General features: G+C 54.8%; 47 protein-coding genes, 1 tRNA gene and 2 pseudogenes (1 of these 50 only partly in view). 23 read left to right on the top strand and 27 right to left on the bottom strand.

Annotated features, from left to right (window positions below):
* Nucleotides 1-121 precede the first annotated feature (121 nt).
* From ACWWFX_RS19115 to ACWWFX_RS19100, 4 genes and pseudogenes are all read left to right on the top strand, one after another.
* Nucleotides 122-1,159, top strand: a pseudogene (locus ACWWFX_RS19115) (type I restriction endonuclease subunit R); the annotation flags it as partial.
* 29 nt (nucleotides 1,160-1,188) lie between these two features.
* Nucleotides 1,189-3,171: an AAA family ATPase gene (locus tag ACWWFX_RS19110; protein WP_473224488.1), complete on the top strand. Its 1,983-nt coding sequence runs from the start codon at nucleotides 1,189-1,191 to the stop codon at nucleotides 3,169-3,171.
* A complete protein-coding gene (locus tag ACWWFX_RS19105; RefSeq protein WP_410684097.1) occupies nucleotides 3,168-4,526 on the top strand; it encodes an McrC family protein in 1,359 nt (452 codons plus the stop codon). The genes ACWWFX_RS19110 and ACWWFX_RS19105 overlap by 4 nt, the downstream gene beginning before the upstream one ends.
* Nucleotides 4,527-4,547: 21 nt before the next feature.
* A complete protein-coding gene (locus ACWWFX_RS19100; protein ID WP_473224487.1) occupies nucleotides 4,548-4,835 on the top strand; it encodes a hypothetical protein in 288 nt (95 codons plus the stop codon).
* A gap of 305 nt (nucleotides 4,836-5,140) precedes the next feature.
* Here the strand turns inward: ACWWFX_RS19100 and ACWWFX_RS19095 are convergent, their stop codons facing one another.
* Nucleotides 5,141-6,409 carry a tyrosine-type recombinase/integrase gene (locus ACWWFX_RS19095; RefSeq protein WP_275146695.1) on the bottom strand — a complete coding sequence of 423 codons (1,269 nt, stop codon included), beginning with the start codon at nucleotides 6,407-6,409 and terminating at the stop codon, nucleotides 5,141-5,143.
* 199 nt (nucleotides 6,410-6,608) lie between these two features.
* Nucleotides 6,609-6,693 (bottom strand) — tRNA-Leu (locus ACWWFX_RS19090).
* Nucleotides 6,694-6,911: 218 nt separating this feature from the next.
* Here ACWWFX_RS19090 and ahr point away from each other — a divergent pair.
* The gene (gene ahr, locus ACWWFX_RS19085; protein ID WP_015966097.1) at nucleotides 6,912-7,931 is read left to right on the top strand and encodes an NADPH-dependent aldehyde reductase Ahr; all 1,020 of its coding nucleotides are present in this window, start codon (nucleotides 6,912-6,914) and stop codon (nucleotides 7,929-7,931) included.
* Nucleotides 7,932-7,968: 37 nt separating this feature from the next.
* Here ahr and ACWWFX_RS19080 read toward each other — a convergent pair whose 3' ends face one another.
* On the bottom strand, nucleotides 7,969-9,609 hold the full coding sequence (locus tag ACWWFX_RS19080; protein ID WP_473224486.1) for a dihydroxyacetone kinase subunit DhaK: 1,641 nt from the start codon (nucleotides 9,607-9,609) through the stop codon (nucleotides 7,969-7,971).
* A 102-nt stretch (nucleotides 9,610-9,711) separates the two neighbouring features.
* Between ACWWFX_RS19080 and ACWWFX_RS19075 the strand changes: the two genes are divergently transcribed.
* A complete protein-coding gene (locus ACWWFX_RS19075) occupies nucleotides 9,712-11,247 on the top strand; it encodes a helicase HerA-like C-terminal domain-containing protein (protein WP_276220768.1) in 1,536 nt (511 codons plus the stop codon).
* A 131-nt stretch (nucleotides 11,248-11,378) separates the two neighbouring features.
* Here ACWWFX_RS19075 and lptG read toward each other — a convergent pair whose 3' ends face one another.
* The 3 genes from lptG to ACWWFX_RS19060 form a co-directional block, all read right to left on the bottom strand.
* Nucleotides 11,379-12,461 carry an LPS export ABC transporter permease LptG gene (lptG, locus tag ACWWFX_RS19070; protein WP_015966099.1) on the bottom strand — a complete coding sequence of 361 codons (1,083 nt, stop codon included), beginning with the start codon at nucleotides 12,459-12,461 and terminating at the stop codon, nucleotides 11,379-11,381.
* A complete protein-coding gene (lptF, locus tag ACWWFX_RS19065; RefSeq protein WP_276220570.1) occupies nucleotides 12,461-13,561 on the bottom strand; it encodes an LPS export ABC transporter permease LptF in 1,101 nt (366 codons plus the stop codon). The genes lptG and lptF overlap by 1 nt, the downstream gene beginning before the upstream one ends.
* A 63-nt stretch (nucleotides 13,562-13,624) precedes the next feature.
* Nucleotides 13,625-13,675, bottom strand: coding sequence for a hypothetical protein (locus ACWWFX_RS19060; protein ID WP_217448718.1), 51 nt, complete (start codon nucleotides 13,673-13,675; stop codon nucleotides 13,625-13,627).
* Between the two features lie 154 nt (nucleotides 13,676-13,829).
* Between ACWWFX_RS19060 and pepA the strand changes: the two genes are divergently transcribed.
* The 4 genes from pepA (at nucleotide 13,830) to ACWWFX_RS19040 (ending at nucleotide 19,473) form a co-directional block, all read left to right on the top strand.
* Nucleotides 13,830-15,341: a leucyl aminopeptidase gene (gene pepA / locus ACWWFX_RS19055; protein WP_015966101.1), complete on the top strand. Its 1,512-nt coding sequence runs from the start codon at nucleotides 13,830-13,832 to the stop codon at nucleotides 15,339-15,341.
* Nucleotides 15,342-15,505: 164 nt separating this feature from the next.
* Nucleotides 15,506-15,949 carry a DNA polymerase III subunit chi gene (gene holC / locus ACWWFX_RS19050; protein ID WP_108476199.1) on the top strand — a complete coding sequence of 148 codons (444 nt, stop codon included), beginning with the start codon at nucleotides 15,506-15,508 and terminating at the stop codon, nucleotides 15,947-15,949.
* Complete coding sequence (locus ACWWFX_RS19045) at nucleotides 15,949-18,804, top strand: valine--tRNA ligase (RefSeq protein WP_473224485.1); 2,856 nt, start codon at nucleotides 15,949-15,951, stop codon at nucleotides 18,802-18,804. Before holC ends, ACWWFX_RS19045 begins: the two co-directional genes overlap by 1 nt.
* A 165-nt stretch (nucleotides 18,805-18,969) precedes the next feature.
* Nucleotides 18,970-19,473: a GNAT family N-acetyltransferase gene (locus ACWWFX_RS19040; protein WP_276220572.1), complete on the top strand. Its 504-nt coding sequence runs from the start codon at nucleotides 18,970-18,972 to the stop codon at nucleotides 19,471-19,473.
* A gap of 9 nt (nucleotides 19,474-19,482) precedes the next feature.
* On the opposite strand, the gene miaE is transcribed toward ACWWFX_RS19040, so the two are convergent.
* Both miaE and rraB read right to left on the bottom strand, forming a co-directional pair.
* Nucleotides 19,483-20,241 (bottom strand): tRNA isopentenyl-2-thiomethyl-A-37 hydroxylase MiaE, encoded by a 759-nt coding sequence (gene miaE, locus ACWWFX_RS19035; protein WP_473224484.1) that lies wholly within the window; start codon nucleotides 20,239-20,241, stop codon nucleotides 19,483-19,485.
* 49 nt (nucleotides 20,242-20,290) lie between these two features.
* Nucleotides 20,291-20,713: a ribonuclease E inhibitor RraB gene (gene rraB / locus ACWWFX_RS19030; RefSeq protein WP_015966106.1), complete on the bottom strand. Its 423-nt coding sequence runs from the start codon at nucleotides 20,711-20,713 to the stop codon at nucleotides 20,291-20,293.
* 17 nt (nucleotides 20,714-20,730) lie between these two features.
* On the opposite strand from rraB, the gene argL reads away from it, so the two are divergent.
* From argL to ACWWFX_RS19015, 3 genes are all read left to right on the top strand, one after another.
* Nucleotides 20,731-20,904: a putative translational regulatory protein ArgL gene (argL, locus tag ACWWFX_RS19025; protein WP_473224490.1), complete on the top strand. Its 174-nt coding sequence runs from the start codon at nucleotides 20,731-20,733 to the stop codon at nucleotides 20,902-20,904.
* Nucleotides 20,874-21,878, top strand: coding sequence for an ornithine carbamoyltransferase (gene argF / locus ACWWFX_RS19020; RefSeq protein WP_473224483.1), 1,005 nt, complete (start codon nucleotides 20,874-20,876; stop codon nucleotides 21,876-21,878). Before argL ends, argF begins: the two co-directional genes overlap by 31 nt.
* A 107-nt stretch (nucleotides 21,879-21,985) precedes the next feature.
* Nucleotides 21,986-22,747, top strand: coding sequence for an IclR family transcriptional regulator (locus ACWWFX_RS19015; RefSeq protein WP_276220576.1), 762 nt, complete (start codon nucleotides 21,986-21,988; stop codon nucleotides 22,745-22,747).
* A gap of 12 nt (nucleotides 22,748-22,759) precedes the next feature.
* On the opposite strand, the gene ACWWFX_RS19010 is transcribed toward ACWWFX_RS19015, so the two are convergent.
* From ACWWFX_RS19010 to ACWWFX_RS18990, 5 genes are all read right to left on the bottom strand, one after another.
* On the bottom strand, nucleotides 22,760-24,376 hold the full coding sequence (locus ACWWFX_RS19010) for a glycoside hydrolase family 43 protein (RefSeq protein ID WP_473224482.1): 1,617 nt from the start codon (nucleotides 24,374-24,376) through the stop codon (nucleotides 22,760-22,762).
* 11 nt (nucleotides 24,377-24,387) lie between these two features.
* Nucleotides 24,388-25,767, bottom strand: a complete 1,380-nt coding sequence (locus ACWWFX_RS19005; protein WP_276220578.1) for a glycoside-pentoside-hexuronide (GPH):cation symporter — start codon at nucleotides 25,765-25,767, stop codon at nucleotides 24,388-24,390.
* Between the two features lie 330 nt (nucleotides 25,768-26,097).
* Complete coding sequence (locus ACWWFX_RS19000) at nucleotides 26,098-28,065, bottom strand: YjhG/YagF family D-xylonate dehydratase (protein WP_473224481.1); 1,968 nt, start codon at nucleotides 28,063-28,065, stop codon at nucleotides 26,098-26,100.
* A 16-nt stretch (nucleotides 28,066-28,081) separates the two neighbouring features.
* Nucleotides 28,082-28,990, bottom strand: coding sequence for a dihydrodipicolinate synthase family protein (locus tag ACWWFX_RS18995; RefSeq protein ID WP_473224480.1), 909 nt, complete (start codon nucleotides 28,988-28,990; stop codon nucleotides 28,082-28,084).
* Between the two features lie 201 nt (nucleotides 28,991-29,191).
* Nucleotides 29,192-29,644: a YhcH/YjgK/YiaL family protein gene (locus ACWWFX_RS18990; RefSeq protein ID WP_276220581.1), complete on the bottom strand. Its 453-nt coding sequence runs from the start codon at nucleotides 29,642-29,644 to the stop codon at nucleotides 29,192-29,194.
* A 198-nt stretch (nucleotides 29,645-29,842) separates the two neighbouring features.
* On the opposite strand from ACWWFX_RS18990, the pseudogene ACWWFX_RS18985 reads away from it, so the two are divergent.
* The 5 genes and pseudogenes from ACWWFX_RS18985 to ridA all read left to right on the top strand — a co-directional run.
* Nucleotides 29,843-29,974 (top strand): annotated as a pseudogene (locus ACWWFX_RS18985) (pyrBI operon leader peptide); the annotation flags it as partial.
* On the top strand, nucleotides 29,917-30,096 hold the full coding sequence (locus ACWWFX_RS18980) for a pyrBI operon leader peptide (protein ID WP_436650360.1): 180 nt from the start codon (nucleotides 29,917-29,919) through the stop codon (nucleotides 30,094-30,096). The pseudogene ACWWFX_RS18985 and the gene ACWWFX_RS18980, both read left to right, overlap by 58 nt.
* Nucleotides 30,048-30,983: an aspartate carbamoyltransferase gene (pyrB, locus tag ACWWFX_RS18975; RefSeq protein WP_276220582.1), complete on the top strand. Its 936-nt coding sequence runs from the start codon at nucleotides 30,048-30,050 to the stop codon at nucleotides 30,981-30,983. Before ACWWFX_RS18980 ends, pyrB begins: the two co-directional genes overlap by 49 nt.
* 12 nt (nucleotides 30,984-30,995) lie before the next feature.
* Nucleotides 30,996-31,457, top strand: coding sequence for an aspartate carbamoyltransferase regulatory subunit (gene pyrI, locus ACWWFX_RS18970; protein WP_149462916.1), 462 nt, complete (start codon nucleotides 30,996-30,998; stop codon nucleotides 31,455-31,457).
* A 73-nt stretch (nucleotides 31,458-31,530) separates the two neighbouring features.
* Nucleotides 31,531-31,917 carry a 2-iminobutanoate/2-iminopropanoate deaminase gene (gene ridA, locus ACWWFX_RS18965; RefSeq protein ID WP_108476191.1) on the top strand — a complete coding sequence of 129 codons (387 nt, stop codon included), beginning with the start codon at nucleotides 31,531-31,533 and terminating at the stop codon, nucleotides 31,915-31,917.
* Nucleotides 31,918-32,012: 95 nt separating this feature from the next.
* On the opposite strand, the gene mgtA is transcribed toward ridA, so the two are convergent.
* Nucleotides 32,013-34,721 (bottom strand): magnesium-translocating P-type ATPase, encoded by a 2,709-nt coding sequence (mgtA, locus tag ACWWFX_RS18960; RefSeq protein ID WP_473224479.1) that lies wholly within the window; start codon nucleotides 34,719-34,721, stop codon nucleotides 32,013-32,015.
* A gap of 390 nt (nucleotides 34,722-35,111) precedes the next feature.
* Between mgtA and treR the strand changes: the two genes are divergently transcribed.
* The 5 genes from treR to nrdG all read left to right on the top strand — a co-directional run bounded on the left by treR (nucleotide 35,112) and on the right by nrdG (nucleotide 42,449).
* On the top strand, nucleotides 35,112-36,059 hold the full coding sequence (gene treR, locus ACWWFX_RS18955; RefSeq protein ID WP_276220584.1) for a trehalose operon repressor TreR: 948 nt from the start codon (nucleotides 35,112-35,114) through the stop codon (nucleotides 36,057-36,059).
* A gap of 131 nt (nucleotides 36,060-36,190) precedes the next feature.
* The gene (gene treB, locus ACWWFX_RS18950) at nucleotides 36,191-37,609 is read left to right on the top strand and encodes a PTS trehalose transporter subunit IIBC (protein ID WP_473224478.1); all 1,419 of its coding nucleotides are present in this window, start codon (nucleotides 36,191-36,193) and stop codon (nucleotides 37,607-37,609) included.
* A 51-nt stretch (nucleotides 37,610-37,660) separates the two neighbouring features.
* Nucleotides 37,661-39,316, top strand: coding sequence for an alpha,alpha-phosphotrehalase (gene treC, locus ACWWFX_RS18945; protein WP_473224477.1), 1,656 nt, complete (start codon nucleotides 37,661-37,663; stop codon nucleotides 39,314-39,316).
* Between the two features lie 383 nt (nucleotides 39,317-39,699).
* Nucleotides 39,700-41,838 (top strand): anaerobic ribonucleoside-triphosphate reductase, encoded by a 2,139-nt coding sequence (gene nrdD, locus ACWWFX_RS18940; protein WP_276220587.1) that lies wholly within the window; start codon nucleotides 39,700-39,702, stop codon nucleotides 41,836-41,838.
* A 146-nt stretch (nucleotides 41,839-41,984) separates the two neighbouring features.
* Nucleotides 41,985-42,449 (top strand): anaerobic ribonucleoside-triphosphate reductase-activating protein, encoded by a 465-nt coding sequence (nrdG, locus tag ACWWFX_RS18935; RefSeq protein WP_276220588.1) that lies wholly within the window; start codon nucleotides 41,985-41,987, stop codon nucleotides 42,447-42,449.
* Here nrdG and ACWWFX_RS18930 read toward each other — a convergent pair.
* The 13 genes from ACWWFX_RS18930 to cybC all read right to left on the bottom strand — a co-directional run.
* Nucleotides 42,446-42,736, bottom strand: a complete 291-nt coding sequence (locus ACWWFX_RS18930) for a type II toxin-antitoxin system RelE family toxin (RefSeq protein ID WP_276220589.1) — start codon at nucleotides 42,734-42,736, stop codon at nucleotides 42,446-42,448. The genes nrdG and ACWWFX_RS18930 overlap by 4 nt on opposite strands.
* On the bottom strand, nucleotides 42,726-42,968 hold the full coding sequence (locus tag ACWWFX_RS18925; protein ID WP_456147012.1) for a type II toxin-antitoxin system RelB/DinJ family antitoxin: 243 nt from the start codon (nucleotides 42,966-42,968) through the stop codon (nucleotides 42,726-42,728). Before ACWWFX_RS18925 ends, ACWWFX_RS18930 begins: the two co-directional genes overlap by 11 nt.
* A 77-nt stretch (nucleotides 42,969-43,045) precedes the next feature.
* The gene (locus ACWWFX_RS18920; RefSeq protein WP_473224476.1) at nucleotides 43,046-44,959 is read right to left on the bottom strand and encodes a BglG family transcription antiterminator; all 1,914 of its coding nucleotides are present in this window, start codon (nucleotides 44,957-44,959) and stop codon (nucleotides 43,046-43,048) included.
* A gap of 20 nt (nucleotides 44,960-44,979) precedes the next feature.
* Complete coding sequence (locus ACWWFX_RS18915) at nucleotides 44,980-46,131, bottom strand: lactonase family protein (protein WP_473224475.1); 1,152 nt, start codon at nucleotides 46,129-46,131, stop codon at nucleotides 44,980-44,982.
* Between the two features lie 147 nt (nucleotides 46,132-46,278).
* The gene (gene dagF, locus ACWWFX_RS18910; protein ID WP_473224474.1) at nucleotides 46,279-47,019 is read right to left on the bottom strand and encodes a 2-dehydro-3-deoxy-phosphogluconate aldolase; all 741 of its coding nucleotides are present in this window, start codon (nucleotides 47,017-47,019) and stop codon (nucleotides 46,279-46,281) included.
* Nucleotides 47,016-48,134, bottom strand: coding sequence for a DgaE family pyridoxal phosphate-dependent ammonia lyase (locus tag ACWWFX_RS18905; protein ID WP_276220594.1), 1,119 nt, complete (start codon nucleotides 48,132-48,134; stop codon nucleotides 47,016-47,018). Before ACWWFX_RS18905 ends, dagF begins: the two co-directional genes overlap by 4 nt.
* A complete protein-coding gene (locus ACWWFX_RS18900) occupies nucleotides 48,118-49,251 on the bottom strand; it encodes an amidohydrolase/deacetylase family metallohydrolase (protein WP_473224473.1) in 1,134 nt (377 codons plus the stop codon). Before ACWWFX_RS18900 ends, ACWWFX_RS18905 begins: the two co-directional genes overlap by 17 nt.
* 44 nt (nucleotides 49,252-49,295) lie before the next feature.
* A complete protein-coding gene (locus ACWWFX_RS18895) occupies nucleotides 49,296-49,940 on the bottom strand; it encodes a DUF4310 family protein (protein WP_473224472.1) in 645 nt (214 codons plus the stop codon).
* 13 nt (nucleotides 49,941-49,953) lie between these two features.
* Entirely contained in the window at nucleotides 49,954-50,730 is a 777-nt protein-coding gene (locus tag ACWWFX_RS18890) for a DUF4311 domain-containing protein (protein ID WP_015966149.1), read from the bottom strand.
* 21 nt (nucleotides 50,731-50,751) lie between these two features.
* Entirely contained in the window at nucleotides 50,752-51,051 is a 300-nt protein-coding gene (locus ACWWFX_RS18885; RefSeq protein ID WP_015966150.1) for a DUF4312 family protein, read from the bottom strand.
* Nucleotides 51,052-51,053: 2 nt separating this feature from the next.
* On the bottom strand, nucleotides 51,054-51,416 hold the full coding sequence (locus ACWWFX_RS18880; RefSeq protein WP_096758522.1) for an SFCGS family glycine-rich protein: 363 nt from the start codon (nucleotides 51,414-51,416) through the stop codon (nucleotides 51,054-51,056).
* 10 nt (nucleotides 51,417-51,426) lie between these two features.
* Nucleotides 51,427-51,765, bottom strand: coding sequence for a PRD domain-containing protein (locus ACWWFX_RS18875; protein WP_144052273.1), 339 nt, complete (start codon nucleotides 51,763-51,765; stop codon nucleotides 51,427-51,429).
* 335 nt (nucleotides 51,766-52,100) lie between these two features.
* On the bottom strand, nucleotides 52,101-52,238 hold the 3' end of the coding sequence (gene cybC, locus ACWWFX_RS18870) for a cytochrome b562 (protein ID WP_231825542.1). 252 nt of this gene lie beyond the right edge of the window; 138 of the gene's 390 nt are visible here — the last part of the coding sequence; the start codon falls outside the window, past its right edge; its stop codon occupies nucleotides 52,101-52,103.

The raw sequence follows: 52,238 nt of genomic DNA, 5'->3' as shown, positions 1-52,238 counted from the left end.
CTATGGCCCTGGTACGAGCGCTGAACAAAATGACGAAAGCAGGTATGCCTGAAAGCGTGCGTATTGCCTGAAAACACAACCCGCTACGGGGGAGACTTACCCGAAATCTGATTTATTCAACAAAGCCCTATCGCGCCTGAACCGTACCTATCCGGGGAAAGCGCAGTCCGGTACCTTTGTCCTCGATTTCTGGAACGAGCCCGACGAGATTTTGGGGGCTTTCCAGCCGTACTACCAGACAGCAGAACTGACGGATGTCAGCGACCCGCAACAGGTCTTTGAGCTGTTTGAAAAGCTGCGTACCAGCGGCATTTTCCTGTGGAACGAAGTGGAGCAGTTCTGCGAGGCGTTCTTCAGCAAAAACAAATCCAATGCGGCTATTAGCAATATCTGCAAACCTGCAGTGGAGCGCTGGAAGCATCGCTACACCTCAGCGATTGATGCGTATGTGCTGGCCAAAGAGATGTTTGAACGTACCAAAAAGACCGGCGATGTTGTGCTGATCACTAATGCGGAAAACACCTTTAAAGAGTGCGAGAAAGAAAAAAGTAAGCTGGATATCTTCAAGAAAGATCTCGGCAGCTTTGTCCGCTTTTACGAGTTTATGTCGCAAATCGTCGATTACGACGACAAGAACCTGGAAAAGCTGAGCCTGTTTGCCCGCCATCTGCGTCCGTTGCTGCATGAGCAGCGCATCGAAGAAGATGAGATTGATTTAAGCAACGTCGAGATGAGCCATTACCGTCTGTCGAAGCTTCACGAACAGCACCTGAAGCTGCAGGAAGATGCGGCGGAATACAAAATCACGCCGGGGAATGATGTCGGTACGGCGAAGCCGAAGGACAAGAAAGAAGAGTTTCTGTCGAATATCCTGGCGCGCCTTAACGAGCTGTTCGTCACCGATAATCTGACCGATAAAGACATGATCAATTATGCCTTCGCGGTGCGCGACAAGCTGTCAGAAAACCAGGCGGTGATGACCCAGATTGCGAACAATACGCGCGAACAGGCGATGCTGGGCGATTTCCCGAAAGCCATTGATGATGCCGTGATGGACAGCAACGACGCCCAGCAGGAGATGATGGTGCAATACCTCTCTAACCCTGAACTGGCGAAGGGCTTTGCCCGCGTGGTGTTTGATATGTTGAAAGGGGCTTAGCGCTTTTTCATCAAGGAGTGGTGTAGGAAATGCTGAATTCTTTCGAGATATACCAGGCGTTGAATGAATTGGGTTACCGGCTTGAGGCGGGAAAATTCGAGCCAAGCTATGCATCCGAACATGCGCTCGGGAATGGAAAGTATCTGTACGTCAAACGCAGCCGGGACGGCGCGGTTAATAAGAGCCCATTGGTTCTTGCACCAGAAACTCTCGCCTTAAAGGCGGAAATTGATCGCATCGAGGGTATCCACTGCCTTTGGGAAAAAGTAAAAAGCACCAGTTACCGCCGTTATCCGAAAGATAACGGTACATCCCAATATGGTTTCGCGGCTGATGTTGAGTCAGTTGAAGCGTTGCAGGCGCTGGTGGCTTTGCTGGGCGGCCAACCATCTTTTACCACCCAACCCGGAATAAAAAAAGATAACCAAAACAAGGAACAATCGCCAATGTATCCATTAAATCAGATTCTCTTTGGGCCACCAGGCACGGGTAAAACCTACAGTACCACCGAGATGGCGGTCAAAATTGCGGATAATGCATGGTACCAACAGGCTACGCTCGAACATCATGGCAATGACTTACGGGAGTTGGTAAAAGAACGCTATAAGGCGTTGGTAGAAAAGCAGCGCATTATGTTTACCACCTTCCACCAGAGCTTCTCCTATGAAGATTTTATCGAAGGGATTCGCGCGACGACTGATGAAAAATCGGGTGCGCTTCGCTACGAAGTTATGGATGGTATTTTTAAACAGCTGTGCCTGAATGCTGAAGTTAAAACGCGTGGTAGTTCAACCCAGTCATTGTCCTTGAATGGGAGACGGATTTGGAAAATGTCTCTTGGAAATACTCTTGACGGTGAAGATTATATTTTCGATGAGTGCCTTGCGAACAATTATATTCTATTAGGTTGGGGGGATAATCTTGATTTTAGTGGCTGCACGACAGCGGCTGATGTCCGACTGCGCATAGATGGAGCGAGTGATAGCCTAGTTGAGCGAAGCGAATACATGTTGACTGCGGTCAATATGTTTAAAAATATCATGCGGAATGGTGACTTGGTTATAATTTCCGATGGCAACCATAAGTTTAGGGCCATTGCCGAGATCGCTGGCGATTATCAATATCTACCCAATGATGAACGCGTAGGTTATCATCAAATGCGTAAGGTCAACTGGCTACGAACCTATTCGCCGAGCTTACCGAAAGAACAGCTGTTTTTAAAAGCACTTTCACAAATGACGTTATATGAGTTAAGGGACACCTCAATTGACAGGGAAAAACTGTCTCAACTACTGGCTCCTGTTGAAACAATTGACAATCAAGCATTACCGCACATACTCATTATCGATGAAATAAATCGTGGTAATATTGCCCGCATCTTTGGTGAATTGATTACTCTGTTGGAACCCGATAAACGATTGGGTGCCGAAGATGCCCGCACCTTAGTGTTACCGTATTCTAAACAGCTATTTTCCGTGCCCAGGAATGTCTATGTGATAGGTACTATGAATACGGCTGATAAGTCGTTAATTCAGATGGACCTGGCGTTAAGACGCCGTTTTAGCTTTAAAGAAATGCCTGCCCGACCAGAGTTGTTAGCTGGGGTCACTGCGTTTGGCGTTGATGTCGAAACGTTGTTAACGCGTATTAATCAGCGTATCGAAGCGCTACTGGATAGTGAGCATACGATTGGCCATGCTTACTTTATGCCGCTAAATAAATTAGAAAATAACGCTGACCGCGAAGCCTGTCTTGCCAGCATTTTCCAGGACAAAATCATTCCATTGCTGAGAGAGTATTTCTTTGATGATTATGAACGCATTGGTTGGGTGCTTAACGACTCAGTAAAAGCGAAAGAAAACCGTTTTATTCTGTTGCAGCAGTCAGCACAACTACCATCACTTTCTGCACTATTCCCGAAAGATATTGCGGATAGTTTGTCTGACAGGCGCTTCCGTATCAATGAACATGCTTTCGCGTCTGCAGAAGCTTATCAGGGTATTGTCGCATGATGATCCAGGTCCGGGAATATGCTCTGCTGACTTGTGATAACTCTCAACCAGCCAGTATGGATTTGGGAATAGTCTCTGAGGCAACCTTTTCCTGGCTTGAGCAATTGCAACAAACGTGGAGTGGTACTTCTCAAATTCTCTGCCGGGAAGGGAAGCGTTTTTTGCGTTTGGGAAGCTATGTCGGTTATCTACAATCCCCGAATGGCGAGTCAATTGAAATTCTGCCAAAAACCACATTTGAAGCGCCAACTGAGATAGCCCCCCTACGTCAGCTTTTACGCCGAATGCTAAGCGCCTCTTTAGGTATTACGCCCCGTGCGGCGAACCAGGCGGCATTGCAACGTAGTGACCAGCCTCTACATGAATGGATAATCAGTGAGTTTTTGCGGCATCTTGCTGATTTAGTACGCAAAGGACTGCGTTTCGATTATCACCTCATCGAGGACGAGCATAGCGCGTTCATTCGTGGTCAATTAAATGTCACTGCGCAAATGAGAATGCCTCCGGGCAGAGGCACTCATTTTCATGTACGCTATGCCGATTTTTCCCCTCAGCGTATTGAGAACCGTCTGCTGCGGACGGCTTTGGATTGTGCGTTTAAAATGACCAGACAAGGGCAGAACTGGAGACAAGCAAATTCACTTAGCCACCAACTGGATGGCATAGAGCCTGTTTTTGGCAGTACAACACAACCCTTGAGGCAATGGAGTGACGGCAAATATCTCTTCGGCTATCGCGCCATAAAGCCGTGGTGCCAGCTCATTCTTGAACAGATGAATCCAGATTTTCAATATGGATCGCATCAGGGAATTTCTCTGTTGTTCCCTATGGAAAAGTTATATGAGGGCTGGGTAGGATACGGTCTGGCTGGGGCGTTGCATCACGATTACAAACTTATAGAACAGACTAAGAGTCAGTACTTGTTAGAGCATGTTCCTGTGAGCGAAAAGTCATCTCAACGATGGTTCATGCTTAAACCAGACTTTCTTATCACCGGCAGGCAAACGGTGGTTCTTGATGCTAAATGGAAATTATTAGATAGCAGAGCTGATGATAGTCTGAGAAAGTATGGAATCAGCCAGACAGACTTGTATCAGATGTTCGCTTATGGGCAAAAGTATCTCCATGGGAAAGGCAATATGATGCTGATTTATCCGCGTCATCAGTGCTTTGCTACACCATTACCGGTGTTCCGTTTCGACGAAGATTTATCTCTATGGTGTGTACCCTTTGACCTTGAATCGGCTGAGTTGGTAAAAGGCGAGTGGCAAGGTTCCCTCCACTGCATTTCTGGTGATGAGATTCTGATGGCTCATAATGAGCAACCAAATAGCCCTGTACTTCCTGGGAGATAAAGTGATGAGAGAGCAGTAATCATGGTCTATAAAGATTTCTACCATTTAATGTTGGAGTATTTCGCTCAACCAGTTGAACTGTTTACAAGTGCGAAAAAGAAGCCTTTCACTCTGTATGCTGAAGAGCAAAAGCTGTTTGTCAGAAACGGGAAAAACAATATTAGTCGCATCAATCCGAGTGAAGTTGCAGCATTTATTGAGCGGTTTGAAGAAAGCGAAAGTTTGTTAGCTAAAGACTACCAGGATGTGACTTTCAAAGCATCCTATTTGCTGGCTGCGATGAAATATATCACTGTAAAAAGTCACTGAATCCTGATAACAAATAGCCACCTTTGCCGCTGAATGGCTATTTATTAATATCGCCTCTAACATTCCCTCCACCACAGCCCAATCTTCCCCAACTCACAAATATAAGTCGCATACCACTGCATCATATTTCTACGCTCAGCAGCGCAACAACCTGATTAATGCATTACTTATTGATTGACTTGGGGCGGAGTTTCCGTCGATGCGACTCAATGCAAAGAATTGACCCGGTGATAACACTGCTGCCCCACCCGCTTAAATTATTCAGCAGCTTTTATATTAGACCTAAATGTACATTCGTAAATAACTCACATACTATTACCCCGATTGATCTTCGCATAGTCAAATGGCGTAATCCCACTCTCCCGATTCGCATCCAGAAAATCAGCCCACCATTGCAGCATCAACCTGCGCTCATCTAAGTGTTCAGCCTTATGAATATACGCAGCCCGTACAGAGTTACGTTCCATATGGCTCATCTGCCGCTCTACTGCATCCTTCGACCACAATCCCGATTCAATCAACGAACTACATGCCATGGTCCTGAATCCATGCCCACAAACCTCCACCTTGGTGTCATACCCCATAACACGCAACGCCTTGTTCACCGTGTTTTCACTCATCGGTTTACGAGGGTTATGATCGCCAACGAAAACAAAATCACGCTCACCACTAAGCTTGTGAACCTGTTTAAGGATTTCTAATGCCTGGCGAGACAGCGGTACTAAATGAGGCGTACGCATTTTCGAGCCACGCTGTGAATACTTCACTCCTTCAATAGCTTCTCGTTCAGCCGGTATTGTCCACATTGCCGTTTCAAAATCGATTTCAGACCAACGCGCAAAGCGCAATTCACTGGAACGAATGAAGATCAATAAGGTGAGCTCAACGGCCAAGCGGGTCAAAGGGCGTCCCGTGTAACCGTCAATTCGGCGGAGTAGTTCAGGTAGACGTTTCAGCTCAAGTGCAGGGCGATGGACACGGTTACTGGAAGCAACTGCTCCAGCCATCTCTTGGGCCGGGTTGTAATCAATCAAGCCACATTGCACTGCATAGCGCATGATTGCTGTGGTTCGCTGCTGAAGACGAGAAGCGACTTCAAAGCGACCTGTAGCCTCTACGATTTTAATGGGTGCAAGCAGATCTCGAGTCTTCAGCTCTTCAATGCTCCGCTTGCCAATAGCGTGAAACAGATTATCTTCTAGGCTCTTCAGTACCCGTCGACTGTGATCCTCTGACCATTTCTTGTTAGTTGCGTGCCACTCTCTGGCAACTGACTCAAAGGTAATGGCCTCTTTCGCCTGCTCTTCTTTTACTGTTCGTTTGTGTTCACGAGGATCAATTCCTGCAGCAACAAGCCTTCTGGCCTCTTCCCTTTTTTGACGAGCATCAGCCAGTGAGGTTTCTGGGTAAACACCAAACGCCATCAGGTGCTGCTTACGACCAAAGCGAAAGCGGAACCGCCAGTATTTTGAGCCGTTAGGGTGAATCAGCAAAAACATGCCATCCCCATCGACTAAGGTGTACTCCTTTTCCTGCGGTTTTGCAGAACGCACTTTAGTATCTGTCAGAGCCATAAAAGTTCTCCTTCCATGTGCCGCTGTGAGTATACAATCATTATCGAACCAGCATATATACTCGGTTCTATACTCACAAGCGACTTGATGTGGGTTGACTCAGATTGACTTCTATTGAAAGGAAAATCGCGGAAAGCCTTGCGGATACTGGATTTCAGGCACAAAAAAAGACGTCCGTTGACGTCTATTGATGTTCCGATGGTGCCGAAGGCCGGACTCGAACCGGCACGTATTTCTACGGTTGATTTTGAATCAACTGCGTCTACCGATTTCGCCACTTCGGCACTGAAGGGTATGCGGAAAACGAGTGGATTATACCTGTCGCACGCCACCTTGCAAGCGACACCGCGCGTTCTGCGCGCTAAGTGTCGAAAAAATCAGCGTTCCCCGAACCTGGTCACACTCTTACCTTCCTCAAACGCTTTTCCTGGCGCATTCCGCTAAGCACCGCCCTGTCGCTTGCTCTACACTGTCAGTTCAACACCATAGTGAGGGAAGTACGATGTCCATCATCAAAAGCTACGCCGCGAAAAATGCGGGCGATACTCTGGAACTCTGGGAGTACGACGCGGGGGAACTTCTGCCGGAAGACGTGGAAGTTCAGGTTGATTACTGCGGGGTCTGCCATTCTGATTTGTCGATGATCGATAACGAATGGGGCATGTCTCAGTATCCGCTGGTTGCGGGTCACGAGGTGATTGGTCATGTGGTGGCGCTGGGTAGCGCTGCGCAGAATAAAGGCCTGAAAGTGGGCCAGCGCGTGGGCATTGGCTGGACGGCGCGCAGCTGTGGGCACTGCGATGCCTGTATCAGCGGCAATCAGATTAACTGTACGGAAGGGTCGCTGCCGACCATTCTCAATCGCGGCGGCTTTGCCGATAAGCTGCGTGCGGACTGGCAATGGGTGATCCCACTGCCGGAAAATATTGATATCGAAACCGCAGGCCCGCTGCTGTGCGGCGGTATCACCGTCTTTAAACCGCTGCTGATGCACCACGTGACGGCCACCAGCCGCGTTGGGGTTATCGGTATTGGCGGGCTGGGGCATATCGCCATCAAACTGCTGCGCGCGATGGGTGCGGAAGTGACGGCGTTCAGCTCGAATCCGTCGAAAGAGCAGGAAGTGCGAGCGATGGGTGCCGATAACGTGGTGAACAGCCGCGATCCGGAAGCACTGAAAGCGCTGGCGGGCCAGTTTGACTTGATTATCAACACCGTGAGCGTTGATCTCGACTGGCAGCCGTACTTCGAAGCGCTGGCTTACGGCGGTAACTTCCATACAGTTGGCGCGGTGCTGAAACCACTGCCGGTGCCGGCCTTTACGCTGATTGGCGGCGACCGCAGTATCTCCGGTTCGGCGACGGGTAACCCGGCCGAGCTGCGTAAGCTGATGAAGTTCGCCGGGCGTAGCGGCGTGACGCCGACGACCGAGCTGTTCCCGATGTCGAAAATCAACGATGCGTTGCAGCATCTGCGCGACGGCAAAGCCCGGTATCGCGTAGTGCTGAAGGCTGATTTTTGATGCCATGCCGGCGGCGTTCTGCCGCCGGTTCTCTCGTTTAGCCTTTTGCCAGTGCGGCAAAGACTTCCGCTACCGCAACCGCACCCGGGTCGGTCACGCCGTCCAGGTTCTGGCTGTTTACGTACGACGCGCGCCCCGCGCCTGCTTTTTGCATGGTCGCGGTTTTCTCCGCACCGGCTTTTGCGGCGCTTGCCGCTGCCTGTATGTCGCTATCGCGCAGCGCTTCCAGCGCCGGTTGCAGGGCGTCGATAAGCGTGCGGTCGCCCAGATCGGCTCCGCCGTACTGTTTCATCTGCGTCAGCCCTTTCAACAGCGCATCCGGCAGTGCGTCGTCGCGCTGGAGTGATTGCCCGGAAGCGGTAAAGAAGATGGACATCAGCACGCCGCTGGAGCCGCCCATCACCGTGGCCAGCCGTTCACCCACCAGTTGCAGCAACTGTGCGCCGTTGTTGAGCGGCAGTTCGCCCTTGTCGAGCAGTTCGGCGATATCACGCGCGCCCAATGCAAACGTTGAGCCGGTGTCGCCGTCGCCCACTTTGGCATCCAGCGCGTTCAGGCGGTTCTCAAGCTGGATAAGCGTCTGGGTTATCTGCCCCACACGCGCGGCAATCGCCGGGTTGTCGGAAGGCTGAATCTCGAGGGCGTCGTACACTTTGCTGTGCTTGACGGTTTTTACCGGCGCGAAGGCGACGGGTTTTAACCAGCCCACGGTCTCGACATCCGCCTGCAAGGCACGTTCAAAGTCGGGGTTCAGTTTTAATACCGAGAGCGAGAAGCCTTTCATATCCAACGAGCTCACCAGCGGCGCCGGGCCAATCAGCCAGGCAATCTGTTCCTGTAGCGCCGAATGCGCCAGCTCTTTGGTGAGCAGCGCCATCTCCAGCGCCGAGACGCCGCCGAGGTTGTTGATCAGCACCGCCACGCGGGCGTCGCCAGCCTGTTCTTTGAGGGGCTTAATCAGCATATCAATCAGCGCCTTACTGTTGTGGCTTTCCACCACCGACGCGCCCGGTTCGCCGTGAATACCCAGCCCCAACTCCACCTGCCCCGGTTTGATGCGCCCTTCTGCGTCGTCGCTGCCCGGCAGGTTGCAGCTCTCCATTGCCACGCCCAGGCTGAAAACGCTGTCGCACGCCTGTTGCGCGATGTCGCGCACTTCGCTGAGGGATTTACCGTGCTCAGCGGCATAACCGGCAATTTTATGCACCAGCGCAGTGCCCGCGATGCCGCGCGGCTGTTTGTTATCCGGCAGCGCGATGTCGTCGGCGACAATCACCATCTCGACCTTCAGGCCGTAGCGTTTGGCTTTCTCCGCCGCCAGGCCGAAGTTGAGGCGGTCGCCGGTGTAGTTTTTGACAATCAGCAGGCAGCCACGGTCACCCGTCACCGCCACAATAGCGTTAAGTACCGCATCTACACTTGGCGAGGCGAACAGGTCTCCGCACACCGCCGCCGTCAGCATGCCTTTGCCGACGAACCCGGCATGCGCGGGTTCATGGCCCGAGCCGCCGCCGGAAATCACCGCTACCCGGCTTTTATCCCAGTCACTGCGCGCGACAATCCGAATCGCCGGGTCGATATCGAGCCGCATCAGGTTGCCGTGCGGTGCGGATAACACTAAACCTTCAATCGCATCGTTGACCAGCTGTTTGCGATCGTCATAAAAGAATCTGGACATAACCTTCCAAAAAAATGCAAACCGTATGCAAAGCATAGTTCGCGCTGGATAAAGCGCCGCAAAGCGCGGAATTTCCTGCCGCCTTTTGTCGGCAATTTGCCTATACTCGACGCAGATAAATGGAGGAATAATTCAATGAGCGCACCTTTGCTAATTGCACGCACGCAGGATAAAGAGCTGCACCTGTTGCCCGGTATGGCGAACCGTCATGGGCTGATCACTGGGGCGACCGGTACCGGGAAAACCGTCACCCTGCAAAAGATGGCCGAGTCGTTCTCGGAGATTGGCGTGCCGGTGTTTATGGCGGATGTAAAAGGTGACCTGACGGGCGTTGCGCAGGCAGGCCAGGCATCAGAGAAGCTTCAGGAGCGCCTGAACAAAATTGGCGTCACCGACTGGGAGCCGCATGCGAATCCGGTGGTGGTGTGGGATATCTTTGCCGAGAAAGGCCATCCGGTGCGTGCCACGGTATCAGATCTCGGCCCGCTGCTGCTGGCGCGTTTGCTGAACCTGAATGAAGTGCAGACCGGCGTGCTGAACATTATCTTCCGCATCGCCGATGACCAGGGCTTACTGCTGCTGGACTTTAAAGATCTGCGCGCCATCACCCAGTACATCGGTGATAACGCGAAGTCGTTCCAGAATCAGTACGGCAATATCAGCAGCGCGTCGGTCGGGGCGATTCAGCGCGGGCTACTGACGCTGGAGCAGCAGGGTGCCGAGCACTTCTTCGGTGAGCCGATGCTGGATATCAAAGACTGGATGCGCACCGACAGCAACGGCAAAGGGGTGATTAACATCCTCAGCGCCGAGAAGCTCTATCAAATGCCGAAGCTCTATGCGGCGAGCCTGCTGTGGATGCTCTCCGAGCTTTACGAGCAGTTGCCGGAAGCGGGTGACCTGGAGAAACCGAAGCTGGTGTTCTTCTTCGATGAGGCGCACCTGCTGTTTAACGATGCGCCACAGGTGCTGCTGGATAAAATCGAGCAGGTGATCCGCCTGATTCGCTCGAAGGGCGTGGGCGTCTATTTTGTGTCGCAGAACCCGTCGGATATCCCGGATGCGGTGCTCGGCCAACTGGGCAACCGCGTGCAGCATGCGCTGCGAGCCTTTACGCCAAAAGATCAGAAAGCGGTGAAAACGGCGGCACAGACCATGCGTGCCAATCCGGCGTTTGATACGGAGAAAGCGATTCAGGAGCTGGGCACTGGCGAGGCGTTAATCTCGTTCCTGGATGCCAAAGGCAGCCCATCAGTGGTCGAGCGCGCAATGGTGATTGCACCTTGTTCGCGCATGGGGCCGGTTACCGACGATGAGCGTAACGGGCTGATTAACAACTCGCCGCTGTATGGCAAGTATGAGGATGCGGTTGACCGCGAATCAGCGTTCGAGATGCTGCAAAAAGGCGTGCAGACCAGCACCGAGCAGGCCAATGCGCCTGCGGCAAAAGGAAAAGCCGTTGAAGTGGATGACGGTATTCTTGGCGGGCTGAAGGATATTTTGTTCGGCACCACCGGGCCGCGCGGCGGTAAAAAAGATGGCATCGTGCAGACAGCGGCGAAAAGCGCGGTGCGCCAGGTGACCAACCAGATTGTGCGTGGAATGCTGGGAAGTTTGCTCGGGGGAAGACGGCGGTAAGGGGTTATGCGGTCTGTTATTGCCTGATGGCGCTTCGCTTATCAGGCCTACAGATCGTACTTAACCGTAGGCCGGGCAAGCGCAGCGCCCCCGGCATAAAAAAGGGAGCGAAAGCTCCCTTTTTCAAAACGTTACGCTTTTCGCATCATCAGCCAGAGGCTAATGACGAAGAAGCTGGCGCTTGGCAGCAACGCGCCAATCACTGGCGGGATGCCGTACACCAGGGTCAGTGGCCCGAAGATTTGGTCCAGCACGTAGAACACAAAACCAAAGCTGATACCGGTGACTACGCGCACACCCATCGCCACGCTACGCAGCGGGCCGAAGATGAACGACAGCGCCATCAGCATCATCACCGCCACAGAGAGCGGCTGGAAGACTTTGCTCCACATGTTGAGCTGATAACGGCCGGAATCCTGGCCGCTCGACTTCAGGTACTTCACGTAGTTATGCAGGCCGCTGATAGAGAGCGCATCCGGGTCTAACGCCACCACGCCGAGTTTGTCTGGCGTGAGGTTGGTTTTCCAGGTGCCGCTAACGGTTTGCGCACCGGTGATTTGCTTGCTGTCCGTCAGGTTGGACTCATCCACCTGCGACAAACGCCACACCTTGTTTTCCGGGTCAAACTTCGCGGAGGCCGCGTAGCGAACGGATTGCAGACGTTTTTCCGCGTTGAAGGCATAAATGCTTACGCCACCCAGTTCGTCGTTACCTTTTACCCGTTCGATATAGACAAAGTTATGGCCATCTTTCGCCCACATCCCCTGCTGGGTTGAGAGCAGCGAGCCACCATACATCGCCTGCGCACGGTAGTTACGCGCCATCTGTTCGCCCTGCGGCGCAACCCACTCACCCATCGCCATGGTCAACAAGACCAGCGGGATGGCGGTTTTCATTACCGATAACGCCACCTGCATGCGCGTAAAGCCGGAAGCCTGCATCACCACCAATTCGCTGCGCTGTGCCAGCATCCCCAGACCTAACAACGCGCCCAGCAGGGCCGCCATCGGGAAGAAGATTTGGATATCTTTCGGCATGCTCAGCAGGGTATACACCCCGGCGCCCAGCGCATCGTAGTTCCCCTGCCCGGCCTTTTTCAGCTGGTCGACAAACTTGATGATGCCGGAGAGCGACACCAGCATGAACAGCGTCATCATGATGGTGGTAAAGATCGTTTTGCCGATATAGCGGTCAAGTACACCAAATGGCTGCATCACACCGCTCCTTTAGCCGAGAAACGCGCACGGAAGCGACGCATCGGAATGGTATCCCACAGGTTCAACACCACCGCCAGCGCCAGATAGGACAGGTTCACCACCCACATCCAGATAGCCGGGTCGAGCTTGCCCTTCCCGCCGTTGGATTTGAGCGAGGTTTGCAGCAGGAAGAAGACCAGATAAAGCAGCATCGCCGGGAGCATCGACAGCACGCGGCCCTGACGAGGGTTGACCACGCTCAGCGGAACCACCATCAGCGCCATAATAGCCACCGTCAGAATCAGCGTAATGCGCCAGTGGAACTCGGCACGCGCGCGGTCATTGTCGGTATTCCACAACGTGCGCATATCCATTTGATCGGTGTCGTTCGGATCGAGCGTTACCGCCTGGTGGCCAACAATCGCCTGGTAATCTTTAAAATCGGTAATGCGGAAGTCGCGCAGCATCGCGGTGCCTTCAAAGCGAGTACCTTCGTTTAAGGTCACCACCTGAGAGCCATCTTTTAGTTGCGAAAGATGCCCCGAATCGGCGACCACCACGGAAGGACGCGCATTGCCTTTAGGACGCAACTGCGCCAAAAAGACATCGTTAAAGCTGCTGCCATCCACGCTTTCAATAAACAGCACCGAGTCGCCGTTGGTTGCCTGCTGGAACTGGCCCGCCGCCAGCGCCGCCATGCCGGGGTTAGCTTTCGCTTCCGCCAGCACTTCATCCTGGTGACGAGACGACCATGGCCCCGCCCACATAACATTCACAGCAGCAATGATACTGGTGAACAGCGCCAGCACCATGGCAGCTTTAATCAGCACCGCTTTACTGAGGCCGCAGGCGTGCATCACCGTAATTTCACTTTCGGTGTAGAGTTTGCCCAGCGTCATCAATAAGCCGAGGAACAGGCTCAGGGGGAGGATCAATTGCGCCATTTCAGGCACGCCCAGCCCCAGTAATGAGAGCACCAGATTTGTCGGGATTTCGCCGTCTACCGCCGCGCCGAGGATCCTCACCAGTTTCTGACAAAAGAAGATCAGAAGCAGGATGAAGAGGATCGCAAGCTGGCTTTTAAGCGTCTCCCGCACCAGATATCTTATGATTATCACTATAAATACGCCCGTAAAAACCCGTCTTATTGCAGGAAAATAGCTTGTTTCATGGCTTAAACGTCATTTATTCTCTTGAGTCGTCGAAAACATCGCTAAGATTATATGACTCAGCGGTTTCACGTTTCAGGACTCGGTTCTGACGTGCCAACACCGTAATAACGTTAAGATTAACACGAAGTCACCGCAACAGCGGAAATGAGTTACGAAAGCTTGCAATTCTAACTGTAGCCACCGCCGTTGTCTTTAAGATTCAGGAGCGTAGTCCATGGAGTTCAGTGTAAAAAGCGGTAGCCCGGAAAAACAGCGGAGCGCCTGCATCGTGGTCGGCGTTTTTGAACCGCGCCGCCTTTCCCCGATTGCCGAACAGCTCGATAAAATCAGTGACGGCTATATCAGCGCCCTGCTGCGTCGCGGCGAACTGGAAGGTAAACCCGGCCAGACGCTGCTGCTGCACCACGTTCCGAACGTGTTGTCAGAGCGCATTCTGCTGATTGGCTGCGGTAAAGAACGCGAGCTTGATGAGCGTCAGTATAAGCAGGTCATCCAGAAAACCATCAACACTCTGAATGATACTGGGTCGATGGAAGCCGTTTGCTTCCTGACCGAGCTGCACGTAAAAGGGCGCAACAACTACTGGAAAGTGCGTCAGGCCGTAGAAACGGCAAAAGAGACGCTGTACAGCTTCGATCAGTTGAAAACCAATAAAACCGAACCGCGCCGTCCGCTGCGTAAGATGGTCTTCAACGTGCCAACCCGCCGTGAACTGACCAGCGGCGAACGTGCGATTCAGCACGGCCTGGCCATTGCCGCCGGGATTAAAGCCGCGAAAGACCTCGGCAACATGCCGCCAAACATCTGTAATGCCGCGTATCTGGCGTCGCAGGCACGCCAGCTGGCAGACAGCTATAGCAAGAACGTGGTAACCCGCGTGATTGGCGAGCAGCAGATGAAAGAGCTGGGTATGCACTCTTATCTGGCGGTTGGCCATGGTTCGCAGAACGAATCATTGATGTCGGTGATTGAGTATAAAGGTAACGCCTCCGAAGATGCCCGCCCGATCGTGCTGGTTGGTAAAGGGTTGACCTTCGACTCCGGCGGCATCTCCATCAAGCCTGCCGAAGGCATGGATGAGATGAAGTACGACATGTGCGGCGCGGCGGCGGTTTACGGCGTGATGCGCATGGTCGCGGAACTTCAGTTGCCGATTAACGTGGTTGGCGTGCTGGCAGGCTGTGAAAACATGCCGGGTGGGCGCGCGTATCGCCCGGGCGACGTGCTGACCACCATGTCAGGCCAAACGGTCGAAGTGCTGAACACCGACGCCGAAGGCCGTCTGGTGCTGTGCGACGTGTTAACCTACGTTGAGCGTTTCGAGCCGGAAGCGGTTATCGATGTGGCGACGCTGACTGGCGCGTGCGTGATTGCCCTCGGCCATCACATCACCGGCCTGATGTCGAACCACAACCCGCTGGCGCACGAGCTGATTGGCGCGTCTGAGCAGGCGGGCGATCGCGCATGGCGTTTGCCGCTGGCGGATGAGTTCCAGGATCAACTGGAGTCCAACTTCGCGGATATGGCGAACATCGGTGGCCGTCCTGGCGGCGCGATTACCGCTGGCTGCTTCCTGTCGCGCTTTACCCGTAAGTATAACTGGGCGCACCTGGATATCGCCGGTACCGCATGGCGCTCCGGCAAGGCTAAAGGTGCAACCGGCCGCCCGGTAGCGCTGCTGTCGCAGTTCCTGCTCAACCGCGCCGGGTTTAACGGCGAAGAGTAAATTAAGGCTTTAAGGGAAACACCCTCACCCCGCCCTCTCCCTTAGGGAGAGGGAGAAAACCAGAGCAGGTCTTTAAACTTTGCACTGTCGGTCCCCTCTCCCTAAGGGAGAGGGTTAGGGTGAGGGGTCCAACGCATTTAAATCCACCACAAGAAGCCCCATATATGAAGAATGCGACGTTCTATCTTCTGGACAACGAAACCACCGTCGATGGCTTAAGCGCCGTCGAGCAACTGGTGTGCGACGTTGCCGCAGAACGTTGGCGTAGCGGTAAGCGCGTGCTGATCGCCTGTGAGGATGAGCAGCAGGCCATCCGCCTGGATGAAGCGCTGTGGGCGCGTCCGGCGGAGAGCTTTGTGCCGCATAATCTCGCGGGCGAAGGCCCTCGGGGTGGTGCGCCGGTCGAGATTGCCTGGCCGCAAAAGCGTAACAGCAGCCCGCGCGATATACTGATCAGTCTGCGACTCAATTTCGCAGATTTTGCCACCGCTTTCACAGAAGTGATAGACTTCGTTCCTTACGAAGATTCGCTTAAACAACTGGCGCGCGAACGATACAAAGCTTACCGCGTGGCTGGTTTCAACCTGAACACGGCAACCTGGAAATAATGGAAAAGACATACAACCCAAACGATATCGAACAGCCGCTTTACGAGCACTGGGAAAAGCAGGGCTATTTCAAACCGAATGGCGATGAAAGCCAGGAAAGTTTCTGCATCATGATCCCACCGCCGAACGTCACCGGCAGTTTGCATATGGGTCACGCCTTCCAGCAAACCATCATGGATACCATGATCCGCTACCAGCGCATGCAGGGTAAAAACACCCTCTGGCAGGCGGGGACCGACCATGCCGGTATCGCCACCCAGATGGTGGTTGAGCGCAAAATTGCCGCTGAAGAAGGTAAAACCCGTCACGACTATGGACGCGATGCGTTCATCGACAAAATCTGGCAGTGGAAAGCGGAATCCGGCGGCACCATCACCCGTCAGATGCGCCGTCTTGGCAACTCCGTGGACTGGGAGCGCGAGCGCTTCACCATGGACGAAGGGCTTTCCAATGCCGTGAAAGAAGTCTTCGTACGCCTCTACAAAGAAGACCTGATTTACCGTGGCAAACGCCTGGTAAACTGGGACCCGAAACTGCGCACCGCCATCTCTGACCTGGAAGTGGAAAACCGCGAGTCCAAAGGCTCGATGTGGCATATCCGCTACCCGCTGGCTGACGGCGCGAAAACCGCAGACGGTAAAGATTATCTGGTTGTCGCCACCACCCGCCCGGAAACGGTGCTGGGCGATACCGGCGTGGCCGTTAACCCGGAAGATCCGCGTTATAAAGATCTGATCGGTAAATTCGTTGTCCTGCCGCTGGTTAACCGCCGCATTCCGATCGTGGGCGACGAACACGCCGACATGGAAAAAGGCACCGGCTGCGTGAAGATCACCCCGGCGCACGACTTTAACGACTATGAAGTTGGTCGTCGTCATCAGTTGCCGATGATTAACATTCTGACCTTTGACGGTGACATTCGCGAAACGGCGGAAGTGTACGACACCAAAGGCAATGAATCTGACGTTTACTCCAGTGAGATCCCGGCTGAATTCCAGAAACTGGAACGTTTTGCCGCGCGTAAAGCGATCGTTGCTGCCGTAGACGCCCTCGGCCTGCTGGAAGAGATCAAACCGCACGACCTGACCGTTCCTTACGGCGACCGTGGCGGCGTAGTGATCGAACCGATGCTGACCGACCAGTGGTACGTGCGTGCCGACGTGCTGGCGAAACCGGCGGTTGAAGCCGTTGAAAACGGCGACATTCAGTTTGTGCCGAAGCAGTACGAAAACATGTACTTCTCCTGGATGCGCGATATTCAGGACTGGTGTATCTCTCGTCAGCTGTGGTGGGGTCACCGCATCCCGGCATGGTATGACAACGAAGGTAACGTCTACGTTGGCCGCACCGAAGAAGAAGTACGTCAGGAAAACAACCTGAGCGCCGACGTTGCGCTGCGTCAGGACGAAGACGTTCTCGATACCTGGTTCTCCTCCGCGCTGTGGACCTTCTCCACGCTCGGCTGGCCGGAAAACACCGACGCCCTGCGTCAGTTCCACCCGACCAGCGTGATGGTTTCCGGTTTCGACATCATCTTCTTCTGGATTGCCCGCATGATCATGATGACCATGCACTTCATCAAAGATGAAGATGGCAAGCCGCAGGTGCCGTTCCGCACCGTCTACATGACCGGCCTGATTCGTGACGACGAAGGCCAGAAAATGTCTAAATCCAAGGGCAACGTGATTGACCCGCTGGATATGGTTGACGGTATTTCGCTGGAAGACCTGCTGGAGAAACGCACCGGCAACATGATGCAGCCGCAGATGGCGGAGAAAATCCGCAAGCGTACCGAGAAACAGTTCCCGAACGGCATCGAGCCGCACGGCACCGACGCCCTGCGCTTCACCCTGGCGGCGCTGGCCTCTACCGGCCGCGACATCAACTGGGATATGAAACGCCTCGAAGGTTATCGTAACTTCTGTAACAAGCTGTGGAACGCCAGCCGTTTTGTGCTGATGAACACTGAAGATCAGGATTGCGGCTTCAACGGCGGTGAAATGACGCTGTCGCTGGCGGACCGCTGGATTCTGGCGGAATTCAACCAGACCGTGAAAGCGTACCGTGAAGCGCTGGACAGCTATCGTTTCGATATCGCCGCAGGCATTCTGTATGAGTTCACCTGGAACCAGTTCTGCGACTGGTATCTGGAGCTGACCAAACCGGTAATGACCGGGGGTTCTGAGTCTGAACTGCGCGGTACTCGCCATACGCTGGTGACGGTTCTGGAAGGTCTGCTGCGCCTCGCGCATCCGATCATTCCGTTCATCACCGAAACCATCTGGCAGCGTGTGAAAGTGATTTGCGGTATCACCGCCGACACCATCATGCTGCAGCCGTTCCCGGAATACGATGCGTCTCAGGTTGATGAAGCGGCGCTGGCCGACACCGAGTGGCTGAAACAGGCGATCGTTGCTGTACGTAATATTCGTGCGGAAATGAACATCGCGCCGGGCAAACCGCTGGAGCTGCTGCTGCGCGGTTGCAGTCAAGATGCACAGCGTCGTGTAAACGATAACCGTAGCTTCCTGCTGAACCTGGCGCGTCTGGAAAGCATCACCGTGCTGCCAGCCGATGACAAAGGCCCGGTATCCGTGACCAAAATCATCGACGGCGCAGAGCTGCTGATCCCGATGGCTGGCCTCATCAACAAAGAAGATGAGCTGGCGCGTCTGGCGAAAGAAGTGGCGAAGATTGAAGGTGAAATCAGCCGCATCGAAAGCAAACTGTCTAACGAAGGCTTTGTGGCGCGCGCACCGGAAGCGGTGATCGCCAAAGAGCGTGAGAAGCTGGACGGTTACGCAGAAGCGAAAGCGAAGTTGATTGAACAGCAGGCGGTGATTGCCGCGCTGTAATGCCTTAAGGTTGTGCCTGTTTGTTTGCCGGATGGCGCGTTGCTTATCCGGCCTGCATTCAGGCACCCGCCTGATTTTCCTTCCTGAATTATCCTCGCTTGCACTCACCTGCCCTGCGGTGTTATTAACTGCATATCTCCGTCATAATTTATTTCGAGTTTCGCTATGAGTGTTATATCCCCGGTCGCCGTCACGCTGCGCCCGCTCGCCGCTGACGATAATCCCGCTATTGCCAGCGTTATCCGTCAGGTCTCCGCCGAATATGGCCTGACTGCCGACAAAGGCTATACCGTTGCTGACCCGAATCTGGATGAGCTATACCAGCTCTACAGCCAGCCAGGTGCCGCCTATTGGGTGGTTGAGCAAGATGGTCAGGTGGTTGGCGGCGGCGGCGTTGCCCCATTAGGCTGTAGCGAGCCGGATATCTGTGAATTACAGAAAATGTATTTTCTCTCTTCCGTGCGCGGTCAGGGGCTGGCGAAGAAGTTAGCGCTGATGGCGCTCGATCACGCGCGTGAACAGGGTTTCAGGCACTGCTATCTCGAAACCACCGAGTTTCTGCGCGAAGCCATTGGTCTGTATGAACACTTAGGCTTCGAGCATATCAGCGAGCCGTTGGGTTGCACCGGCCACGTGGATTGTGAAGTGCGGATGCTGAAAGCGTTGTAAGGCTATGCCTCACATCGGCACGCCACTATGAAAACGAAACTCCGCATCCGGCGTGCTAATTAATGCCGCTTCCACTTCACCAAAGAAACGCACGCGCGGGGTAATATCCGTTTTCGATACCTGCTGCGCCAGCGCCAGGTAATCCTGATAATGGCGGGCTTCAGAGCGCAGCAGCGAGAGATAAAACTTCTGCAATGGCTCATCGAGATACGGCGCCAGCGCGGCAAAACGCTCGCAGGAACGCGCTTCGATATAAGCCCCGCAAATCAGTTTATCAATCAGCGTCAACGGCTCGTGCGTGCGCACCTCTTTGAGCATGCCTTTCGCGTAGCGGCTGGCGGTTATCTTCACATAGGGGATCTGACGCGCGGTCATGGCTTCGCGTACCTGCCAGAAGTGATGCAGTTCCTCTTTGATCAACAGCACCATGCTGTCGATCAACGCTTGCCCCCACGGATCGTCGGTCTGCGGCATTACGCTTTTACCGATTTGCTTATGCAGCGCGACAAAATCCGGCTCCGGCCCATCGCGAAACGCAAACGCTTCATACGGCTGTAGCCACGCCAGCAGCGAGTCCGCGCCTTGCTTATCAGCGACATATTTACGCACCAGCAGCATGGCGGTTTGCGCGGCTTTGAGCTCGCACACCAGATGGTCGGTTAACAAAAGCGGCAGATTCACCGGGTCACGGGCTTTATCAAGCCAGGCCTGCGGCGTGGTGCAGTGAAGAAAATTGATAACAGGGGAGAGAATTTGCGGGTAATCCATGCTTTATCCTTGCCCCACGGCAGCGGGCGCTGCCGTGGGTGAGTGATGCTTAGTGACGTACACCATCATCATCTTCGTCGACGTCATCTTCGTCGTCGTCTTCACCTTCTTCGCCGTTAGGATCTTCGTAGTAAGTGCCCCAACCGTCATACTCGACTTCAAATTTCTCGGCCAGCGTCATCAGTTGCTCAACCTGTGCGTCGATAAGATCGGCATTCAGCGCGGATTCGCTGAGTATATCGCAGCAGATGACGGTGTCGCCCTCTTCCACTTCCAGCTCTTCCGGCTCGGTCACTTCATAACCCATTTTGAAGGCTTCAACCGCAAACTTCTCCAGCGCGTCGAAGTCATCGGCAGAGAGGTGGTGTTCAATGGTATACAGCGCATCAGGATCGCTGCCGTCTTCCAGCAGTTCTTCGATGATCAGGCGCGTCTCTTCACGCTGCTCTTCCAGTAATTCCGGGTTTGCCATGGCTCGTTCCTCGTAATGTGGCGTTACTCTTATTGTCACATACCGCAAGCATTGCCTCCACCTTTGTGAGAAAGATTTGTGCACCGGGGTTGCAATTGCATATTCATACATATAAATTGAATTTTAATTCAATAAGTGGCCTAAGCCATGCGAGGACAAGATGCCGAATTTTTATCAGAAGCACTTTTTAAAATTACTCGATTTCACCCCTGCCGAGCTGCACACTCTGCTGCAACTCGCCGCCCAGCTGAAAGCCGATAAAAAAAGCGGCAAAGAGACGCCAAAACTGATCGGTAAAAACATCGCGCTCATCTTCGAAAAAGACTCAACACGCACACGATGCTCTTTCGAAGTTGCCGCATACGATCAGGGCGCTCGCGTGACTTATCTCGGCCCAAGCGGCAGCCAGATTGGCCACAAAGAATCGATTAAAGATACCGCCCGCGTGCTGGGTCGGATGTATGACGGTATTCAGTATCGCGGCTACGGCCAGGAGATTGTCGAAACGCTGGCGCAGTACGCGGGTGTGCCGGTGTGGAACGGTCTCACCAACGAATTTCATCCGACACAATTGTTGGCTGATTTGCTCACCATGCAGGAGCATTTACCGGGTAAAGCGTTCAATGAGATGACGCTGGTTTATGCAGGCGACGCGCGTAACAACATGGGTAATTCAATGCTGGAAGCCGCCGCATTAACCGGGCTGGATTTGCGCCTGGTTGCCCCGCAGGCCTGTTGGCCGGAAGAGAGCCTGGTGACCGAATGCACAGCGCTGGCGCAAAAGAATGGCGGTAACATTACCCTCACCGAAGATATTGCGGCGGGCGTGAAAGGCGCGGACTTTATCTACACTGACGTGTGGGTATCGATGGGCGAAGCCAAAGAGAAATGGGCAGAACGCATTGCGCTGCTGCGTGATTATCAGGTGAATAGCCAAATGATGGCGCTCACCGGTAACCCGCAGGTGAAATTCCTCCACTGCCTGCCTGCGTTCCATGACGATCAGACCACGCTCGGCCAAAAAATGGCCGAAGAGTACGGTATGCACGGTGGCATGGAAGTTACCGATGAGGTATTTGAATCCCCGGCAAGCATCGTTTTCGACCAGGCAGAAAACCGCATGCACACCATCAAAGCGGTGATGGTGGCGACGTTAAGCCAGTAACTCATCAATTGCCGGATAAGGCGTTTACACCGCCATCCGGCATTGCTTTTCGGCAGCGAAAATAGTACGGTCACACGAAAGGAATTCTTCGTGGACGGTAATAAATTATGCCAATAATTCAGTCTGTTGAACGTGCTTTGCAGATCCTCGACCTGTTTAATGAGCAGGCGACGGAGCTCAAAATCACCGAAATCAGCAAACAGATGGGATTGAGCAAAAGCACCCTCCACTCGCTTCTTAAAACCCTTCAGCTTCATGGTTACATCGATCAGAATCCGGAAAACGGCAAATATCGCCTGGGAATGAAACTGGTTGAGCGTGGGCACTTTGTGGTTGGCACGATGGATATTCGCCAGAAAGCGAAAAGCTGGCTTACAACGCTTTCTCAAGAAACCGGACAAACCACCCATCTGGGGATTCTGGACGGCAACGAAGGCGTCTACATCGAGAAAATCGAAGGTAAACAGGCGGCTATCGCCTATTCTCGTATCGGTCGCCGTTTACCTGTGCACGCCACCGCCATCGGTAAGGTACTGCTTGCCTGGCTTAGCGAGGAAGAATGTGCCGCCGTGCTGGAGGGATATGTGTACAAAGGCTTTACGCCATCAACCCTCACCGACCGTGCCTCTCTGCTTGCTGCGCTGAAAGAAACCCGTAACAACCACTACGCCATGGATAACGAAGAGAACGAGCCTGGCGTGCGCTGTATCGCGGTACCGGTATGGAATCATGAATCGCGGGTCATCGCCGCGCTTAGCCTCTCAACGCTGACCTCTCGCGTAAACGACGACGAACTGGCGACCTATCGCCAGATGCTGATGGATGCCGGGCTGGGGTTATCGAAAACGCTGGGCTACCGCGAACGCTAGCCCAGTCTGCTATTAGTTTTCTGGCTGATAAGAGAACGAAGCAAAGTCGGCGTAGCAGCCGTCACCGCTGATATCCTCGCAGTGAAGCCCCACAAATGCTCCGGTAAAGAAGCCTCTGCCGCCGATATAGTCGTCGGAGAGTTTCCACGCCTCAAAGGTCAGCGGGATGGTTTGCCAGTTTTCCCCATCGAATGAATAGCTGTAGCGGTACGTCAGCGTATCGACCTCCACTCGCAGCCAGACGTTTTCCACCTCTTCCGGCACCGCTATCGGGTTATCGTACAGATGCCAGTGCGCCACGTTATGATCGAGCTGAATAATCTTCAGCGTCCGCCCGCGCCCCTCTTCCCGGTCCATAAAACAGTAGGTCCAGTTTTTACTGTTGTAATAACAGGTTAACCCGGCGCTCTGCTGGAAATGGCGTGGTGAAAAGGCCATCTGCGTTTGTGCGCTGAAACGGAAATGCTGCCAGCGGCGAGCCACCGTGGATTGGGTAAAGGTAGAGTTCAGCGAATCATTGCCGTACAGACGCAAAAAACCGGGTCGTGCGGTGAGAGAACCCAGCGTTTCATCAAACGGAATACGCAGGGTTTGTAGCTCCGGGTCGAGCCTGTCGCTGTCAAAATCGGTGCGCCATGCCCCCGAACCTGATACCGGCTGCTCTATCATGCGCGGGCCCTGCACCGTTAGCGCCGCGTGTTTTCCGCCTTCTACGTACGGCCAGCCATCACGCCATTCAATGCGGGTAATGCCCGTCTCACGGCCGAGCGGGCTGTATCCACGCCCACCGGACGCTAATCGCGGGATACCCGGAAGATGCAAAGGGCGGCTGGTCAAATACGCCATATACCATTCACCTGTATGGGTTTCGAGCAGCGAGCCGTGGCCGCTCTTTTGCAGCGGATTCTCCGGCAGGTGCCAGCTGGTCATCATCGTGACGTCAGGATGCAGCTCATAGGGCCCGGCCAGGTTTTTAGCCCGTAGCACCACCACTGCGTGCTCATAGCTGGTTCCGCCTTCCGCTACCAGCAGATAGTAGTAACCCTCGCGGCGATAAATATGCGCGCCTTCGGTGTAGCCCAACGGCGTACCGGTAAAGAGCGTGGTTCGTTCTGGCGATAGCGTCTGCGTGTCGGCGAAAAATTCCTGCATCACAATGGTGTTATGCGGATTGCTGTGGTGGCGCGGCCCCCACGGGCGATAGATGTAGTATTTCCGCCCGTCAGTGTCATGGAACAGCGAAGGGTCAAATCCACCGTTGCCCATCGGAATCGGGTCGCTCCACGGCCCTTCTATCGATGGCGCGGTGACCAGGAAATTGCGGCCATTTTTCCACGGCGAATCCACAATTTTTACGTCGGTATAAAGCAGCCAGAATTTGCCATCGGCGTAACTCAGGCAAGGTGCCCAGATGCCGCCAGAATCCGGATTACCTTTCATATCCAGCAACGCCACGCTGTTGAGCGGCGTACTGACCAGCGACCAGTTTTTCAGATCGCGGGAGTGATAGATACGCACGCCAGGGAACCACTCAAAGGTAGAGGTGGCGATGTAATAATCGTCCCCTACGCGGCACAGTGAAGGGTCTGGGTTGAAACCGGTCAGAATGGGATTTTCAATCTGGTACATAATGCTTCTCCTCAGTTCACCGCCGCTGCGGTGTCGGCAGGGTGCGTTTCAGGCTGTGCCGTACGCTGACGTTGCAGCTGCTGGCTGATCTCTTCCACACGTTTGCTGCTCAGTTTGTAGAACGACAGCAGCGTAAACATGCCGACATAGAGCACGACGGGAACGATACAGAAGAGAATTTTGATGGTGGTCAGTACGTTATCCGGCTGCACGGCATTGCCTGCGGAGTAGCTGGAGAACGCGAGGATCCAGCCCACCAGCGCGCCGCCAATCGCCAGGCCGATTTTCAGGCTGAACAGATACGTCGAGAAGACCAGGCCATCGAGGCGGCGTCCACTGCGGCTCTCTTCGTAATCCACCACATCCGACGCCATCAGCCATTGCAACGGCGTCGTGGTGTTAAAGACGAACAGGAACAGAATATTCAGTGCGAAGATCGCCGCGATATTGTCCGACGGTACAAAGAAAATACTCAGGCTAATCAGTGAATAAATACCGATAATCCATTTAAACGAGGTCACGCGATCGAAGCGCCCGAGCAGGCGAGACGAGCACAAAGAGCCGAACATGGTCGCCAGGCTGCCATAGAGCAGGAACTGTGTAGCCAGTTCCGGATGATCCATGACGTATTTCACAAAATAAAGTGTTGCGCCGCCACGAACGACGTTAGAACCGGTCGCCATCATTTTAAAGGCGCACATGATTCGCCACTGGCTGTTACCCATTAATAGCTTGAGGTCTTGCTTAACAGAAGCCCCCGGTTGAACATCAAAGGTATAACGTTCTTTGGTCGTGAAGAAACAGACAAACAGCAGCACCACGCCGCAAACGCCCAACACGCACATTGCGCCGAAATAACCGAGTTGTTCATTGCCTTTACCAATAATATTAACCAGCGGTAAAGCAATACCGCTAATCGCCAGTGAACCAGCGGCGGCGAGGAAAAAGCGCCACGACTGTAACGCATGGCGCTCTTTCGGGTCGGCCGTTATAACGCCAGGCATTGCACAGTAAGGAACGTTGACGAAGGTATAAACCAGGGTCAGCAAAATATAGGTAATGGACGCATAGATAATTTTCCCGTTAGCCGAGAAGTCTGGCGTATAGAACGTCAATACGCAGACGATGCCGAATGGAATCGCCCCCCACAACAGATACGGGCGGAACTGGCCGTAGCGGGTGCGGGTGCGGTCTACCACCAGCCCCATCAACGGATCGGTTACCGCATCCAGCACGCGTGATACCAGGAATAGCGTGCCCATTACGCCCGCTGACAGGCCAAAGACATCCGTATAGAAGTACGCCAGCAAAAACATGGTGGCCTGCCAGACAAAACCGCAGGCGGTATCACCCAGCCCGTAGCCGATTTTATCTTTCATGGTTAACTGCATTTCTACCTCCAGGTCATATGAGAGGAATTCATTCCGAATTGCCGGGACCTACAAAATAAAATGCCTGCTTGCGCATTTGTGAGGAATACACCCTTTATTCGTATGCTTATTAGATGATTCTTTCGAGATAGATTGTAAGAAGGGAATGTATGCAGCAACAATTACCATTTTTACTTTATTGATTATGTATTTTAACTTCTGTGATAACGATTCACTTTACCTGAAAATAGAAACACCGAAGCCTCCCGCGAAGGATAAAATATTTTAATAAATAGATTACCGCCCGCCAAATATATTTATTTAGCGGGCAGAAAAATAGATTTTAATAAATCAAATACCCAACGCTTTTTTACCAGCGTTAATCACCTCGATAATTTTATCCGTATCATAAATACAACCTTTCCAGGTACCGCCGCTGACCGCCTGCAACGCCGCCCATAAACGCGTATCATCCGGCAGGTAGTCATGCGCTTTCAGGCCGGGATGAAGCTCACGTTCTGCCAGCACGGCAGCGCCCTCTTCCGGCGCTATACGCACCTCCGCACTACCGATAAAGTTCACGCTACCTTTAAGCGACAGGCGATCGACGATTATCTCAATAACATCGCCATCGCGCAGTTTGCCAATCGGCCCCCCAGCCAGCGCTTCTGGCGCAACGTGTCCTAAACATGCACCAGTAGAAACGCCAGAGAAACGCGCATCCGTAATCAGCGACACGGTTTTCCCCCAGGAAATATGTTTCAGCGCAGACGTAAGCTGGTAGGTTTCTTCCATCCCGGTGCCCGACGGGCCGCCGCCGATGATCACCATGATATCGCCCTTCTGGATTTGCCCCTGTTTGATGGCTTTGATCGCCGCCTCTTCCGAAACAAATACGCGCGCCGTTCCTGTATGGCGATACACGCCGTCGTCATCGACAACGGAAGGGTCGATAGCCGTAGCCTTGATAACCGAACCTTCAGGCGCGATGTTGCCTACCGGGAAGGCCACCGTTGATGTCATCCCTTTCGCTTTCGCGCCTTCCGGCGACAGAATCACCTCATCAGGCTCCACGCCGTCCTGCTCACGCAGACACTGACGGAACTTCGCACGACGCTCGGAGTGCTCCCACCAGTCGAGATTCTCACCGAGCGTCTGCCCGGTCACCGTCATCACATCTTCATGCAGCAACCCGAGCCGACGCAGATGCAGCATCACCTCCGGCACGCCGCCCGCAAGGAACGCGCGTACCGTCGGATGATAATCCGGCCCGTTGGGCAGCACGCTCACCAGCCGTGGCACTTTACGGTTAATGGCGCTCCACTGCGCCACATCCGGCAGGCGACACTTCGCCGCATGGGCGATGGCCGGAATATGCAGCAGCAGGTTGGTTGAACCGCCAAAGGCCGCATGTACCACCATCGCATTCTCGATCGCTTTATCGGTCAGAATATCGCGGGCAGTAATTCCCTTTTCATCCAGCGCCATCACCGCGCGTGCCGACTGACGGGCGATCTCCAGCCACACGTCCTGGCCCGAGGGTGCCAGCGCCGAATGCGGCAATGCGAGGCCTAATGCTTCCGCCACCACCTGCGAAGTGCCCGCCGTGCCAAGGAACTGGCAGCCGCCGCCGGGGGATGCACAGGCACGACAGCCCAGCTCAGATGCCTCTTTCAGACTCAGTTCATTGTTGGCGTAGCGCGCGCCGATGGTTTGGACCTTTCCGGCATCTTCACCAAATGTCGGGGGCAATGTCGCCCCGCCCGGCACGAGGATCACCGGCAGATCGTGCATCGACGCAAGGGCGATCATCGTCGCGGGCAAGCCTTTATCGCAGGTAGCCACACCAATTACCGCTCTGCGCGTTGGCAGTGAGCGGATCAAACGGCGAAAAACGATCGCCGCATCGTTACGGTAGGGCAACGAATCGAACATCCCATGTGTACCCTGCGAGCGCCCGTCACAGGGATCGCTGACGAAGGCCGCAAACGGAATGCCGCTCAGACGGGTAATCTCTTTTGCCGCCGCCGACATCTGCAGGCCAATCTCCCAGTGCCCGGTGTGATAACCCAGCGCGATTGGGCGGCCATCCGAGTGGCGAATACCGCCCTGAGTGCCAATCAGCAACACTTCACGCCCGGTAAGCTTGTTGGCGTCCCAGCCCATTCCTGCGTTTTGCGTCATGCCGAACAGATTGCCGCTCGGCGACTCCAGCAGCATCTGCGGCGTCAACGGCAGCGCGCCCTGCGGGCCGGCAGCATGGGTTTTCACCGCATAAAACGGTTCATCCTGCGGTGTAAAAATGGTGTCGATAGACATCTTTTCGCTCTCCCGATCAGCAGAGTTCAAGGCGTTTCAGCAGCGCTTTTAACTGCTGGCGACGCGTATCATCCAGCACACCAGCAGGCGGCATCGTCCAGGTCGACATCTCGCGTCCGCACAGCACCATCGCCTCTTTAATCACGTTCACAAATGGGGTATCCAGTTGATAAATCTGCGGCACCTGCACCAGCTTCTGATGAATTTTCGCCGCCGTACCGAGATCGCCCTCAAGGAATGCGCGACGCAGATTCACCGACAGCTGCGGGGCAAAGTTTACGCTTGCTGAAATCGCGCCGTCGCCCCCCATCATCAGGGTATTGAACAGATGGTCATCATAGCCACACAGCACGCTAAAGTGCGGATGCTCTGCTTTCACGGTGTTAATCATGCTGCGGATGTGGGCGATGGAGTCGATGGTATCTTTAATACCGACGATATTTTTGCGCGACGCCACCAGACGTTTCACGATAGAAGGCGTGAGATCCTGCCCGGTCAGCGCCGGGAAGTTATACAGGATTATCGGCAGCGTGACGCTATCCGCCACCTGCTGGTAGTAATTCACCAGGTTCTCTTCCGACACTTTCCAGTAGTAAGGGTTGATCACCACGATCCCATCCGCGCCGCACTCTTGCGCATGCTGGCTAAGCGCGATCGTTTCACGCGCGTTGGTGCCGCCTGTACCGATGAGCACTGGTACACGCTGACTAACATGCGAGGTCACAAACTGTGCAACCGCCTTGCGTTCATCCAGCGAAAGCTGGGAAAACTCACCGCCACTGCCGAGGAAGAAAAGCCCATCCACACCCGCGGTAATAAGATCGTCAATCAATACACCGGTGCTCTTCGCATCAAATTGCCCATCTGGCGTGAACAATGTTGAAACCGGAGGAATGATGCCTGAGAACTGCACTGCTGGTTGCATGGGAACTCCTTCATTTTAATTTTGTTCTACATTATAGAACAGTGTTCTTATTTATAAATTCACTGTAATCCAGGGCAGGCGTAGAGGTAAATCAGAGAGAGGGGAAGGTTGTGCGTTTTTTAGGCTTGATCACAAAATGGGGAGCAACGGAATGTAACGGGGCAAGTACGAGCTGGGGTACTCGCCCCCAGCTCAAAAGTCTTACTCAACCAACATCTTCACCACAATCTTGCGCACTTTCGCGGGCGTGCCGACCGCACACAGTGGCTTATGCACTTCCCCCGGGTAGAACACCACAAAATCGCCTTCGTTCAGAATAACGGTTTTCTCTTCTTTTCCTTCCGGCAGGAAAGCGATGTCTTTATCTGCCAGCCAGTCGGTCTCCGGCGCGCCCGCAGGCAGCGTGCTGAAGGTCATCCCCTCCTGGCCTTTCACCAATATCTGGATATCCAGATAACGCGCGTGATACTCGGCACGACGTTTTTCACACGGCTCGGTCATATCTTCCGCTACCAGATAAAAGGCGCGGTCGCCGTCGATAGGGTGCTTGCCCAACGCGGTCGCATCGTTTACTTCGGCTTTAACATGCGCGATCGCCTGGCGCAGTGCTTCCGGCAGCCACGGCTGCACATTATGGATGTTGCCAACAATCATGGTAATACCTCAATTAAAACATCGTTTCATTTTTAGTTGTTATACGAGAATTCAGGCTGCCATACCACTACTTTTTGATGGGGATTTGCGCTGGCGCATAGTTATTGAATGATGATGGTAATGAATGGGTTACAACTGCATATCAGTGGTGATTATGTGCATTAGTATTCAAAGAGAATCGTTTTCGTCGCGTAAATTATGAATCTGATACTTGATTCAAAAACAGACCTGCGTATAATCCCGTCCCGTTTGCCGGGAGGAATTATGGTTCAGTGTGTACGACATCGCGTCTTACCGCGTCTGAAAACAGACGCTGGCCTGCCGTTTTCTTTCCGTTGCTCACTCATTCTCGAAGCCCCTTATTTAAGGGGCTTTTTTTTTGCGCAGGCGTCAGGAGAAAAACATGGCTAATCCGCTGTATCAAAAACATATCATTTCCATCAACGACCTGAGTCGCGACGATCTGGAACTGGTACTGGCTACCGCTGCAAAGCTGAAAGCAAACCCGCAACCGGAACTGCTGAAGCACAAAGTGATTGCCAGCTGTTTCTTCGAGGCGTCAACCCGTACCCGCTTGTCGTTTGAAACCTCAATGCATCGCCTGGGCGCGAGCGTGGTCGGTTTCTCCGACAGCAACAACACCTCGCTGGGTAAAAAAGGCGAAACGCTGGCGGATACCATCTCGGTGATTAGCACCTACGTCGACGCCATCGTGATGCGTCACCCGCAGGAAGGCGCGTCACGTCTGGCAACCGAGTTCTCCGGCGGCATTCCGGTGTTAAACGCCGGTGACGGCGCTAACCAGCATCCGACGCAAACGCTGCTCGACCTCTTCACCATTCAGGAAACGCAGGGCCGCCTGGAAAATCTCAACGTGGCGATGGTCGGCGACCTGAAATATGGCCGCACCGTTCACTCCCTGACCCAGGCGCTGGCGAAATTTAACGGCAACCGCTTCTACTTTATCGCCCCGGACGCGCTGGCGATGCCACAGTACATTCTGGATATGCTCGACGAGAAAGGCATTGCCTGGAGCCTGCACAGCGCCATTGAAGAAGTGATGGCGGAAGTGGATATCCTTTATATGACGCGCGTGCAGAAAGAGCGTCTGGACCCGTCAGAATACGCCAACGTGAAGGCGCAGTTCGTGCTTCGCGCCGCCGACCTGGAAGGCGCACGCAACAATATGAAAGTGCTGCACCCGCTGCCGCGTATTGACGAAATCACCACGGATGTCGATAAAACGCCGCACGCCTGGTACTTCCAGCAGGCTGGCAACGGTATCTTCGCTCGCCAGGCGTTACTGGCACTGGTTCTGACTCGCGACCTGGATCTGTAAGGGGAAATGACTATGACACACGATAACAAACTTCAGGTAGAAGCCATCAAACGTGGCACGGTAATCGACCATATCCCGGCGCAGGTAGGCTTTAAGCTGCTGACCCTGTTCAAACTGACTGAGACAGACCAACGCATCACCATCGGCCTGAATCTGCCTTCCGGCGAAATGGGCCGCAAGGACCTGATTAAAATCGAAAATACCTTCCTGACCGACGAGCAGGTCAACCAGCTTTCCCTGTATGCTCCGCAGGCGACGGTGAATCGCATCGACGAATATGAAGTGGTCGGCAAATCGCGCCCAAGCTTGCCGGAACGTATTGATAACGTGCTGGTTTGCCCGAACAGCAACTGCATCAGCCACGCCGAGCCGGTTTCATCCAGCTTTGCAGTGAAAAAACGTGCCGATGATATCGCACTCAAATGTAAATACTGCGAAAAAGAGTTTTCCCATTATGTGGTGCTGGCCAACTAATTGAGGTTGGTAATGAAATCCCGGCTGCTATAATGGCCGGGAACATTCTTAACGCTGTAATTCTGGAGAAAACATGAGCAAAGTACTCGCGACGGAAAATGCACCAGCCGCTATCGGCCCATACGTTCAGGGCGTTGATCTGGGTAGCATGATCATCACCTCCGGTCAGATCCCGGTAAACCCGAAAACCGGTGAAGTGCCGGAAGACGTAGCCGCTCAGGCGCGTCAGTCGCTGGAAAACGTAAAAGCAATCGTTGAATCAGCAGGCCTGAAAGTCGGCGATATCGTGAAAACTACCGTTTTCGTGAAAGATCTTAACGATTTCGCGACCGTTAACGCGACTTATGAAGCCTTCTTTACCGAGCATAACGCCACCTTCCCGGCACGTTCTTGTGTGGAAGTCGCACGTCTGCCGAAAGATGTGAAGATTGAAATTGAAGCGATTGCGGTACGTCGCTAATAGCGACGCCGCAAGCGCCTGATGGCGCTACGCTTATCAGGCCTACGGCATATCGCGCGTAGGCCGGGTAAGCATCAGCGCCACCCGGCACTGTTTTACTGCCAGCCGTACCGGCGGCTAAAGAACCCTTTCACCATCTGCGTCAGCGTCATATATCCCGCCAGAATCGCAATCAACCACGGGAAGTAGGAGAGCGGCAGGGCCTGCAGCTGCAAATACCCCGCCAGCGGCGAGAACGGCAGCGCGATACCGACGACCATCACCACCAGCGTCATGATAATCAGCGGCCAGGCGGCGCGGCTCTGGATGAACGGAATACGGCGCGTACGGATCATATGCACAATTAGCGTCTGCGACAGTAACCCCACCACGAACCAGCCGGACTGGAACAGCGTCTGCGTTTCCGGCACATTGGCATGGAAGACAAACCACATCACGCAGAAGGTCAGAATGTCGAAGATGGAGCTGATCGGCCCGAAGAAGATCATAAAGCGCCCCAGTTCAGACGGCTGCCAGCGCTGCGGTTTCTGAATCTGCTCGTCATCAACGTTATCAAACGGAATCGCGACCTGGGATACATCGTACAGCAGGTTCTGAATCAACAGATGTAACGGCAGCATGGGCAGGAACGGCAGGAAGGCGCTCGCCACCAGCACGCTGAAGACGTTACCGAAGTTGGAACTGGCCGTCATCTTGATGTATTTCAACATGTTGGCAAATGTCCGGCGGCCTTCGATAACCCCCTCTTCCAGCACCATCAGGCTTTTTTCCAGCAGGATGATGTCGGCGGCTTCGCGGGCAATATCCACCGCGCCATCGACAGAAATTCCGATATCCGCCGCACGCAGCGCGGGCGCATCGTTGATACCGTCTCCCATAAAGCCGACCACATGACCTTCGCGGCGCAGCAACGTTACGATGCGCTCTTTATGCATCGGCGTCAGGCGAGCAAACAGCGTGGTACGCAGCGCCAGCGCCGCCAGTTCGTCGTCGCTCAGGGTTTCAATATCACTGCCGACCACCACCTCACCAACGTCCAGCCCCACTTCATGGCACACTTTCGCCGCCACCAGCTCGCTGTCGCCGGTGAGAATTTTCACGGTGATACCGCTCTCTTTCAGCGCTTTCAGCGCCGGTGCGGTGGTCTCTTTCGGCGGATCGAGGAACGCGATGTACCCTTCCAGAATCAGGTCGGACTCATCAATACGCTGGTAGTCGCCAACACGCGCGGGCAGGTACTTGCTCGCCACCGCCACCACGCGCAGCCCCTGACGGTTAAGCGTGTCGGTGACGCGTTTAATGCGGCGCAGCATGGTTTCGTCCAGCGGAACGATTTCGCCGTTATGGCGAACCTGCGTTGAGACGTTGAGGATCTCCTGCAATGCGCCTTTGCAGATCAGTTTGTGCACGGACGGACGTTCGCTCACCACCACCGACATGCGGCGACGCTCGAAATCAAATGGGATCTCATCCACTTTCTGCCACTGCCCGGATAGCTCGCGCGCAGCGTTTTCATCCACGCCTTCCAGCACGGCGGTATCCAGCAGGTTCTTTAGCCCGGTTTGATAATGGCTGTTGAGCCAGGCGGTATGCAGCACGCGCTCGCTGGCTTTACCAGAGATATCCGTATGATTTTCCAGTACGATTTTATCCTGCGTCAGGGTACCGGTTTTATCGGTACAAAGGATATCCATCGCGCCGAAGTTCTGAATAGCATCGAGATGCTTGACGATGACTTTCTGTTTGGAGAGCTTCACCGCCCCGCGCGCCAGCGTCGAGGTGACGATCATCGGCAGCATTTCCGGTGTTAAACCGACGGCAACCGACAGCGCAAACAGCGCCGCTTCCCACCAGTCGCCTTTGGTGTAGCCGTTGATCAGCAGCACGATTGGCGTCATCACCAGCATAAAGCGAATCAGCAGCATGCTAACGCGGCTGATGCCTTTCTGGAACGCATTTGGCTCACTCTCCTGCTCGCTGACGCGCCCGGCCAGTTGGCCAAACCAGGTGTGACCGCCCGTCGCCGTGACGATAGCCTGCGCCGAGCCGCTCACCACGGTGGTGCCCATAAAGCAGAGGGTATCGCACTCGAGCGGGTTTGCCTGCTGTGGGTCACGGCTGCGCGCAACTTTTTCAACGGGCAGCGACTCGCCGGTGAGCGATGCCTGAGCGACGAAAAGATCGCGCGCCTGCACAACCCGCAGGTCTGCTGGGATCATGTCGCCCGCCGACAGTTTGACAATATCGCCCGGTACAAGCTGGTCGAGCGGTATTTCACACCAGCGGCTTTCGCCCTGAATATTCACCACGCGCAGCACGGTGGCGGTGTTGCTCACCATCGCTTTTAATGCGTCGGCAGCGCGAGTGGAACGCGCCTCCTGCACAAAGTTAAGCAGCGTGGAAATCACCACCATCAGCGCAATCACCCCGGCGGCGAAGAGATCTTCGGTCGAGTAAGAGACGATGCCCAGCACCGTCAGCAGCAGGTTAAAGGGGTTGCGATAGCAGCTCCACAGGTGAACCCACCACGGCGCGGGCTTCTGCGCCGGGATTTGGTTATCGCCGTAACGCTCGCGTTTTGCCGCGACTTCGGCCTCGTTGAGCCCTTCCGGATGCGTACCAAAAGCGTGCCATACGGCCTCTTCGTCCATCATTGCCACATTCAGGCAGTGCTGGCTCAGAGAATCCGGCATCGGAACGCCAGAGAGATTTTTGCCATCCGGCATCGGGTCGCGCTGGACTAAACGGCGTGGCAGGTGGCGGCTGAGCTGCGCAAGCAGTTGCCGGGTCATATTTTTCAGCATAAAACGTCCCCCGCATCCATTGAATATGGACGCAGATCGGCTGACAGGCACAGGTAATCCGTACCTGTCAGGCACTTAATTTTTCAAACAGGGACATCGGGGATGTCACTGCCTCACGTGTTCGGTAAGGCAGCGAAAACTGACTTACCGGAAAATTACGCTCCCGTGCGGGAGAGGGGTGGGATCGGGATCCATACGGCCTCCGGTAAGATGAATGATTAATAGCGCCGCACATTATACGTATAAAACCATAATGTTTGTGCCAGTTCGGGCGGTATAATACCCCCCGGCAACTAAACCGAACGTAAACCAGACTTTGCTCATTGCGGATTGTTTGCGTAGGATGAAACACTTAGTCTGAAATAACATTTTATTAACATGGAAAACGAGATGCAGAACCGGCTGACCATTAAAGATATTGCACGCCTGAGCGGAGTGGGAAAATCGACCGTTTCCCGCGTGCTGAATAATGAAAGCGGCGTCAGCGATCGTACCCGTGAACGTGTTGAAGAAGTGATGAACCAGCACGGTTTCTCCCCTTCTCGCTCCGCGCGTGCGATGCGCGGGCAGAGCGATAAAGTGGTCGCCATTATCGTCACGCGTCTCGATTCCCTTTCAGAAAACCTTGCCGTACAAACCATGCTGCCGGTGTTTTACGAGCAGGGTTACGACCCCATCATGATGGAAAGCCAGTTCTCGCCGGAGAAAGTGGAAGAGCATCTCGGCATGCTGAAGCGACGTAACATCGACGGCGTGGTGCTGTTCGGTTTTACCGGCGTTAGCGAAGCTATGCTGGCGAACTGGCAGTCGTCGCTGGTGATGGTGGCGCGCGATGCCAAAGGTTTCGCCTCGGTTTGTTATGACGATAAAGGCGCCATCAACATCCTGATGCAGCGCCTCTACGACCAGGGGCATCGCCATATTAGCTACCTTGGCGTTCCCCACAGCGACGTCACCACCGGCAAACGCCGCCACGATGCGTATCTCGCCTTCTGCAAAAAACATAAACTCAACCCGGTCGCCGCGCTGCCCGGCCTCGCCATGAAGCAGGGCTTTGAATATGCCAGCAAAGTGATGACGCCGGACACTACCGCCCTGCTGTGCGCCACCGATACGCTGGCGCTGGGCGCAAGTAAATATTTCCAGCAGGAACGCATGGATAACGTGCAACTCGCCAGCGTCGGCAACACGCCGCTGATGAAGTTCCTGCACCCGGAAATTATCACCGTCGATCCCGGCTATGCCGACGCCGGTCGTCAGGCGGCAGAACAGCTGATAGGCCAGGTAATCGGACGCGCCGAACCGCGTCAGATTATTATTCCCGCCAACCTCATCTAAGCCTGAACGCGTAAATTATGTGATCCTCGCTGCGTTTCGGGAACGTTCCCATTTTCCAAAAATCGGTTAACGGATAGGCTACTGCTCAGGTCATCAACACAATATCTCTCCTCGGCACTGAGGTTTTCATAATGAGTAAAATAAATCAGCAGAACATCGATAAACTTATCGAGCTGGTCGGCGGACGCGATAACATCGCCACCGTCAGCCACTGCATTACCCGCTTACGTTTTGTCCTCAACAACCCGGCGAAAGCCGATCCGAAAGCCATCGAAGAACTGCCAATGGTAAAAGGCTGCTTCACCAACGCCGGGCAGTTTCAGGTGGTCATTGGAACTGAAGTCGGAGATTACTACCAGGCACTGATCGCCTCAACCGGCCAGGCGGCGGCAGATAAAGAGCAGGCCAAACTGGCGGCGCGCCAGAACATGAAGTGGCATGAACGCATGATCTCGCACTTCGCGGAGATCTTCTTCCCGCTGCTGCCAGCGCTGATTAGCGGGGGCTTGATCCTCGGTTTCCGCAACGTGATCGGCGACCTGCCGATGAGCAACGGCCATACGCTGGCGCAAATGTACCCGTCGCTGCAAAGCATCTACGATTTCTTATGGCTGATTGGCGAAGCCATCTTCTTCTATTTACCGGTGGGTATCTGCTGGTCGGCGGTGCGCAAAATGGGCGGTACGCCGATTCTGGGTATCGTGCTCGGCGTTACGCTGGTCTCCCCGCAACTGATGAACGCCTACATGCTGGGCCAACAGGTGCCGGAAGTATGGAACTTCGGCCTGTTTACCATTGCGAAGGTTGGCTATCAGGCACAGGTTATCCCAGCGCTGCTGGCGGGACTCGCATTGGGCATTATTGAAACGCGCCTGAAGCGTATCGTGCCGGATTACCTCTATCTGGTCGTGGTTCCGGTCTGCTCATTGATTCTGGCCGTCTTCCTCGCCCACGCCTTTATCGGCCCGTTTGGCCGTATGATTGGTGATGGCGTCGCCTTTGCCGTGCGTCACCTGATGACCGGTAGCTTCGCGCCGGTTGGCGCTGCGCTGTTCGGCTTCCTGTACGCTCCGCTGGTGATCACCGGCGTTCACCAGACTACGCTTGCTATCGACATGCAGATGATTCAAAGCATGGGCGGCACGCCGGTTTGGCCACTGATTGCGCTCTCTAATATTGCGCAGGCTTCGGCGGTAGTGGGCATCATTATTTGCAGCCGCAAGCAGAACGAGCGTGAAATTTCCGTGCCTGCCGCCATCTCCGCCTTCCTCGGCGTAACCGAGCCGGCCATGTACGGCATCAACCTGAAGTATCGTTTCCCGATGCTGTGCGCGATGGTAGGCTCTGGCCTCGCTGGCCTGCTGTGCGGCCTGAGCGGCGTAATGGCAAACGGCATTGGCGTCGGCGGCCTGCCGGGTATTCTTTCCATCCAGCCGACCTACTGGCAGGTCTTTAGCCTGGCAATGCTGATTGCCATCGTTATTCCTATCATCCTCACCTCGGTGGTTTACCAGCGTAAACACCGTCAGGGCACCTTGCAGATTGTTTAATGTTTTCACTTTGGGGCGCTCTTGCGCCCCTTCGCATTTCAGGACAGCACTATGAATATTCTTCCCCACTGGTGGCAGAACGGCGTTATTTACCAAATTTATCCAAAGAGTTTTCAGGACACGACCGGTAGCGGCACCGGTGATTTGCGCGGCGTAACCTATCGCCTCGACTATCTGAAGACGCTGGGCGTAGACGCCATCTGGCTGACCCCTTTTTATGTCTCGCCGCAGGTTGATAACGGCTACGACGTGGCGAATTACACCGCCATCGACCCGGCCTACGGTACGCTGGACGATTTCGATGAACTGGTGGCCGAGGCGAAAGCACGCGGTATTCGTATCGTGCTGGATATGGTGCTCAACCACTCCTCCACGCAGCACGCCTGGTTCCGTGAATCGCTGAACAAAGAGAGCCCGTACCGCGAGTTCTATATCTGGCGCGATGGCGAGCCGGGCACCCCGCCCAATAACTGGCGCTCGAAATTTGGCGGCAACGCCTGGCAGTGGCACGCTGAGAGCGAACAATATTACCTGCACCTGTTTGCGCCGGAACAGGCGGACCTCAACTGGGAAAACCCGGCGGTGCGCGCCGAGCTGAAAAAAGTGTGCGAGTTCTGGGCCGATCGTGGTGTCGATGGCCTGCGTCTTGATGTAGTGAACCTGATTTCAAAAGATCAGACATTCCCGTCCGACCCGGACGGCGACGGACGCCGCTTCTATACTGATGGCCCGCGCGCTCACGAGTTCTTACAGGAGATGAGCCGCGATGTCTTTGCCCCACGCGAGCTGATGACCGTGGGCGAAATGTCGTCAACCTCGCTGGAGAACTGCCAGCAGTACGCCGCGCTGGATGGTCGCGAACTGTCGATGACCTTTAACTTCCACCATCTGAAAGTCGATTATCCCGGCGGCGAGAAGTGGACGCTGGCGAAGCCGGACTACGTCGCCCTGAAAGCGCTGTTCAGCCACTGGCAGCAGGGCATGCATAATCGCGCGTGGAATGCGCTGTTCTGGTGTAACCACGATCAGCCGCGCATTGTTTCGCGCTTTGGCGATGAAGGCGAGTATCGCCTGCCCGCTGCCAAAATGCTGGCGATGGTGCTGCACGGCATGCAGGGTACGCCTTATGTTTATCAGGGCGAAGAGATTGGCATGACCAACCCGCATTTCACGCAAATAACCGACTACCGCGACGTAGAGAGCCACAATATGTTCGCCGAGCGGTTAGCGCAGGGCCAGGACGCGCAAACCTTGCTGGCGATCCTCGCCAGTAAATCACGCGATAACAGCCGCACGCCGATGCAATGGAATGGCGAAGCGCACGGTGGATTCACCACCGGCACGCCATGGATCGCCCTGTGCGACAACTATGAAGCGATCAACGTCGATACGGCGCTGAACGATCCGAATTCGGTGTTCTACACCTATCAGCAGTTAATTGCGCTACGTAAAACCACGCCGATTCTGACGTGGGGCCATTATCAGGATCTTCTGCCCGATCATCCGTCCCTGTGGTGCTATCGCCGCCAGTGGCAGGGGCAAACGCTGCTGGTGGTCGCTAACCTTAGCGCAGAGCTCCAGCACTGGCAGCCAGACGCCCCTCACGGCGACTGGACGGCCTTAATCAGCAACTACGACGAAGTGGCAAGCGCCCCGTCTGAAATGACGCTACGGCCTTTTGAAGCGGTCTGGTGGCTACAAAATTAACCCTCTCAACCGGCGACTTTCGGTCGCCGGCCCTCTGCAAATCTTACTGTTTTTGTTGAATTTTTAAGCGGCCTTCAGTACTGCAAAATTTACATTAGCCGTAGCGCCCGTCATCTGTACGCTTCGATTTTTACTTTGTTCTACATCAATAAAATCGCAAACTTGTTTGATGCAAATCACTATATATAGACCTTAGAATGCTCGCCGACCCAACATGTTGGGTTTTATCGTCTACAATATCACCATACCCTTCCAATGAAGAAAGGGGGTGATATGTGGATAAATTTGACTGGAGAAGCGCTAACACGCGGGCAGGCTTTGTAAATCTCGCCCCCGCCCCGACTTCAGTTCTGTGGATAACCTGTTTTTATAATGGAGTGATCATGACACCGCATGTGATGAAACGCGATGGCTGTAAAGTGCCGTTCAAATCAGAGCGCATCCAGGAAGCTATCCTGCGTGCCGCTAAAGCAGCGGGAGTCGATGACGCAGACTATTGCGCCACCGTCGCGGCAATCGTAAGCGAGCAGATGCAAGGCCGCAGCCAGGTTGATATCAACGAGATCCAGACCGCGGTTGAAAACCAGCTGATGTCTGGCCCGTACAAGCAGCTGGCGCGCGCCTATATCGAATATCGCCATGACCGCGACAGCCAGCGTGAAAAGCGTGGCCGCCTGAACCAGGAGATTCGCGGCCTGGTTGAGCAAACCAACTCGGCGTTGCTCAATGAAAACGCCAATAAAGACAGTAAAGTGATCCCAACCCAGCGTGACCTGCTGGCCGGTATCGTCGCGAAACACTACGCACGTCAGCACCTGCTGCCGCACGACGTCGTGATGGCGCACGAACGTGGCGTTATCCACTATCACGACCTTGATTACTCCCCGTTCTTCCCGATGTTCAACTGCATGTTGATCGACCTGAAAGGGATGCTGACGCAGGGCTTTAAAATGGGTAACGCGGAAATCGAGCCGCCGAAATCCATCTCTACCGCGACGGCCGTTACCGCGCAGATCATCGCGCAGGTTGCCAGCCACATTTATGGCGGCACCACCATTAACCGTATTGATGAAGTCCTGGCCCCGTTCGTGACCGCCAGCTTCAATAAACATCGCCAGACCGCTGAAGAGTGGCAGATTCCGGACGCAGAAGGCTACGCCCATTCCCGTACGGAAAAAGAGTGCTATGACGCCTTCCAGTCGCTGGAATATGAAGTCAACACGCTGCATACCGCCAACGGACAAACACCGTTCGTCACCTTTGGTTTTGGTCTCGGCACCAGTTGGGAATCGCGCCTGATTCAGCAGTCCATTCTGCGTAATCGTATTGCGGGCCTCGGCAAAAACCGTAAAACCGCCGTGTTCCCGAAACTGGTGTTCGCTATCCGCGACGGCCTGAATCACAAACCGGGCGATGCCAACTACGACATCAAACAGCTGGCGCTGGAATGCGCGAGCAAGCGCATGTATCCGGACATCCTGAACTACGACCAGGTCGTGAAAGTCACCGGTTCGTTCAAAACCCCAATGGGCTGCCGCAGCTTCCTCGGCGTGTGGGAAAACGAAAACGGCGAGCAGATCCACGATGGCCGCAACAACCTCGGCGTCATCAGCCTGAACCTGCCGCGCATCGCGCTAGAAGCCAAAGGTAATGAAGACGCGTTCTGGAAACTGCTGGACGAACGTCTGCAGCTGGCGCGTAAAGCGCTGATGACCCGTATCGCACGTCTGGAAGGCGTGAAAGCCCGCGTGGCTCCTATCCTGTATATGGAAGGCGCGTGCGGCGTGCGTTTGCAGGCTGACGATGACGTTTCTGAAATCTTCAAAAACGGTCGTGCATCTATCTCGCTGGGCTATATCGGTATTCACGAAACCATCAATGCGCTGTTTGGTAATCAGCACGTTTATGACAATGAAGCGCTGCGCGCCAAAGGCACCGCCATCGTTGAACGTCTGCGTCAGGCCGTTGACCAGTGGAAAGATGAAACCGGCTACGGCTTCAGCCTCTACAGCACACCGAGTGAAAACCTGTGCGATCGTTTCTGCCGCCTCGACACCGCTGAATTCGGCGTGGTACCTGGCGTCACCGATAAAGGTTACTACACCAACAGCTTCCACTTAGACGTTGAGAAAAAAGTTAACCCGTACGACAAAATCGACTTTGAAGCCCCGTACCCGCCGCTGGCGAATGGCGGTTTCATTTGCTACGGCGAGTACCCGAACATTCAGCACAACCTGAAAGCGCTGGAAGATGTCTGGGATTACAGCTACAAGCACGTGCCGTACTACGGCACCAACACGCCGATCGATGAATGCTACGAGTGCGGTTTTACCGGTGAGTTCGAGTGCACCAGCAAAGGCTTCACCTGCCCGAAATGCGGCAACCACGACGCCTCCCGCGTATCGGTCACCCGCCGCGTGTGCGGCTATTTAGGTAGCCCGGATGCGCGTCCGTTTAACGCCGGTAAGCAGGAAGAAGTGAAACGCCGCGTGAAACACCTCGGCAACGGGCAGATCGGTTAAACGACTACCCCTCACCCCGCCCTCTCCCACAGGGAGAGGGAGAAAACCGCTCCGGCCTAAATGTTCTGCTCGGTCGGTCCCCTCTCCCTGTGGGAGAGGGTTAGGGTGAGGGGCTCCAGCCCGCACAATACTCAAGAAGAACAACCATGAATTACCATCAGTACTACCCCGTCGATATCGTCAATGGCCCCGGCACACGCTGCACGCTGTTTGTGGCAGGTTGCGTTCACGAATGCCCCGGCTGCTATAACAAAAGCACCTGGCGCGTGAATTCAGGTCAGCCATTCACCACCGAAATGGCCGACCGCATCATTGCCGATCTCAACGACACGCGCGTGAAACGTCAGGGGATTTCACTCTCCGGCGGCGATCCACTCCATCCGCAAAACGTGCCGGAGATTCTTAAACTGGTCAAACGCATCCACGCGGAGTGCCAGGGAAAAGATATCTGGGTGTGGACCGGCTACAAGCTGGACGAGCTGGACGCCGCGCAAATGGAAGTGGTCAATCTCATCAACGTGCTGGTCGACGGTAAGTTTGTGCAGGATTTAAAAGACCCGGCGCTTATCTGGCGCGGCAGCAGCAATCAGGTGGTGCACCACCTGCGCTAGTCTTCGAGCCGTTTGTCAGCATCCTGATAAACGGCAGATTTCTCCCGTTTGCCAATCGCTATCACCAGCACCGTAACCTGAGCCTCTTGCACCTGGTAAACCAGCCTGAACCCGGAAGCCTTTAGTTTGATTTTGTAGCAATCGGGAAACGTTCGTAACCTGTCAGCTTCATTGCGAGGATGAAGCAAAACTGACTTCAGTTTCTTTTTAAACTGCCCCCGGACGGTCGCACCTAACTTTTGCCACTCTTTTAACGCCCTCGGGTCAAAGGCCAGTTCATAGATCATCCAGCCTGACCTTAACGGCCTCTTGCGGATTGGCCAGTCTTTCCCTGACAGAATGCAGCAGCGCCTCTTCACTGTCGCTTATAGTGACGTTTTTTACCGGCATCCGCCCGTTATCCGCCACATACTGAAACAGTAATCGCACGGCTTCCGTGGGAGTGATGTTGAGTTTTTCCAGCACGGCGTATGCCTCTTTCTTGAGTTGATCGTCAAGCCTGACGTTGATGGTCGCCATTGTGCCCCCAGAAAAAGAAAAAGTGTAATGCATTATAGCATTACACTCGTTTTACATTCGATTCTGGAAAACGCCTCTCAAAACCGGCTCACACACGCCATCGCCACGGTTTTAAACTCCGCAAAATCCCGACAGGTGCACAACCGTGCCATTGCACGTTCGCGCAGGAAGGTGACAAAAATATCGTAGATCGCCATCGCTTCTTCATACTCGCGTTTGCTGATCGCGAGCAGGAAGATGACGTGCGCGGTTTCCTCGCCCCACGCAATTCCCTGCGGTGCCAGCACCGTGTAGACCACCGTTTTTTGTGCCAACAATCCCAGGGCGTGAGGCAGCGCGATGCCGTCGCCGAGCATGGTACTGACGATGGCTTCACGCTCCACAACTGAAGAGTGGAACTCGGCGTCAACAAAGCCTTCATCATGAAGCTGAGCGCAAAGTTCGCTAAATAATGTCTGTTGGTCGATATCGCCGTCGATAATGCGAAAGTGCGCAGCATCGAAATATTTGTTCAGCATCCACGGACGGGTGCGGTCCACCAGTACCAGTTTGCCGATTTGTTCAAGCTGGAACTCGGTCGGGAACGGGGCGATGGTCACCACCGGTTTATCTTTTTCGTTAATGCGGGCGGTCGAGATAACAAAGTCTTCACTGATGCTCTCCCGCTGTTCGTAATCACGCAGCGAGAGCACATCAGTCACGTCAATTTGCGGGTATTTGCGCTGCAACACCGCTTCAATCATGCGCACCATCGCCGTGCTGGTGTCGCACACCAGCAGGACACGCGGCTGGCGCTGATAGCCAATGTTGTAATGTCGCTCCAGCCCGACGCCGATGTGCAGCACCAGGAACCCAACTTCGTTTTCGCTGATGGTGTACGGGGTGTATTTTCCCCAGCTCGACACCGCCGCCAGCGTCATGTCCCACGCCATCGGGTAGTGCTGTTTGATGTTATCCAGCAGCGGGTTGGGGATCATGATTTGATAACGCACGCGGGTGATCATGGTTTTGATATGGGTGAGCAGGTCCGCGTGCAGCTGATCGTCGTTTTGCAGGTTGTAGTTATAGTGGCTGTTGATGTAGCTGAGAATGTAGTTCACCAGCGCTTCGGCATCGTCGGCACTGATGGCGCTTGGCGAAACCTGCTGCGTCTGACGCGCGGAGATATGCACGCACAACCAGGCTTTCTCCGAGTCGGCCAGCGGTTTGCCCGCCAGTTTCTGCATGGCCGCCGCGATATCGCGCGCCGCTTCGCGCACGTTCTGCGAGACCTCCTCTTCCGCCGCAAACTCTGCCAGCGGGAAACCTTCGCTGATACGGCGTACCGCTACTGCGCAGTAAAGACGAATGAAGCGTTCACCTTCGTCGGTCAGGCGAATCGCGTGGCGGGTGAGCGTTTCCTGCAACGTCGCGGTAAGCGATGTGATAGCCCCCGCATTGAGCGCTTCCGCCATCAGTTGGGCATTAAACCCTTCCTGCTGCGGCAGTTCCCAAAGAATATCCGTCAGGCATGCGCGAATAGAGACTTCACTGCCAAACAGCTTCATGCCGTGGCGCGGGCGCGTCTCCAGCGTCAACTGATAACGCTGAAAACGTTCACGCACAGCGATCATGTCGTTTTGCAGCGTGGCGCGGCTGACAAACCACTCATCCGCCAGATCTTCCAGCTTGAGTGAAAACGCGGATGTCAGAAAGCGCACCGCCAGTGAATGCTCACGCTCGCTTGCCGTACGCGGAATTCGTAGCGTGCTCGGCGCGCTTTCTTCCAGTTTTTGATAGCGATTCGGGTCGCTGATATTGAGCTGATAGCCGCTGCCGCGCGTAAGCGTAAACTGCGCGCCGTAGCTCGCCAGCAAGGCATTGAGCGCCGTGATATCGGCGCGAACGGTACGGGTGGAAACGGACAACCGTGCAGCCAGCTCATCCTGCGGCAAAACTTCGTTTTGCAGTAAATTGAACAGTTGGGCTAAACGTTGGTTGGGGAATCGCACGTCAGTTTCCTTATTACGCCTCAGGGGTTAAACGAAATCACCATCTGCGATGGGCTGCCCACCGATGTGTATTCGGGGACAAACGTTAGCTTGCCATCGTCAGGCGCGACGCGAAAACGGGTGATGTTATCGCTGCGCTGATTCATCACGTACAGCCAGCGACCCGCGCTATCCAGCGTCAGGCTGCGCGGGTAGTCGCCTCGCGTCCATATATTATCATTTTGAATCAATGAACCGTCATTCATAACCGTGAAGTGAGCAATACTGTTGTGCAGGCGGTTGGCAACATACAGCTGTTTTCCGTCCTCACTGATTGCCAGCCCGGCGGCGAAGCTGGTTCCCTGATACGCTTTCGGCAGCGACGATACCGTTTTCCCTTCCTGGAGCTGCCCGGTTGTTGCATCAAGTCGGTAATGCGTCAGCGTGGAAGACTCTTCGTTGATCAACCAAAGCCCATCGCCTTTTGCTGTAAACACAAAATGACGCGGCCCCGCGCCCGGCGAAGAAGCATTGATGAATGGCGGCGTGTTGGGGATCAACTTGCCGTTCTTTTCATCCAGACGATACTGGTAGATCCGATCGAGGCCCAGATCGGTTGAAAAAACATATTTCCCGCTGGGATCGGCGGCGATCATGTGAGCATGCGGGCCATTATGATCGCTGGCGGCAAAGCTGCCTTTGACCGCAGCCGCAGGTTTCGCGGCGCCGGGATCACCCGCATCCTGATGAAAATCGCTGGCCTCCGCCAGGCTGCCATCAGCTTTCACCGGCAACATCGCCACGGAACCGCTGACGTAATTCGCCACCAGCAGATGCTTTCCACCAGGCGTCAACGAGAGATACACCGGGCCCGCGCCGCCAGATGAAACCTGATTCAGCTCATGGAGTGCGCCCTTCTCATCCACCCGCAACGCCTGCACCATGCCCTTCTCTTCTTCGCTCGCGACATACAGGGTTTTGCCATCGGCAGAGACGGTAAGCTGCGCGGCATTGGGCAACGTGCTGACCAGAGTTTTGTCGCTTAACGCCCCGGTTTGGCTGTCGAGGGTAAAGCGGTACACGCCTTCGCCGTTGGGGTTGTAGGTGCCCACCCACGCGTATTGCGTCTGCGCAATAGCGGTGGTGGCAAGCAGAGAAAGTGAAGCGACAAGCAGGTGGTGGGATGGGTGCATGATGGCTCCTTGGGAATGGTGTGGTTGGTTTCCCCTCACCCTAGCCCTCTCCCACAGGGAGAGGGGACCGACAGTGCAAATGTGAAAGACCTGCGCTGGTTTTCACCCTCTCCCTGCGGGAGAGGGCCGGGGTGAGGGGTGCCCTTATTACTTCACTAACACCTTCGTCATCTCCAGCAGCGTGCGCACGTCGTCCGGGCGAGTGTTGCCGCTGGCTTTATCAATAATAGAACTGTAGATGTGCGGGATGATTTTGCTTACACCGGCATCGAGGGCAATTTTCAGGATCTCGCTGAAGTTTTCCAGATCGATCCCACCCGTTGGCTCCAGCCAGAAGTCGTGACGTGCGCAGGCTTCCGCCACCGCTTTGTATTCCTCACGACACTCCAGGCCACCCATCGGGAAGTATTTGATTGAGCTGCCGCCCATATCTTTCAGCAGTGCAATCGCCGTTTCAACCGGCACGATGCCGTCCGGTGCGGTGCTGCTCAGCGGCCCGGTGGAGATTTTCACCATGCCCGGCGTGCCGGTTGGAGAGACCAGACCGTTCACTACGGTGTCGTTCTGGCCCAGCAGCGCACGGCTGGTTCCTACACCGGTGAAGACCTGGTTGACGTGCTGCGGCTGCACTTCAGCAGAGATGGCGCTGACCATTGCCGACTGATTCGGGTCGCCCGCGCCCAGACCCACGGAGAGTGCATTATCAATCCGCGCCGCGTAATCACGCATATCCGCCACGGCGCTGGCCACGTCCGGGTAATTTTTGGAGAGCACGCCCACCAGCACATGACCTTCCGCCGCTTCATAAATCTCGCTGGCGTTTTCTTTGCTACCCGCCAGAACGTTCAGGCAGACGCGGTCACGGTAAAAGTTTGGGGTCAGTTTCATGCGTTAATCTCCTGTTTGATCACTTCAGCAATACGGCGGGCCACGATATCCAGCTGCGCCTGGTCGACGCTGCGCACGTCGGCTTCGATAATGCCTTCGTTGGCTTTGTAGCCACGGAAGTAAATGGCGTATTGTCCCTGCTTCAACGCATCGACCAGCTCGCCCGTGCCAATGCCGGTAACGGCTTCGTCGAATTTAATTTCGGTACGCGCGATATCACGCCCGGCGCTATCCCAGACCACGCGAGCAGACACGCCATTGAGCGTATTCAGTGCGTCGATAAACGGCGTCATCTTCGCCACCATCTCCGCGCCGCTCTCTTTCGTTGCGGTAAGGTAGTGTTCAATGGCGCAGGTCAGGCCGAGAATGCCCTCTTTGCCCACTTTCATTGCGCGGCCAATGCCCGCGGTCTGGCGCTTCACCCACTCAACGTACTGGGTTTTGCCGATCACCAGTCCGCTGGTCGGCCCTTCGATGGCTTTCGCACCGCTGTAAATGACCAGGTCCGCGCCCGAGCGGTAGTAGCATTGCAAGTCTTCTTCCGCTGCGGCATCGACAATCAGCGGCAGGTTATGTTTGCGAGCCACAACAACCGCCTGCTCAACGCTGAGCATGCTTTTCTGCACGCAGTGGTGAGATTTGATATACAGGATAGCCGCCGTGCGTGGGGTAATTGCCGCCGCCAGTTGTGCTGCGGAACATTCGTTGGCGTAACCCGCTTCCACCAGTTTGCCGCCGCCCAGCGCAACCATCGTGCCCACCGGCGCACCGAAGTTGACGTTATGACCTTTCGGCAGCACGATTTCGTTGTTTTCAACTGGCGTGACGTGCAGGTTTTCCAGAAGCCAGTCGCTGTCTTTCACCAGCACCGCCGCCACGGACTGCGCGATGCCTGCCGATGCGCAGGAGACGACCGTCGCCCCTTCCACATCCAGCAAATTAGCAATGTACTCGCCGGTTTTATTGACCAGGTCTTTCATCTCGAAGTACTGGTTCATGCCGTCCATCGCCGCCTGTACCACTTCCGGGCGTGGGGTTGAAACGCCCAGCGCCGTCATACGGCCAGAGGTGTTGATCACTTGCTTTAAATTGTATTTCTCAAAAATCGAAGGCATTTTCTGCACTCCCTTGTTCGGTCATATAGCCCTTGCCTGCACGAACGGCAGCCAGCGGCACCAGAATTTTGTCAGCCTGAAGCGAAACGTTTTCCGCATCGGTCAGGCTCATTGGTTGATCTTTCACAGTGAAAATCGTCAGATCCGCATCCATCCCCGGCGCCAGGTGACCTTTATGAGTCAGTCGTAAGCCTTCTGCGGCATGCGAGGTGACGCAGGCAATGACCTGCGGCAGCGACAGACCGATGGCGAGGAATTTGGACATCACCAGCGCCAGCGAGCGTACCGGGCCGTCGATGCGATTGCGGCAGTAGATATCGGAACTGATGGTGTGTGGCAGAATGCCCATTGCGATGGCGCGTTTCGCTACCTCAAAGCTAAAGCTGGCGGTACCGTGGCCGACATCGAGACGCACGCCACGCTTCAGCGCGCGCGTAATCGAGGCGCGCAGTTCGCCCTCCGGCGTCAGGATGCGGTTCGGTTTGCCGTTGTAGCAGTGGGTAATGATGTCACCAGAACTCAGCAGGTCGGCAATCTCATCCAGGTTCGGCGGGTTGTTGCCGATATGCACCATCAGCGGCAAATCGCCGTTGGCTTGCTGCATGGCTTTCGCATGTTCCAGCGGCGTGATGCCGTTTTCGCCCACCACACTGCTGCTCATCCGCGCCTTCAGGCCGACGATAAAATCAGGGTGACGTTTTACCGCCTGTTGCACCGCATCGGCGTCAATATTGGCCATATTGGCCAGCTCGTTCTGGGCAATCAGCCCAACGCGGGAGATATTCAGCAGCGCATAAACGTCGGTCGCCGCCTGGCGGGTGAGTTCATAGAATTCATCCACGTCATCTGCCCCGGTGCTACCGGCATCGATAACGGTGGTTACACCGGTGGCGATACCGACGCTATCGGGTTCGTCGTGATAAATCGGCGATTTCGGGTAGCAGTGAACGTGGGAGTCAATCCAGCCCGCGCTGACGTAGTAGTTGCCGTGCAGGTCGATCGTTTTCTTGGCGGGTGACGTCAGGTCGCCCAGCGCGTGGATTAAGCCATCCTGAATGGCGATATCGGTCAGGGTATCGTCGACGAGGCGCGCACCGCGCAGGAGTAAATCAAACATCTCGTTCTCCTGAAAGAGCGGGCGTTTTCACGCCCGCGGGGGAGTTAGCTAATCGCGATTGGGAAGATGGCGCCAAACAGCATCGCGCCCAGAATCGCACCGCCGGTAATCGGCTTCTGCCAGAGGTAGAAAAGCAGCGCGCCAAGCAGGGAACCGATACCGATTGGAATGGATGCGGTCATCGCGCTGAGAATAATCAACGGCCCGAGGAAGCGGCCAGAGGCGTTACCAGCCCCCATCATCACGTCGGCCCCGTAGGTCGAGTCGCTCTGATTGATGGTGAACTTACGCGCCAGAATAATGACGTAACCAATCGCCAGGCCAATCACCAGGCCGGTAATCAGTGAAGCGATAAAGTTGGTCACCGGGAACATGATGCCCGCGCCCAGCAGCAGTGCCGGAACGCCAAGGCCGACGCCGGTTTGAATCGCGCCGCCGATATCCAGAATCCCGACCAGCGAACCTTCGATGATGCGGGCAAACAGGAAGCTTGCGCCAAACGCTGCCACCGCGCCGTAAGCGCCGGTATCAATCCCGGCACGCAGCATCGAGACAAACGCCACTTCGTTAAATGCGCCGATGCCGTAGAGGTAGTACATGTGCGTCCCGGCGAACACGCCGGAAGAGAGCAGGCCAACAAAGATCGGGAACGACCAGTCGGCATACCAAAAACCTTTATTCTGTTCCATTTCGAGGCTCCCGTTATTTGCCGCTGAGCGAGCTGTGGATCAGATCGAGCCAGTTCGGCACGGTCAGGTGGAAGGATTCGATCATCTTCATGTCGAAGCCGCGGAAGAAGGCGCTCAGGACAAACAGCACCACGATGGCGCTCATCATCACTTTGGTGATGCGGTTCCAGCCGCTCTCTTCAACGCCCTTACCAATCAGGATACCCAGCACCAGACCCGGTACGGCGTTCCCCATGATCATCTGCGCTGCGCCGCCAAAGACGGTCGCCCAGAAGCCCGATTTCTTGCCCGCGTCAATCGCCGCCAGCCAGAAGATAACCGGCATCACCGTGTTCACCAGCAGGTTCGCTGCCGGAACCAGTACCTTAACGGCGGTCACCTGAAGTGATTCCGGTACTGAGGAGGCGGTTAAGTTGAGGAAGGTGACGACCAGCATGCCGATCACGCCGCAGGCAATCGCCATTTTCTTCGGATCGTGCAGCGTCTCGCCGACGTTACGGTTTTTGATCATCAGTGCCGCCGCGCCCCAGTTCGGGATGATGCGGTGGTCAACGTCCTGGGTAAATGAACCTGCTGCAACGGAAGAGGCCCAGGCGTTAAAGAAGAAGCCAAGACCAAAGGAGAAGTGTGACGCCGGGTCGCCTTCACAGGAGTTCAGCTCCCCCAACGTACGAAACGCGCCCATACCTTGCGTGGTAGGCGCATGGAACATGCGTGCAGCACCGGCCCCTACACCGACGCCGACCAGGCCGCCGATAATGAGCGATTTTATTAATATAATTAAGAACATCAGTCTGCCCTTCTGTGTGATTTAGCTCTGCGTGACGAAATCCACGTTGTCGAGATTGATGGCGGTCACGTTGACGGTCACATCCAGCTCCACGCTGTAGGTGCGTCGTTCCCGGCGCAAAAAGAAGAATAAGAACGCTTCTTTACGCACCGCTTCATACGCATGAACAACCTGCACATCCTGTGGCTCAATACGCAGTAAGATGTGCGGTGTATCTTTCATCACCGCGGCCTGGACATGGTTTAGCGCGTCGGCAAAGGCGCGCGCTTTAGCGTCGCCTTTACCTTTGACTCTCACCGTTTTGGTGAATTGTTGTTTCATACTCACGCGCCGTACTTCTTCTGCCACGCCTGTACCAGACGCTCGCCCAGCTCTTCTTTATCCATAAAACCGAAGCCCAGTACGTTGCAGCCTTCGTTGATGGCGGTCACGCCCTCTTCCACCGAGCGCATACCGTATTTGGCTTTGTAGCCATATTTGGTCTGCGCGGTAATCGCGCCTGCGCCGCCGCTACCGCAGAAAGAGATACCAAAGGTGGCGTTTTCCGCTTTCATCATGTCGCCCAGCTTCATATCTGCCGCCACGCCCGGCACAACGACCGCACGACCGCCCGCTTTCTCAACGCCTGCGGCCACTTTCTGGCCTTTGCCTAAACGATCGCCAATCACAACGGTAATCTGTTCCATGTTTTGCTCCTTAAAGGTTTTCTTTTGCGACTTCGAAGTGCACGGAAAGCAGCCAGGACTCTTCTTCAGGAAGATTGCCAAACTGCGCGACCACTTCGCGGGCAAGTTGCATTGATTCTGGTGAAATTTCGTCGAACAGGCTGGCATCTACTTCTGGCAGCGGCTCACCGGTCACAGACCGATGCGCCATTGCGCGCAGGTGAGAGGTCAACATCTGTTCCTGTACGTCGTTGGGGATAATGTTGTGGCTGCGTAACAGGGCGAAAACCTGCTTCAGCATGGTGTCGGCAAGCTGTTCTGTTTGCGCTGCCGGTTCCACATCATTGTTCAATACCGCTGCATTCATCACTCGTCTTACCCCGTTAATGGCTCTGGAGTTAAAGTAACGGCGCGGGTTGCAGGTTTGTAGCGAGTTGTTTTCCACTTCGAAGTGGAAAGGTGAAGGAGGCCAGTGATCCGTGCCACAAAATTGGCGGTTTTGACGATTTATCGGCGGAAAAGCGTGATATTCATCACGCGAATATGTCCTGAAACGGAAATTTAACGGGGGAAGTAGTCTTGTGAATTTGTACGGAAATGTGAGGTAGATAAGGTTTGCTTATGTGCGGTAAAAGTGCCGGATGGCGCTGGCGCTTATCCGGCCTACAGGATAAGGCGCAGCCGCCACCCGGCGCTCGCTAATAATCAACGAAACTTCTTGTGGTTCTCGTTGCGGGTGGCTTTAAACTCTTCCGCCGCCGCTTTGGCTTCCTTCACTTTGCCTTCATTGGCCAGCTTCAGCGCACCGTCGATTTGACCGACCAGCACATCAAAGCCGTGACG

The organism is Pseudocitrobacter sp. 2023LY-00077, from assembly GCF_055796175.1.
This window is presented reverse-complemented; position numbering and strand designations above follow the sequence as displayed.

Coding starts and splice junctions, on each gene's coding strand:
- ACWWFX_RS19105 (WP_410684097.1), top strand. CDS start 3,168: ATGATGATCCAGGTCCGGGAATATGCTCTGCTGACTTGTGATAACTCT.
- treC (WP_473224477.1), top strand. CDS start 37,661: ATGAATATTCTTCCCCACTGGTGGCAGAACGGCGTTATTTACCAAATT.
- ACWWFX_RS18990 (WP_276220581.1), bottom strand. CDS start 29,644: ATGATTGTTGGCAACATCCATAATGTGCAGCCGTGGCTGCCGGAAGCA.
- ACWWFX_RS19015 (WP_276220576.1), top strand. CDS start 21,986: ATGCCAATAATTCAGTCTGTTGAACGTGCTTTGCAGATCCTCGACCTG.
- dagF (WP_473224474.1), bottom strand. CDS start 47,019: ATGAAACTGACCCCAAACTTTTACCGTGACCGCGTCTGCCTGAACGTT.
- nrdG (WP_276220588.1), top strand. CDS start 41,985: ATGAATTACCATCAGTACTACCCCGTCGATATCGTCAATGGCCCCGGC.
- ACWWFX_RS18880 (WP_096758522.1), bottom strand. CDS start 51,416: ATGGAACAGATTACCGTTGTGATTGGCGATCGTTTAGGCAAAGGCCAG.
- treB (WP_473224478.1), top strand. CDS start 36,191: ATGAGTAAAATAAATCAGCAGAACATCGATAAACTTATCGAGCTGGTC.
- ACWWFX_RS18900 (WP_473224473.1), bottom strand. CDS start 49,251: ATGTTTGATTTACTCCTGCGCGGTGCGCGCCTCGTCGACGATACCCTG.
- ACWWFX_RS18905 (WP_276220594.1), bottom strand. CDS start 48,134: ATGCCTTCGATTTTTGAGAAATACAATTTAAAGCAAGTGATCAACACC.
- ACWWFX_RS18895 (WP_473224472.1), bottom strand. CDS start 49,940: ATGGAACAGAATAAAGGTTTTTGGTATGCCGACTGGTCGTTCCCGATC.
- treR (WP_276220584.1), top strand. CDS start 35,112: ATGCAGAACCGGCTGACCATTAAAGATATTGCACGCCTGAGCGGAGTG.
- ACWWFX_RS19110 (WP_473224488.1), top strand. CDS start 1,189: ATGCTGAATTCTTTCGAGATATACCAGGCGTTGAATGAATTGGGTTAC.
- ACWWFX_RS19100 (WP_473224487.1), top strand. CDS start 4,548: ATGGTCTATAAAGATTTCTACCATTTAATGTTGGAGTATTTCGCTCAA.
- rraB (WP_015966106.1), bottom strand. CDS start 20,713: ATGGCAAACCCGGAATTACTGGAAGAGCAGCGTGAAGAGACGCGCCTG.
- ACWWFX_RS19005 (WP_276220578.1), bottom strand. CDS start 25,767: ATGCAGTTAACCATGAAAGATAAAATCGGCTACGGGCTGGGTGATACC.
- ACWWFX_RS18930 (WP_276220589.1), bottom strand. CDS start 42,736: ATGATCTATGAACTGGCCTTTGACCCGAGGGCGTTAAAAGAGTGGCAA.
- ACWWFX_RS18995 (WP_473224480.1), bottom strand. CDS start 28,990: ATGCAACCAGCAGTGCAGTTCTCAGGCATCATTCCTCCGGTTTCAACA.
- ACWWFX_RS18885 (WP_015966150.1), bottom strand. CDS start 51,051: ATGAAACAACAATTCACCAAAACGGTGAGAGTCAAAGGTAAAGGCGAC.
- pyrB (WP_276220582.1), top strand. CDS start 30,048: ATGGCTAATCCGCTGTATCAAAAACATATCATTTCCATCAACGACCTG.
- miaE (WP_473224484.1), bottom strand. CDS start 20,241: ATGGATTACCCGCAAATTCTCTCCCCTGTTATCAATTTTCTTCACTGC.
- ahr (WP_015966097.1), top strand. CDS start 6,912: ATGTCCATCATCAAAAGCTACGCCGCGAAAAATGCGGGCGATACTCTG.
- ACWWFX_RS19095 (WP_275146695.1), bottom strand. CDS start 6,409: ATGGCTCTGACAGATACTAAAGTGCGTTCTGCAAAACCGCAGGAAAAG.
- ACWWFX_RS19045 (WP_473224485.1), top strand. CDS start 15,949: ATGGAAAAGACATACAACCCAAACGATATCGAACAGCCGCTTTACGAG.
- holC (WP_108476199.1), top strand. CDS start 15,506: ATGAAGAATGCGACGTTCTATCTTCTGGACAACGAAACCACCGTCGAT.
- ACWWFX_RS18925 (WP_456147012.1), bottom strand. CDS start 42,968: ATGGCGACCATCAACGTCAGGCTTGACGATCAACTCAAGAAAGAGGCA.
- argF (WP_473224483.1), top strand. CDS start 20,874: ATGCCGAATTTTTATCAGAAGCACTTTTTAAAATTACTCGATTTCACC.
- ridA (WP_108476191.1), top strand. CDS start 31,531: ATGAGCAAAGTACTCGCGACGGAAAATGCACCAGCCGCTATCGGCCCA.
- pyrI (WP_149462916.1), top strand. CDS start 30,996: ATGACACACGATAACAAACTTCAGGTAGAAGCCATCAAACGTGGCACG.
- ACWWFX_RS19080 (WP_473224486.1), bottom strand. CDS start 9,609: ATGTCCAGATTCTTTTATGACGATCGCAAACAGCTGGTCAACGATGCG.
- ACWWFX_RS18915 (WP_473224475.1), bottom strand. CDS start 46,131: ATGCACCCATCCCACCACCTGCTTGTCGCTTCACTTTCTCTGCTTGCC.
- ACWWFX_RS19010 (WP_473224482.1), bottom strand. CDS start 24,376: ATGTACCAGATTGAAAATCCCATTCTGACCGGTTTCAACCCAGACCCT.
- lptG (WP_015966099.1), bottom strand. CDS start 12,461: ATGCAGCCATTTGGTGTACTTGACCGCTATATCGGCAAAACGATCTTT.
- ACWWFX_RS19000 (WP_473224481.1), bottom strand. CDS start 28,065: ATGTCTATCGACACCATTTTTACACCGCAGGATGAACCGTTTTATGCG.
- mgtA (WP_473224479.1), bottom strand. CDS start 34,721: ATGCTGAAAAATATGACCCGGCAACTGCTTGCGCAGCTCAGCCGCCAC.
- pepA (WP_015966101.1), top strand. CDS start 13,830: ATGGAGTTCAGTGTAAAAAGCGGTAGCCCGGAAAAACAGCGGAGCGCC.
- ACWWFX_RS18890 (WP_015966149.1), bottom strand. CDS start 50,730: ATGTTCTTAATTATATTAATAAAATCGCTCATTATCGGCGGCCTGGTC.
- nrdD (WP_276220587.1), top strand. CDS start 39,700: ATGACACCGCATGTGATGAAACGCGATGGCTGTAAAGTGCCGTTCAAA.
- ACWWFX_RS19040 (WP_276220572.1), top strand. CDS start 18,970: ATGAGTGTTATATCCCCGGTCGCCGTCACGCTGCGCCCGCTCGCCGCT.